We start from the raw sequence: 56811 nt of genomic DNA on the forward strand, positions 1-56811 counted from the left end.
AAGGCACTTCCAAATCAAATCTGTTCAAAGCAAAAAAAATCCTGCAGGAGAAAATTCTGATGGCCGCCGGTAAAGGTACCGGCAGCTTTACCACCGTTAATATGGTTGTGAATAAAAATGAAGGAAGAATTTGAAAATAGTATCCGTAAAAAGCTGAACGAAGCAGATCATCCTTTTGACCCACAGGCCTGGGAAAAAATGGAAGCGCTGCTGGATGCAGAAAAAGACCGCAAACCAGTATTCATCTGGTGGAGCGCTGCTGCATTGCTGTTACTACTATCAGGTATCTGGTGGCTAAAGCCCTATAACAGCCAGCCCGGTCAAACAAAACTGGTGGCAAAAGATACTTATCTCCCAGAGAATCATCTCCCCGAAAGCCATCTTCCCGGAAAAAAAGAAAAAATAAACAGTACGCCACCCCCAACGGTATCACAACCGGAAAAAATAGCTAAAACAGCGCTGAAAGCGGGTGCTAAATTATTCCGGGATACCGTTATTTCAGCGCAAGGGCAACTGTATCTGCCCGATACAATGCATAATAACTACAACGGCTACACGAAAAAAGAAAATGATAACGTTGAAGAATATACGAAAATAGATTCATCACATAAAAATGAAGATTATAAAACCGTATCAGTAGCCTATAAAGACAGTACTATGGCCCTTGTAAAGCCTAAAACAAAAAAATGGTACGCCGGAATTGTATTAGGTCCCGATCTGACCGTAGCCCCTTCGTTTAAGTATGGTAACATTGGTTTTAATGCAGGCATCGCGCTACATTATTATTTTAACAGGAACTTATTTATAACCACGGGTGTGATATACAGTAAAAAGATATATGGCGCCACCGCCCGCGACTATAGAACAGGTAATTACAATACACCCTATGGCATCCTGGAAAAGGTAAACGCCAACTGTGAAGTATTGGATATCCCTATCAATATGAATTATACTTTCCTGTCCCTGAAAAAGAATAAAATCAGCGCTACGCTGGGATTTTCGAACTATTTCATGTTAAAGGAAAAGTATCAGTACCTGTATGAATACGGTCCGCCTAAGGAAAGAACGATACAAAATGAAAACCGGCATTATCTCTCCATAATTAACGCCGGTATCCTCTATCAGCGCCCGGCTACCCGCGGGTTGCTCCTTGGTGTACAACCTTATGTCAAAATTCCGCTGAGTGGGGTGGGATATGGACAGGTTAAACTGTATTCCGCAGGAATGACCGTTCACCTGACCTTTACCGGCAGAAAGCCCTGACCGCGGTCAAAACAGCTGCTGCAGCCTGAAACAATCGGTATCTTCCTTTGTTATCCTGGTAGATGGCACGCCATTTTCTGCGTGTAATCCGTACCAAAAATTCATTTTTATGGCAAAACAACAAGATCCTAAAAAGAAGAAAAAGGAAGAAGAAGAGTTTCCAGGGTACCCGGAATATCCGGCCAGTGAAGATATTATGAACCGGGAAAACCGGACGAATGAAGTGGACCTGAATATAGACGACCTGACCGGTTCTTTCCGGCATAACAGCGAATTGCCACCAGAAAAAGGGAAAAGTCCCAGCCGCAGCGGAGAACAGGAAGAAACCTGGCGGCAGGACAAAACGGGAGACGACCTCGATGTACCCGGTGCTGAACTGGATGACGAAGAAGAAGCTATTGGAGAGGAAGATGAAGAAAACAACCTGTATAGCCTGGGAGGTGACCGTCATCGTGACCTGGAAGAGGATAACGGCGAGTTCCTGGAAGAAGAGGATGAGGACGATAAATACTAAATCACAATAAAGGGGTTAATAACCGGCATACCGAGTCCATGAATCTTTTTGCCAGATTTCGTTTATTCCAGCGGGTTTCCTGTACGGGTAAGGCATACAGCAGATCTTCGTCAAAAGCGCGGTCCAGTTTGGCGGCTACTTCTTTATCATACACCAATACACCAATCTCACAGTTCAGGTAAAAACTACGGGTATCAAAATTAACAGAGCTCACCCAGGCCAGGTTATCATCGATGACCATGGTTTTGGCGTGAATGAATCCCCGTGTGTAAAAAAAGACCTTCACACCCGCCGCCAGCAAAGGTTTCATATATGACAACGCTGCATGCTGCACAATAAAGGAATCACCTTTCAACGGCAGCATCAATTGTACGTCTTTTCCTGCCAGCGCCGCCATCTGCAGAGCGGTGGCCAGTTCTTCCGTGGGAACAAAATAAGGGTTGGTGATCCTTATCCGCCTTTTAGCTATGTTAATAGCCATCAGGATACAACCCATTGCCATTGGCCATTCGGAATCCGGACCGCTGGCCACAATGTCTGTAAAGCTGGTGCCGGAAAGCGGCGCAGAACGGCCAAAGAAAGGACTTTCAAACGGAAAGACTTCCTTGCTGCAGTAACGGTAACTCATCAGAAACTGTAGCTGTAGCAGGTTTACAGCATCGCCTTCAATTTTAAGGTGTGTATCGCGCCAGAAAAGATCATGTTTACCATTGTTGATGTAACGGTCATCCAGGTTGATACCTCCCACAAATCCCACCGTGCCATCTATCACAATGATTTTCCGGTGATTACGATAGTTGGCATTCATATACAAACCCATTAGCACCGGAGAGAAGGGATACACGCTGGCGCCGTTCTCTTTCAGTATTTTAGGAATATGTTTGATCTTGTCGCTGCCCATGTCGTCATACAGAAAACGCACCTGTACGCCCTGGTTTAGTTTTTCCACGAGTATCTGCGTTACCTCGTTGCCCACATCATCGGCCGTTATCATGTAATACTCTATATGGATATGATGTTTCGCGGCCCGCAAGGCGGCCATTACTTCCGGGAATTTTTCTTCTCCGTTGATCAGCAGTTTTACCCGGTTGTTTTTGGTGAGAATAGACTGCCGGGTATTCAGCAGCATAGCGGATAACTCCTGTTTATTGCCTACCAGGTGCCGCAATTCCAGCTGCATATGTTCTATTTCTGCCCTTTGGGATTGCCAGTATTTGGCAAACAACACTTCATCCCTGCTGCCTTTCAGGGTAAATCGCCGTCTCTTGCGAAGATCCCTGCCCAGGTAGTAGTATACCACCAGGCCTACTATCGGAATAAATATCAGCAACAGTATATAGGCCACCGCTTTGATGGGATTCCTGTTTTCCAGTAAGATGGTGAATACCACGCCGGCAAATGTCAATAGCAGCAACGTAGTGCTGGTTATTTTAACATAAGGATGCCAGTCGGAGCCGGTCAGATAATTGATAAGCGAATGCACGCTGTTGATACGGTTTAATAGGTTCGATAAGTAATAAACGCCGTGACTGCAAAAAAGGTTAAACAGCCGTGTTTGTACTATGAAGATACAAAACCGCCATCTATATTATTTTATCCGATTGTTACCGTATCCTGCCTTGTTTGGCAGAAGACTATGATTTACGCAAGTGGTTGCATAATTTAACGGACATATCCACGTCATATATGAAAATGATACTGATCAAAGGGCTGGCCGCCGGGCTATTATTATGCACCGGAAGCGTATACGCCCAAACGTTAGACCGATGGCAGATAGCCCCTGACGGCAGCATTGTCTGGAACGTTGCCGGTCATCTGCCACATACAGACCATATTGAAATGGCAGGCAAGAAAGTCGCGCTATGGCTGCAATACGGCGTAGACAGCAGCGGCGCCAGTACGGTCACCCGTACCATCGTTTTTCCTACCTACCGACTAATGCCCAACAAAACAGAAACGGCCCTGATGTACACCATTCAGGACAATATGCTGCCCCGTTTTTTCATCAACAACAAACTGTGGAAAGCGGATATCTATAATGGCGGTCCTACGAAGCCCTTGCCGGAAAAAGTACGCAGTATCCGGCATATGGGAGTAACCAGTATTCACAGTACATTGGGTAATGACCAACAAATAATACTGAAAAGAGCATTTTTTCCGTCAGATAACCTGCCGATGGCGCTGGAGCAGTTTGTATTCATCAATCAGGGTCAGCAGCCGGCGACCATCGAGATGGAATCCATGCAGCTGGAGCGCTCCCCGGCAGAGAGCCGCAGTGCCAACGGACCGCTTTATTTTTCCGCCAGGTCTATTGATGCCGGCAGGAGAGAAGTGGCCCCGGGGGATTCCGTTCGTTTTGTAATGGCTTATAGCGTGCGTCGTGGTACCGAGCAGCAGCCGGCAGTAAATGTTTCGAGGGAGCTGGCCGGCCGTCAGGCCCGCGTAGCGGGTATTTTGTCGCTGTTACGGCTGGAAACACCGGACACCTTGCTGAACACCGCTTTTGCCTTTGCAAAGATCAGGGCTACCGAGAGCATCTATCTCACTAAAGGCGGATACCTGCATGGTCCCGGCGGACTGCGTTATTATGCCGCTATTTGGGCCAATGACCAGGCAGAATATGTAAACCCCTTCTTTGCCTTTTTGGGCGACAGCATCGCGCTTAATTCCGCTATGAATGCCTATCGCTGGTTTGCTACCTATATGAACCCGGATTATAAGCCTATTCCCAGTTCTATCGTAGCCGAAGGAGATGGTATCTGGCATGGCGCCAAAGACCGGGGGGATATGGCGATGATCGCCTACGGCGCCAGCCGTTATGCACTGGCTGCCGGTAGCGCGGATTCCGCGCGGGTACTGTGGCCCCTGATAGAATGGAGCCTCGAATACCTGCGCCGCCAGGTAAATGAAAACGGGGTGGTCAACTCCAACAGCGATGAGCTGGAAGGCCGTTTCCCGGCGGGGAAAGCGAATCTTAATACCAGTGCATTGTACTACGATGCTTTGCGTTCGGCAGTGCTGCTGGCCAAACAGCTTCAGGTACCCGCCCGTGATTACGCGCAGCGGGCAGATGTGCTGAAGAAAAATATCAACCAGTTCTTTGGGGCTACTGTCGAGGGCTTCGATACCTATCGCTATTATGAAGAAAATAAAGTGTTGCGTGCCTGGATCGCTACGCCGCTTACAACAGGGCTCTTTGACCGCAAAGAAGGTACTATTGCTGCCTTATTTTCACCAAAACTATGGACGGAAGATGGACTGGCATCACAGTCGGGTGATCGTACCTTCTGGGACCGGTCTACTTTATATGCGTTACGGGGCGTATTTGCCGCCGGCGAAACAGCCAAGGCGATGGATAAACTGGAATACTATTCCCGTCGGCGTTTACTCGGGGAACATGTGCCTTACCCGGTAGAGGCTTATCCGGAAGGTAATCAGCGGCACTTGTCTGCTGAAAGCGGCCTTTATTGCCGCATTTTCACGGAAGGAATGTTTGGTATGCGGCCAACCGGTTTTAACAGTTTCGATTGTACACCCCGGCTGCCCGAAGGATGGGACCATATGGCACTACGGAATATCCATGCTTTCGGGAAAATATTCGATCTGGAAGTGAAAAGAAAAGATAAGGGGCGGTTAATCGTAAGTGCTAACGGAAAAGCATATACGATAAAAGAAGGGGAGACATTACCAGTTATATTAAAATAAAAAAAGCGGCCGGAAAATCTCCGGCCGCTTTTTTTATTATTCCGCTATCACTTCCAGTACGTTGCTGGTGAGTGGTTTTACTTTTCCGGGCGTAAGACTGATACCTACATTCATGAGGAAATCGCCGCTGTATACCTGGTTACTGAAAGCCGATTTTGTTCCGGGGAACAGGTTTACTTCACTCACCCGGTAATTCTTTTTCGGGTCGAGCCCTTGCAGTTTTACCAGCGGGAACACATCTACCCGGCGGGTATTCATGAGATAATGAAATACCACTGCTTTCTGTTTATCGGCGCTGGTATATTGAAATACGGCACGAGGGTTCCCGTATGGTGAAATGATACGATAAAGATCGCCGTACCACACAATATCACGTAAACGGTTATACGTAGTAACAGCATCATGACTGAATTGCAGTTCCTGGGGGGTAAAGTCATCTACTTTGATATCATAGCCCAGTTTTCCCATCATAGCCACATCGGTACGGAATTTCAGTGATTGTTTACCCATATTGGTAATATGGGCGGCCATGGTATTGGCCGGGAAGAAATGCGAGTACCCATATTGGATAAAGATTCTGTCCAGTGCATCGGTATTGTCGCTGGGCCAGAATTCTGTAAAGTATTTCATGGCACCGTAGTCTGTACGGCCGCCGCCGCCGGAACACAGCATAATAGGCAGGTGAGGATATTTGGCGCGCACTCTTTCCAGTACTTTATAAAGACTACGGGTATAATCGATGAAAAGATGCGATTGTTTTTGTTTCAGGTAGGGTGACCAGGTGTTGCTTAACATCCGGTTACAATCCCATTTAATATAGGCGATGCCTGGGTTTTCAGTCATCGTCTTATCTACAATATTAAAAACAAAATCCTGTACAGCAGGATTAATGAGGTCCAGCACCAGTTGGTTGCGGTAATAGTGTTCTGCACGATTGGGTAAGCGCAGTATCCAGTCGGGATGTTTGGAATAAAGTTCACTTTTGGGATTCACCATTTCCGGTTCCAGCCAGATACCGAATTTAACCCCTTGTTTCTCCGCTTCTTTTACGAGGTAACCTAGTCCGTGCGGGAGTTTTTCCTTGTTGGTCTCCCAATCGCCCAAACCGGCATTATCTCCGTTACGGGGGAATTTGTTGGCAAACCAGCCATCATCGAGGAGGAACAGATCTACACCGAGTTTGGCCGCGCCACCGAACAGGTTGGTGAGTTTGTTTTCATCGAAATTCATACCGGTAGCTTCCCAGTTGTTGAGTAAGGTAAGGCGGGGAGTATGTCCGTCAAGTATACCGTAGTTAAGCGCCCACTGCTGGAAGTTGCGGCTGGTTTGGCCTTTGCCGTGATCAGACCATGTGAAGATGAACGCCGGCGTGGTAAACACTTCGTTGGGTTGCAACGTATATTCGCTGGCGTAAGGATTGATACCGGCGCTTACATGCAGGGCATTTTTTTCATCTACCTCGAAACCAAAGCGGAAATTGCCGGTCCAGGCGAGGGTTCCGGCCAGTACTTCGCCATTGTTTTCGTCGGCCGCTTCATTGAGCGACAGCAGGAACATAGGGGATTGGTACATATTGGCACGGACGCCCAGTTTACTATCCAGTATTTTATTGCCTTTCGTCAGCTTTTCTTCCACCATGGTTGCTTCCTTGGCCCAGTCGCCGTGGAATTGGGTCAACCAGTATTTGGCGGCGTTGAAATGCAGCATGGAAGAAGCATATGCCGTTAGCTGTACCGGTTGTTTTTCGTTGTGTTTAATTTCCGACCACGCTTTGATAATATCCTGATCGTAGTAGGTTTCAAAATGCAGGATAACGGTTACCGGGTATACGGGGTCCTGGAGTGTAATATCAGTAGCGGAATTGATATCCATTTTCCGGGTCCGGGCTGATACATACTTTAGTTCCAGGGATGGGTTTCCATCGTTATGTACTATCCTGATGGCCGGGTCCAGCAAGCTTTCCAGGCCGGCGGTAACGTAGGCTTCCTGTGCGCCTTTTGCGGCGCTGTCTGCCCCGGATGGCGTGATGGTCCGACCGAAATATTGCTGTACCAGTCTGCCCTGTGTATTAACGCTGTATATCAGACTGATATTCCGGGTAGACAGGCGTATCTGCTGGCGTTGGGCCCATGCGCACTGGGAGAGCAGCAGCAGGCCAATGCAGAGTAATCTTTTCATGTGTTGTTGTTTAACGCGGAAGAATAAGCGTACAAAATACAAATATTGATAAAAGATGCTGATGATAATTTACCCGGAACCGGTTGTTTTGTGCAATAGTGAACAATCCTGTACGGATGTGAACATTAAAACGAATAAACGTTATTGGTTTTCAGTGTATTATGAGGTGGCATTTTTTTAGTGGTCCCGGAGGGACCACCATTTCCAAAACAGTATGATGATAAAGAACTATTTGCTGGTAGCCTGGCGGAACCTGGACAAACATCGTTTTTTTTCAACGGTGAATATCACCGGACTGTCCATCGGACTAGCTTTTGTGTTGTTGATTGGGGCCTATGCCTGGGGTGAATGGCAGGTGAATGCGCTTTTCAAAGACAATGACCGGATCATGCTGTTGAGGAGCAAGTGGTCTAATCCGGAAATGGGTTTTGAAGGCACCACGATAGGACCGCTGGCAAAGGCATTACAGGATAATTATCCTTCGCTGGTCAGCAGTATTTACCGCCACGATGCCATTACTTCCATTGTCAGCATAGGAGATAAACATTTCAGGGAACAGCTGCAACCGGGAGATTCCACATTTTTACAGGTGTTCAGTTTTCCGCTGCTGTATGGAGATGCCCGTACGGCGCTTCAACAGCCCAATGCCGTGGTGCTCACGGCCAACAAAGCCCGTCAGTTTTTCGGGAAAACGGATGTAGTGGGCAATACATTAAGTATTCAGTCCTTTGATGGAAAAAAGCAGGATTTTGAAATAACAGCGGTGATGCAGGACCCGCCATTTAACACGGTTTCAGGGTATACCAGGACCTCAAAAAATGAGATATTCCTGGCGCCCGGCAGCATTGCCTTTTTTGGCCGGCAAAGTCTTTTAGACAGCTGGCAATCTGTTTATACCGTGGGGTATGTAGTCGTGAAGCCGGGTGTTACTACAGCACAGCTGCAACAGGCCGCGGCTACTTTGTTAAAGACCCATACGCCGGCATCTGTTTATCAGCATCTCACCGTAGCGCCGATACCATTAGATCAATATTATCTGCAGATGAACAACGGTATTGCCCGTAAAATGATGCTGGTACTGCTATTGGTAGCAGGATTTATACTAATGATGGCAGTTATCAATTTTGTCAATATCTCTATGGGCAATTCATTGACCAGGATAAAAGAGATCGGTGTCAGAAAAGTCATGGGAGGCCGGAAACACCAATTGGTGTTGCAGTTTATAACCGAATCTGTATTGGTAGCAGCTTTTTCATTTATGGTAGCGCTGTTGTTCTTTGTGGTGTTGAGACCATTGTTTGGTCAGGTGTTGGAGAAAGATATTCCAGGATTAAACAGTTTTCCGGTTTGGTTTGCCTGTCTTCCGGTACCGGTGATTTTGTTTACAGGTCTGGTGGCGGGTATTTACCCGGCATTTGTACTATCTGCGCAACCTTCTGTGACCGCGTTAAAAGGTAAACTGCAACAGGTGAAAGAGAAGGTCATGCTTAGAAGAGGTTTGATCGTTGTGCAGTTTGTAACGGCGATTATTGTATTCACAGGTGCGGTGGTCATCAACCAGCAATTATCTTATTTTTTTAACAAGAACCTGGGATACGACAAGGATCATGTGATGAGTGTGCCGGTTCCGCGTGACTGGACGGCAACTGGTGTCAGACACCTGGAGTCCGTACGAAATGAATTTGCCGGTATGGGAGAAGTAACGGCCGTGAGTTATTCGTATGAAATTCCAAATGGGAACAATAGCGGTTCCAATATGATGTACCGGCCGCCGATGGATTCTTCCCAGGCCATTACAGCGGTGAACCTTGTTACCGATGAACAGTTCGCAGCAGCCTATGGTATTAAGATGGAAGCTGGCTCATTTTTCTACAAGAATAGCAGCAGTAATGAAGATTCTTCCCGTATTGTGCTGAATGCCTCGGCAGCGAAGGCGCTCGGGTGGAAGAGTGCGCAGGAAGCGATGGGACAGCCGGTGAAGTTGTATAATTATCCCAAAGTATTGTATGTAGCCGGTGTTACCCGGGATTTTCATTTCAGCAGTCTGCATACCCCTATTGCACCGATGTATATAACACATGCGCATGTGGTGCCTTTGTTCCGTTATCTCTCCTTCCGCCTGAAACCGGGGAATCCCAGCGCAGCTATTGCAGCCATACAAAAGAAATGGCAGGCATTGTTTCCGGATGCTCCCTTTGAATACCGCTTTATGGACGATACTATTGCGGCCTTGTATGCACAGGAACAACAGATGAAAAAGGCCGCGCACTGGGCTACAATTGTGTCTTTGCTGATAGTGTTGCTGGGGGTATTGGGTATTATTACCCTGAGTATGGCGAGAAGGAACAAGGAAATGGGTATCCGTAAAATATTAGGTGCTTCTCCCTGGCAAATTACCTGTTTGTTTGCGCAGGAATTTTCCGGTGTAATATTGATTGCCAACCTGGTCGCCTGGCCGGTTGCCTGGCTGATATTGCAGCATTGGCTGTCGGGCTATGCCTACAGGATAAATATGGGGCTGGAACCTTTTATAGTAGTAGCGCTGTCATTGCTGCTGCTGGTGTGCATCATTGTGCTGGGGATGACCCGTAAGCTGGCTGTCACCGCCCCGGTAAAAAGTTTGAGAACAGAATAATCCGTAGCTTCCGGTATCGCTTTAAAAGATACCTTATGACACCGCAGATTATCATTGTACTGGTGCTGACAGTAATTATCAACCTGGTAGTTACTTTATCTCTGGCGGTTAGAACCGTGGGGGTAACAACGGGTAGAATTGCCATTACTTTTTCCCTTTTTAACATACTGGTGTTGGTGTCCCGTACAGCCAATACTTTCCAGGCACCATTGCTCGCCAAGACCGTGGAGACGGAGTTGCGCCAGGGTGTAACAGGAAATGAATTTTTGTTCCGGCTGATTATTCTGTCCTGTACCATCGGGTCGGTGATAGGAGCGGTGTTAATTCCCTCTTTTCAGCGAATGTTGTCAAAAGCGGTGGAGCACTTCAGCGTACACCGGTCTGTTCCCCGTTTGTTTTATATGGGGCTTTCCGGTTCGGGTATGCAGTTTATCAAGGAGAACCTGAAGATGCCCAGCCGTAACAGTATTCTGGGGCTACATCCTGCAAAGGGATTTCCCCGGAAGATATTTGTGTACAACCTGGTGGCGACGGCTATTATGACCGTTAGTGTACTGTGTTGTGTTTATGCTGCTTATCTGAATCCGGATTATCGTACTACCGCCAGTAATTTATCTGGTGTCATCAATGGTGTGGCCACTTTGTTGATGGTGCTTTTTATAGATCCGCATTCTTCCATGCTGACCGATGACGTGGTATTGGGCAAAGTGAGTGCCAGTTATTTCAGGCAGTATATCACGTACATGGTGATAGCGCGGGTGGCAGGCACTTTGCTGGGGCAGGTATTACTGCTGCCAGGTGCTGCCGTAATATCCAGGCTGGCAGAACACGTGTAAAAAAAATTCTGTCCACGTTAAGAAGTAATTAACATTTCAAAGAAAAAAAATGTCTTTTTTTGAGACATGTTTTTTAACCCTGATCCATTATTTGTTATTGTTGGGTATCCTAACTCCGGCAAACGAAAGATGTTGCACGAGATTTTTGCCCGTAAGAATTTTTCTCCGCTGAAAGACCCGTTTACACCGGTGGTATTTCCCGGAAAGAAGTTTGTGGTGATTAACAAAACGAATCGCCGGTGCGCACCGGCGGCGTTATGTACGCACATCAGCCAGGTGATGCGTCGTCATTTATGTTCTTCCGCTGCTTTTATGCTGACGTTAAGCCTTATCCTGGACGGAGGCCCTCGGGATGCAACCAGTGTGATACAGTACCTGGAGTCAACCGGTTTCCGCGTGCATTACCTGGTATTGGCCAGCAGCTGGGCGGATAAACAAATCATCCGGGAGGAGGACCTGGAACAGTTACGGGCAATGATCCGGCGTGGGCATGTACATTATTTCGACCTGCTGGTAACACGGTCACCTTTGCGTTTTCAACAACGTACGGAGGCAGTGGTGGCATTGATCAGGGCAGTGCTGGCCGGGAGCCATCGGTAAGTATTTTACCGGTAAGCTGCTGTTGTTGCATGAATGCGATCCGGAAAGGTGAATGTTCCAGAGCAATGAGATCTTCGGTACTGCCGAGTACCTGGTCTATCAGCCCGAAAGCCTGTGCTTCCACGGCGTTCATAAAATGGTCGTTGTCAAAAGCGGCTTCAATTTCTTCTGTACGCCTGCCGGCATGTTGTGCAATCAGGTAAAATATCTGGCTTTGGAGGCGTTCCTGTTCGCGGTAGGCGATGCGTACATCTTCCGTGTAGCCTTTGGCGCCGCCGCCGGTAGGGTGCATATGCACCGTGGCATGGGGGAGTGCATATCGTTGGCCTTTGGCGCCGGCAGTAAGGATAACGGTGGCCATGCTGCCGGTGAAACCAACAGACATCGTAGAGACGGGCGACTTCAGCATTTTCATGGTATCGTAGATAGCGAGACCGGCATATACTACACCGCCGGGGCTGTTGATATACATATTGATAGGCTGATGGCCCATACTGTCCAGGTACAGCAGTTGAGCCACGATGAGGTTGGCCACCTGGTCGTCGATAGCAGTACCGAGGAAGATGATGCGCTCCTTCAGGAGCAGGCTGTAAATGTCAAAGGCATTGCGCCCATCGCCGTCGATGACGGTAGGAATCATAAAAGCCATATGTGAAAAGATTATTGGAAGATGGACGTAATTTGTTGATGGTATGTTTCGTCTGTCATCAGCTGTTGATACAGGTTGTCGAGTTGTTGCCTGCGGTGGCGGCGGCCCAGCCAGCGAATGAGCTGTATTATTTTCTGCTGATAACTGATTTGTTCAGCTAAAACGGGCGAGGTAAGCGCCCTGGCTTCAAATACCCGTTGACCGGCAGTGTCCAGCTGTTGTTCCAGGTATTGTTCTATGTCCCTGATGTCAGATAGCTGCTTCCTCATGTGATGTTTGTTTTACCTGTTCCCGGATTTTTTCGAGGCACTTGTATTTTTGTACCGTAGCCACATGTTGTGTTTTGTATTGCAGGTGTCGGGCTATCTCGGTCATGGATCGTTTTTCGTAATAAAACGCCTGTAATAGTTGCAGACATTTTTTGCCGGCGTTTCTGAGCCAGCTGATGACAGGCTGTGTTACCGGTGGCGGATCATAGAAATCGGCAGGAATGCTATAGTCATCTTCCTGCGAATGAATGGCTACATATTGCCGGTCATCTTTCAGCCTGCGGAGGCATAATATCCGGGCAATACCAAGGATATATGCCTGATCAGAACCGATGGCGACCGTGTTTTGTTGTTTTTTCTCCAGGTAGATGATCACCGCATCATGAAAAACATCTTTCGCCGTATCCAGGTCGCCTCCCATACGGTGCACCATCCTCGCCACTTTAGGCAGGGTATCCCGGTATACGGCCTCGAAAATGGGATCGTTATGCATGGTCATACTGTTTTCGTTTATAGAGTAGTGTCGAAAACCAGGAAAATATCACCCGGGAAATTAACAAAAAGCAGCAATGATTTGGCGAAGAACCTGTAAGTTGCACTAAGTTGTTGTTAACGAATGAACCATATATGAAGTACCTGTTTATATTGATATGTAGCCTGACTGTACAATTTGCCCTGGGCCAGGCCGGCAGGAGTAGTAGCACAGCACCACAACGGAAACTGCGCCAGGCAGTACCTGACAGCCATGCCACGTCAGTGGCAGTAGAGCCTGGCACTGACGATCAGTGGGTAGGTACGTGGAAACAGGCATACAAACCGTGGCCTCATATTCCGGCGGTAAACATGCAGCTGCAGATCGGCAGGCCCCGGCAGCACATGTTGTATCCCGCGCTATTGTCGCTGGATTATGGTGAATATCACGGCTCCTGGTATCTGTTGCTGGTACGTAAAAATGACCGGCAGCTGGGCATCGGAAGAGGTAAATATCCTATTCAGGAAACGCCGTTTAAACTGGGTATCTGGCTGATGTACCTTAATGGCACGTTCAACTATTCGCGTAAAGGCAACGAAGCGCCCACTATGGAAATACAACGTATGTGGATAAAGGACTTAGGTATTTTTATGAAAGGCCTCTATGATGATGACGAGATTTTCGTCAGCACGAAAGTGACGCTGCGCGACATGCTGTATAGTAATCCCATTCAACTGAAAAGAACCAGCAGTCAGCCATGGACCGGCGTGGAAGCCCAGCGGATCATCTCCCCCGAAAGAGATTCCATTTACCTCGGATTATACGATCGTATAGACGTTAGCGATAGTACCGCACAACTCACTATTGTAGATGAAGATCAGCTGGATAAAGACACTGTGACACTGGTACATAACGGCAGAACGTTGTTACATTCCCGGGAAATCAACGAAAAGACTTACTCGCAGCAGATCCGGCTGGATACCGGTATGAACCTGCTGGCGCTTTTTGCAGACAATTATGGCCGCCTGCCGCCTAATACCGGCGATATGCGTATCGCCATAGACGGTAAAAAGTACAGTTTCGATTTTAGCGACCGTTCCAATGCCTATGCTACCTTCCTGGTGGCGCAGTTGTACCGGAGGCCAATGCCCGAAAAGGAGGCGAAAGGGCCTATACCCGGCGCGGCAGTACCGCGGGCAGACACCGCCGCACTTACCCGTACCGTCATTAGCCGGAAGGATGACTGGGTGACCACCATCAAAGTAAAACAGAAAGAAATTACCCTGGAGTTATGGGATGCCCAAACAGAAGACGGGGATAGTATTTCACTCCGTCTGAATGAAAAATGGATTGTGACGGGGTTCCCTGTTAAAAAACAAATTCAGGAGCTGAAAATAACGCTGCAACCGGGTGAAAACAGGCTGCAGTTTATGGCGGATAACTTGGGCCGGATTCCGCCGAATACGGCCGCATTGCGCCTCTTATTCGACAAAATAAGCCGGCGGGTGGATATCAGCACAGACATGAAACGGAACAATATGATCCGGATCATCTATGAGGAATAGCGCTATTACCAGCCTTTTTTGTTGGAACCGGTTTCAATACAATGGATGGTGTTTCGGGTAAAGGGTTCATTAAACTTTTCAAGGTATACTTCATACCCGATAAAGCCGATGCTGTCTGCTTCCAGGTCCATAGTGGCGAGCGCCGGATTGCTGTCGATGCCGTTGTAATAGGCTTCTCCCATTCCTACAATGAAACAGCGGCAATAGAGAAAATCGTCGTCTGCGCCATCGGTGTACCGTTGAAGCTCTTGTCTGTCAAGATGATACAATTTTTCTTCCATGGTAAGCAGGAAAGAGGTCAGCGCCGGTTTGTCCAGTGTTTGTAATACCTGGCGAAGGTTTTCGCCGATGATGTCGGTCAGTTCGTAACTAAGGGATTCAAGAAGGTAGGGATCGTTGGTCCTTAAAGCCAGCCGGCGGGCTGCATTGAGTTCGGGGTGGGCGGTCCAGGCAGCTTCTATGATCTGCCAGAAATGGATGTCATTCATAATTAATGAGATAAACGGTGAAAAAGAAATTTTCTCGCTGATAAATCAAAGGTAGGGGCGGGCTACGCACCGGATATGCGTAATCATGCGTGCAGAATGGCTACTGTGGCTGGTTTGCAGTGTCTGTAAATTTAACCCGCAGGAGTTGTAAATTACAATACCTATCCACCATGAAATCTTATTTTGCATGACAGCACGTTTCTATCAAAACGTATATATATTCCTGTTAGTAACAGGCATCATACTGCTGGTGTTTGCCTTTCTTATCTATCGCCGCACGTTTATACCGATACTCATTCCCATTGGTATTATCGTGGTGACGGGGTTGATTGCTTTTGTACTGATGCGCAATCACTATAACCGGGTGTATGGTATCAGGGGATTCTTTTATGCCTTGTCGAACAGTCTGCTGGCCTATGGAGGAATAGCGTGTTTCCTGTTTTTACTGATCAACTATTACGGCGCCAGCATGGTAGACGAGGGGAGGGTGATACCGGTAAAACGGAAACACCTGTTTGTAGATAGTACCGGTCGCATTACGTCCATGGAGAAACCATCGGTGATCATCCATTACCAGGGTGTGGATAAACAGCTACTGTTCGATTTTTCCCGTTATCCGCAGGTAATACAGGCCGAGTATGTGGTGATTGATTTTAGCAGGGGCTATTTCGGATATGATATTCTGCATTCGTATGATGTGGTGGAGCGGTTACCGGAGCCCGCTGAATAACTTCCGGGCATAAAAACGAACTTATTTTTTTGCCTCTACTACCGCCAGATTGTTGACGAGCCGCCATTCGTTATCTGTATCCAGCACGAGCGAATTGTAGGAAACTATACTTATCAGGGGTAAAAAAGAGGTCATCAGTCCGATGCCCTGACACCACCTGATTTATCTTTCGTTATCTTATCCCAGGCTTCCCTGGTAAGCGTTATCAATTGGTCGCTTATGCAGTCCCATATGGAATAATAGTTTTTAGAAATAACAATGTGTTGTTTCCAACGTGCAAACTTTTCGTACAACATCAATGTGCAAATATCAGTAGGGGTAATAAAATCGCCTGTTTCAGCGAGATGGGTATGCATTGTAACTTTCCCGTCCTCATTTGAATAACTAATAGGGATGATGTTTTTATGCAGGGTTTTCTTTTCTGTTACATTTCCCTGTTCATCGAAGCTGATGAGGTAATCATTACCAATGATGACCATACCATTTACCTTCGGGCCGGTTAGTACATATGCTTTTTTTTCATCGTTGCTAATGAGCGGTATTATGTTCAGATTAGTATTGTTATATGTTTTAAAAATAGTGTCTGACATTATCATTGCCAATGCTTTTTTACGGATGGTCAGCAGCTCTTGTTCATAGGCCGTTAGTGGCCGGTCAAAGAAGTCTTTTTTGGCGGATCTGGTATCATAGGTGCTGTCAAACGTAATAGTGGCGATGACGATGGGGGTATCGCCTTTACTGTAAAAGATACAGGTAGCGCTGCTGTCGCTGGAATAGGAGAGGTAACCACCGCCCTTACCTGGGGCGATATATGTATCCCTGAAAATATCTGTTCCATACCAGGAGGCCATCTCCGAACGATATAGTCTTCGTCCCTCTGCTTCGATAGTGGCTGTTTTACTGCGGATGTCCTGAGAGAAGGCTGTGTAAACCACTGCCAGGAATGGCAGCAGCAATAAGAATCTTTTCATGTATAGGTTAGATGAAATCTCATCCAATATAACGCTTTTCGTCTGTTATCTTTCCGGATTCGGGATACTTTCCTTTTTGTACCGAGTAAAATAATAGAGATTACTACGACAGTTCCGGACATAAAAAAAGGTCATCAATCTGATGACCTTTTTCTGTGGTGTGGGGCGGGATCGAACCGCCGACACAAGGATTTTCAGTCCTTTGCTCTACCGACTGAGCTACCGCACCATGTCTTTTTTTGTGTGTCCCTCTCGTGAAGGGATTGCAAAAGTAAGACAAAAATTATAATTGCAAAATTTTTCTTCAGAAATTTATAAAAAAACTTTTTCCTGCACGATACCACTCCACAGTTGAGCGCGCCAAAACAGCGACTGGCTGGCGTATTCAGCGGCTTCTTCCCATTTCTGCGCATCGTTGCCACAGAGTTCCTGTACCATTTGCATGGCTAGTTGACTGTGATGATCACCATCTACTTCGATATGTCTTTCCAGGTAATAGATGAAAGTATCCAGCTTTCCCGGGAACTTACGGTCCAGGTCTTTTACCAGGGCGTGGAACATATCGGGGATCAGGTCTTCGCGGCCAAAAGTGAAAACGGCGGCCAGGATGTGCGGCTTACCGGTAGCGATCACATCAAAGGTAAAGCCGAGAAAGCCCTTTACAGCCTCAGGAAGCTCCGAATCGGATAAAATGGTACGTATAGGCGTGCCGGCAGTTGCGGCGGCAATAAGCGCTTTTATTTTGCCTGTATTGGCGCCTGCCTGTTCCATAGCCCTTTCATACAGCTCAAAATGGCTGCAACGATGGCCGTTCATGTCTACATCACTTTCCTCGCCGGTAACGATTTCGTTGATCAGGTAGCGGGTAGCGGCATTCCCGGTAGGTACCCAGGGTACCTGTACACAGGTAAGCTGCTGCTGCAAACCTTTCAGCAACGACATAAAATCCCACACGGCATACACATGGTATTCCATGAAAAGACGGATATCGTCAAGGGTTTCGAGGGAAGCGTATAAAGAATGGGAAACAACTTTTTCCCTGTTAATGGCAATGGTTTCCTGTATGGTCCCGATATTCATACTACATGACTATTTATTCACTTGACTTTGTTGTGTATTAGTTGCCGTATTCTACGAGGAACTTAATACGTACCAGCTTGAGTTGTTCCAGGGTGTAATCGTTTTCGATCAGCTCTTCCCGGGCCAGCGCCAGGCTGGAGGTTTCGCAACCTTTGAAATATTCCATGATTTCATCCTGTGCATAATCGTCCAGTTCTTCATCCAGGCAATAATCCAGGTTGAGTTTGGTACCGCTGGCTACAATGGTTTCCATTTCATCCAGCAGCTGGGAGATAGTAAGCTCCTTGCTTTTGGCGATGGTTTCCAGCGGGATTTTTTTATCGATATTCTGGATGATGAACACCTTCATACCGCTTTTGTTGACAACGCTCTTCATCACAAAGTCGTCTGGCTTGGTGATGTTGTTCTCTTCCACGAATTTGGCGATCACGTCAACGAACTGTTTGCCGTAGCGGACAGCCTTGCCTTTGCTGACACCCTGTATTTTTTCCAGTTCCTGTACGGTAGTGGGGTATTGGGTGGCCATATCTTCCAGGGATGTTTCCAGGAAAATAACAAAAGGAGGCAGTTTCTTTTCCTTCGCTACTTTTTTACGCAGTTCTTTCAGCATTTCAAAAAGCACCGGATCGGCAGAGGCGATAGCTTCGGCATTGGCTTCTTCTTCCTCTTCCAGGCCGTCTTCATCAAACTGGTGGTTAAGCGCCACCATAATAGAGTAGGGCTTTTTGAGGAATTTTTTGCCTTTATCGGTCACTTTCAGCAGACCGTATTCTTCGATGTCTTTTTCAATCAGGCCTTCCAGCATCATCTGGCGGATGAGGGAGTTCCAGAAATGGGCATCGAATTCTTTGCCTTCGCCGAAGATGTCCAGCTGATCATGACGATAAGTGGAAATCTGCGGACTGGTTTTACCGGTGATCACATTTACTACGTATTCGCTGCCGAAACGTTCTTCCAGCGCTTTGATCGCCTTCAGTACAATAACCACCCGGTTTTTAACCTCTATTTTTTCTTTCGGATTACGGCAGTTGTCGCACTGACCGCAATTTTCCGTTTCATATTTTTCCCCGAAGTAGTGCAGGATAACTTTACGGCGGCATACAGCGCTTTCGGCGTAGGCTACGGTTTCATTGATCAGCTGGGCGCCCATTTCCCTTTCACTGAGCGGTTTATCGCGCATCAGGTGCTCCAGCTTCTGCACATCTTTATGGGAATAGTAGCATACGCAGTTGCCTTCCAGACCGTCGCGGCCTGCGCGACCGGTTTCCTGGTAATAGTTTTCCAGGCTCTTGGGGATATTGTAGTGGATCACAAACCGTACGTCCGGCTTATCGATACCCATTCCGAAGGCTATGGTGGCCACGATCACTTCCACATCTTCATGCAGGAACATATCCTGGCGTTGTGCGCGGGTAGTGGGATCCAGACCGGCATGGTAAGCTACTGCCTTGATATTGTTGGCTGTCAGCATATCTGCCAGCTCCTCGGTGGTTTTCCGGTTAAGCGTGTAGATGATACCACTTTTCCCTTTATGCTGATGGATATATTTGACGATATCCTTGATCGTCTGGTCTTTCTTGCGTTTGGGCCTGATCTCGTAGTACAGGTTGGAACGGTTGAAAGAAGAGATATAGATATTGGGATTTTTTAACACCAGGTTTTTAACGATATCGCTTTGCACTTTGGGCGTAGCGGTGGCCGTCAGCGCGATGATCGGCAACTTATCACTGATCTGGTCAATCATCTCTTTCAACCGGCGGTACTCCGGACGGAAGTCGTGCCCCCATTCAGAAATACAGTGTGCTTCATCTACCGCGATAAAAGATATTTCCAGTTCCCGGAAAAAGTCCAGGTTTTCCTGTTTGGTCAGTGTTTCCGGCGCTACATACAGCAACTTGGTTTTGCCTGTTTGCAGGTCGGTGCGTACTTTTTTGATCTGCGCCTTGGAAAGGGTGGAGTTCAGAAAATGCGCCACGTTGTCTTTACTACTATAACCCCGTACCAGGTCCACCTGGTTTTTCATCAGTGCTATCAGGGGAGATACGATCAGCGCGCAACCCGGACTCATCAGTGCGGGTAATTGATAGCACAGGGATTTGCCTCCGCCGGTTGGCATGATAACGAAGGTATCTTTTCCCGATAGGATGCTATTTATAATGATTTCCTGATTTCCTTTAAAGGAATCGAACCCGAAATGTTCGCGTAATGCATCCATCAAACTTACCTTTACAACAGCCATTGCATTCAAAATTTAAAAAGAATGGTAAACTCAAACTCTAAAGAATCCACAAATGATGAAATAGTTCTATATGTTTTTTAGGGGACACGAAGTTACTTAAAAAAGCGCGTAGTGTCAATATAAATTCCATGATCGCGCTGGTGCTGACTAAAAAATGATAAATTTGTAATTCGTCATGAAAAGGATTGGAACCATTAACATCGGAACAGTAGCCAGGCGCACAATTGCCCTGGAGGCAACAGCTATTAATGATTTGCAGCAGTTTATAGATGCAGATTTTGAGAAAGTGGTAGAACTGGTAGCCCAATGCAAGGGCCGGCTGGTAGTGACAGGCATCGGTAAAAGCGCCATTATTGCGCAGAAAATTGTGGCCACCTTAAATTCCACCGGCACTCCGGCGTTGTTTATGCACGCAGCAGATGCCATTCATGGGGACCTGGGTATGATTACCCAGGAAGATATCGTGATGTGTATCTCCAAAAGCGGTACATCCGCAGAAATCAAGGTACTGGTACCCCTGGTGAAGAATTTTGGCAACACTTTAGTCGCCATGGTGGGGAATTCCAGCTCATTCCTGGCACAGGAGGCCGACTATGTACTCAATACCACGGTAAGCCAGGAAGCCTGCCCTAATAACCTGGCGCCCACTACCAGCACTACTGCGCAACTGGCAATGGGGGATGCCCTGGCGGTATGCCTTATTGAATGGCACGGATTTACGGCAGCTGATTTCGCCAAGTTCCATCCCGGTGGCGCATTGGGCAAAAAGCTATACCTGAAGGTGGCAGACCTCAGCAAATTACATCAGGCCCCTAGTGTATTGTTAACCAGCACATTAAGGGAAGTGATCGTGGAAATATCTTCCAAAATGCTGGGCGTAACCGCTGTTGTGGACGAAAACGGAATCCTGCAGGGAATCATCACTGATGGAGACCTGCGCCGCATGCTGGAAAAGAATGTAGCGACGACCGGTGTAACCGCTAAAGACATTATGTCGGTACATCCGAAAACAATCCAGCAAAATGAACTGGCTATCAATGCGTTGGAAATGATGCGCCAGAACGATATCACGCAGTTATTGGCCATGGATGAAAACCGGTACTGCGGGGTAATTCACTTACATGATTTAATCAGAGAAGGAATTATATAATGACACAACTGAACAGCCATTTTTACGTGGCCATCATGGCCGGTGGTATTGGCAGCCGTTTTTGGCCACATAGCCGCACAGACAATCCCAAACAGTTCCTGGACATCCTGAACACAGGAAAAACATTGCTCCAGTGGACCTATGAGCGGTTTGCCAGTTTTATCCCCAAGGAAAATATTTTTGTGGTGACCCACCAGCAATACGCCGGAAAAGTAGCGGAACAACTGCCGGAGGTGGCAGCAGCCAACATCGTCAGCGAACCTTCCCGGAAAAATACGGCGCCTTGTGTAGCTTATATCTCCCATAAAATCCATAAACAGGACCCGCTGGCCAATATTATCTGTGCACCGGCAGATCACCTGATTATAGACGGTACCGCATTTACCTCGGCCTGCCTCAATGCACTCCTGTTTGTGCAGAAACACAGCGCCCTGGTAACACTGGGTATCAAACCTACCCGCCCCGATACCGGATACGGCTATATCCAGTATGAACCGCAACAGGTGGCGGATAATGTGTATAAAGTCAAAACATTCACGGAAAAGCCTAACCTGGAACTGGCTAAAACCTTCCTGCAAAGCGGCGACTTCCTTTGGAACGCCGGCATCTTTGTGTGGAACGTAAAAACCATCCTCGCCGCTTTCCGGGAATACCTTCCGGAAATAGACGAGCTGTTTGAACAAAGCACTGCAGCCCTCAACACTCCGGACGAAAAAGAGGCGATTGAAAAAGTATACCCGCAATGCACCAATATCTCCATCGACTACGGTATCATGGAGAAAGCAGACAACGTTTACATCATCCCTTCCAACTTCGGCTGGAGCGATCTGGGCACCTGGGCCTCCGCTTACGAAAACCTGGAAAAAGACTACCTCGGCAACGCGGTACAAGGTAAAAATGTAGTAGTCATCGACGCTACCAAATGTATGGTGAAAGTACCCAACGATAAGCTGGTACTCCTACAGGGCCTCGATGAATTTATCGTGATCGATACCCAGGATGTACTCCTGATCTGCCGGAAAGACAATGAACAGCAGATCAAGGAATACGTGGCGGAAATCAAACGCAATAAAGGCGAAAAATACTTGTAGTTAATTACGGGTTACGCATTACAAATACAGGGGTAAACTCCGTAATTTGTAACGCGTAATCCGTAATTTTTTATGTCCAAACTACCTCACACAGGAACCACCATTTTTTCCGTTATGTCGGCCCTGGCAGCGGAACATAAAGCCATTAACCTCTCACAGGGCTTTCCCGACTACGATTGCAGCGATGAGCTAAAGGAGATGGTCAATCACGCTATGCAGCAAGGGCATAACCAATATGCACCCATGCCCGGCCTGATGCAGCTTCGTACGGCTATTGCGGCCAAAATCAGGGGACTTTACCAGCAAACCATCAACCCGGATACGGATATCACCATCACACCCGGAGGCACTTACGCCATCTACACGGCTATCGCTACGTTTATTCATCCGGGTGATGAAGTGATTATTTTTGAACCGGCATACGACAGTTACATCCCCAATGTGCTGGTCAACGGAGGCGTGCCGGTACTGATACCGCTTTCTTTTCCGGAATACCGTATCGACTGGCAGGAGGTGCGCCGTAAAATAACGCCCCGTACCCGTATGATCATGATCAACACGCCACATAACCCTACCGGTAGTATACTCCGTGAGGAAGATATGACCGAACTCGAAAAGTTGGTAGCGGAACATAATCTGCTGGTATTATCGGACGAAGTATACGAACACCTGGTGTTTGACGGCGCACGGCACCTGAGCGTATTGCGTTATCCGGAGATCTATAAAAACAGCTTTGTCGTTTTTTCTTTTGGAAAGGTTTTCCATAATACCGGCTGGAAGATGGGCTATTGTGTGGCGCCGGAGCATCTGACCAAAGAATACCGGAAAGTACACCAGTATCTCTGTTTTTCCGTGAATACACCGATGCAGTACGGACTGGCAGAATTCCTGGAAACACCCGCCCATTATCTGGAACTCCCGGCATTTTACCAGCAGAAAAGGGATTATTTCCTGGAGCTGATGAACGGATCGCGGTTTACACCGCTGGCCAGCCAGGGCAGCTATTTTCAGCTAATGCGATATGATCAGATTTCAACTGAAGGAGATAAAGAATTTGCCATCCGGCTGACGAAAGAATTCGGGGTAGCAGCGATTCCTGTTTCTGCCTTCTATCATGATGGCAAAGATGACAGGGTTATACGTTTCTGTTTTGCAAAAAAGGAAACGACCCTCGAACAGGCGGCAACCCGGTTGAAGAAAATTTAGCCATTTAATTATGTAGAAATTTAGTTACTGGGTTAAGGAATATGCATTCCTTGCGAAACCGTTAAATAGCTAAATATCAAAATAGTCTAAATAACAAAATATAATGGGGCTTTCGATAACGACCAGACAGGTACCCCTATAAAAACCAGCCTGGCATTGTTATCTAGGCCCCATTAATATCACAAGCAAACATACGTCTCCCCTGTGAAAGGAGACTTTATCAAACGGCCATGGCCGGTACCGTTTCTTTGTTGTTTTGCAGGATCAGCGTATGTTCCATGAAGCTGACCACGCCTGTTTCCACATCGTACATAGCTCCTACAATACCTACCTCGCCTTTCAGGATCATATCGCGGAGGATATGGCTTTGTTCCATGATGGCCTGTACTGAACGTTCGATGTGAATGTTGGTCACCGCGTGTACAAACTCCGGATTTTTGGAAGTCCTGTTTTCAGTAATGGTTTTTTCTGCAAATACAGCCGGTGTGATTTTATTCAGCAAACCGGTAAGGTTGCCCATTTCCACGGCATCGCAGGCGCCGCAGATAGCGCCGCATTTGGTGTGGCCCAATACCACAATAAATTTAGAGCCGGCAGCTTTACAGGCATATTCCAGGCTTCCGAGTACGTTGTCGGATATCACAGCGCCTGCCAGACGGATACTGAACACATCGCCGAGTCCCTGATCGAAGATCAGTTCAGCGGAAGTGCGGGAGTCCATACAGCTCACGATGGCGGCCATAGGCCATTGACCATCGCGGGTGTCGTTGACCATCTGCAGCAGGTTACGGTTAATACGGAGATTATCCACAAAACGGAGGTTGCCGGATTTTAATAATTCCAGCGCTTGTCCTGGTGTAATTTCGCTCTGTGATACTTTATTGAGTGTTTTCATGATTATTCGTTTTGTTGGGTGAATGAAGGAGGAAGAGAGCATGGTTTCCGGTTTCTCTTGCCTCTTATTTACGCTATAAGCCGTTTTAGTTCAACTGTAATTCCTTGAGTAATTCCTTATGATTGCCGGCTGCGATCGTGTGCACGTGACCGTTAGTTTTCCGGGCGTGCTCTTCTACCAGGCTCCCGGGGGTGTTCGGAATTTTGTATACGTCCTTGAACCCTATCAGGATGACCGTTATATTTTTCTGTGGCGCCTTGATGTCTTTGAATTCCCGGATGGTTTGCAGTACATCGAAGTCGATATAGGCTGTTTTCTGTGCATCTATCACAACGGTGGTATCTGCAGGCAAATGATCCAGGGTGAGCAGGATGCTGGCTTTGTTCAGGAAAGATACTTCCTGGGCCAGTTCCAGGCGGATGCTGTCACCGGTCTGGTATTTTTCTTTACGGAAATAATAGGAGCTTTTCATATTACCCCGGAGGATAGCCAGTACACTCACGGCCATGCCTATACCGATACCGATCAACAGGTCAGTAAATACGATAGCTACTACAGTGGCTACGAAAGGCACCCACTGGTATTTGCCATTTTTGAACATCTCTTTAAACACCTGCAGTTTACACAGTTTGTAACCGGTTACCAGCAGTACTGCGGCCAGTGTCGCCAGCGGAATCATGTTGAGCACCATAGGAATGAGTGCCGCACAGATCAGCAGCAGCGCGCCGTGTATCATGGTCGACATTTTAGTACGGCCTCCGGCATTGATATTGGCGCTGGAACGTACGATCACGGAAGTAATGGGTAAACCGCCAATCATACCACTCACGATGTTACCGATACCCTGGGCCTTCAGTTCCCGGTTAGGGGAGGTGTGGCGTTTCAGTGGATCGAGCTTATCGGTGGCTTCCACATTGAGCAGTGTTTCCACAGAGGCGATGACAGCGATCGTGAGACCGGTAATCCACACTTCTTTATTGGTGATAGCGCTAAAACGCGGGAAAGTAAACTGTCCGAGGAAATCGGAGAACGACTCCGGTACCGGCAAACTAACCAGATGATTAGCACCCAGGGCCAGCACTTCGCTGCCAGCAAAGGCACGGTTCAGCAGAATACCGGCGATTACGGCAACGAGTGGTGCTGGTACCAGGTTTACTTTGGGGATCTTGCTCCAATACAGAATGATAAGAATGGATATGAGGGTGATAATAGTCGCTCCGATACTGATGTGATTCAACATCGACAACAGTGCGCTGAAAGTATTTTCCCCGTCGGGCTGGAAGAAGGCAATGCTGCCTTCACTGTCGGCATCGTAACCGAAAGCGTGGGGAAGCTGCTTCAGGATAATAATGATACCAATAGCGGCCAGCATACCGGTGATCACATTAGACGGGAAATAATTGGCCACAGTACCCGCTTTAATGAGTCCCAGTATGAGTTGGAGACCGCCGCCGATCACTACCGCCAGCAGGAATATATCGAATGCACCCAGTTTGGTGATGGCGGTGAGTACAATGGCAGTAAGGCCTGCCGCCGGACCGCTGACACTTAGCTGGGAACCGCTGAAAAATCCAATGACCAGTCCGCCTATAATACCGGCAATCATACCGGAGAAGAGCGGAGCGCCGGAGGCCAGGGCAATACCCAGACACAACGGCACGGCAATGAGGAAAACCACGAGACCCGCAGAAAAGTCCCCCTTTATATTGGAGAATAACGAAGTTTGCTTGTTCATAAAAAATGCTTTTTCCGTTGAAGGATCGCAATCCCGGATAGCAGCCATGGCTCCCATCGCGGAAATATTACAGATAACGCATCCATCGGGGTACAAGTAGTGGTATCACGCTAACGGATACACGATGTCCCTGGAATGCCTGAGATAATAACTGAGAATAAAAAAATAGAAAATACGGGCTGACTGTTGGAACAGCAGCTGAATAGGATTATGCCACAAAGAGGTTGGGAGGGGGAGCGTGGATTTCCTGGGCAGGATTGCTGGGGATATCCTCCATTAAAAGAGGGTGCAAAACGCCAATGAGTAATATCGGATTAAACTGCAGCGCGTCATATTGTTTAAAGAACTTTAATTCCTTCGCAATTTTGACGTGGTCACCACCTGCATCAACAGGGTGTTCTTCTACAATCTGATTATTAAACAGCAGCTTTCCTACCTCCTTGATGGGAAGTAACTGGGAGATCATAAGCCCCAAAAGAAATATGCCGATAATTTTCTTCATGTGTATTAACTGCTGATACAAAAGTAAATGAGCAAAAGCATATATGCTAAGTTACGATAATTAAAAAAATGTTAAAGCAATTAAGGATGACTGGCGATAGACAATTATAGCTATTAAGTTATCTTGATCCATTTATCCTGTTTTATTTCCGTTCATCACAAAGTTTTATTTTTCCGGTTTTGCTGTTTTTTCGGAAGATGACCGACAGGTAAGGATTACAAAGGATTTTTAGTAATGTTCAAAACAAGTTATTTTGCTTTCTATGGTATTGTGTATTGCATAGTAGTAAATAATTCCTATTTTTGTATCGTAAAGTTGAAGGAAGGTGTACAAGCCTTTAGCTTACGAATCAAAAACCACCATTTACGTCATACATTAAAGCTCACTTGCCATGAATATTGATAACACACAGTCACAGATGCGGAAGGGGGTGCTTGAGTTTTGCATCCTGTCCGTGATCAAGCAAGGAGAAGCTTACCCATCAGACATCATAGAAAAGATGAAAGAGGCAAAGCTGGACATCCTGGAGGGTACCTTATATCCCTTACTGACACGGCTAAAAAATGCGGAGTTGCTCACCTACCGCTGGGTAGAAAGCAGTTCCGGTCCCCCGCGAAAATATTTTTCCATGACCGACAAAGGGGAAACCTTTTACCGCGAACTGGAAAGTACCTGGAATGAACTGGCCAACGCGGTCCATCAGTTAACACAAAACAGCACACCGCTGTAGCCCATATATACCTAAACCTAAAATCTAAAAGAACCAACAAAATGAAAAAGATTATCAACATAAACCTGGCTAGTCGGCTGATTCCCATTGAGGATAGCGCCTACGAGCTGCTGCGTCAGTACCTGGACAGTCTGAAGACCTACTTCTCCAAAGAAGATGGGGGCGATGAAATTGTGGCCGACATCGAAAGCCGCATTGCTGAGCTGTTCCAGGATAAACTTAAAAAAGGCGCACACTGCATCACCGATGAAGACGTCGCCGCGGTAAAAGTTTCTATGGGCACACCGGAGCAGTTTGACGACGCCCCGGCCAGCAGCGGTACTCAATCACAGGCCGGTAACGAAGGGGATTATTATATGCCCCGTCCGCGTAAACGCCTGTACCGCGACCCGGATAATAAAGTGCTGAGCGGTGTATGTAGCGGTTTGGGCGCCTACTTCAACGTAGACCCGGTGATTTTCCGTATCATTTTCGCGCTCCTGGCCATCGGCGGCTTTGGTACCGGTGTACTGGTATATTTCATCCTGTGGGTAGCTACTCCTTCCGCTGATACTGCAGCAGAAAAGCTGGAAATGCGGGGAGAGAAAGTGGACCTGAATAATATCAAGGCCACTATCCAGGAAGAACTGAACCACATGAAAGGCCAGATGAAAAACATGGGAAAAGATTTCCAAAATTTTTCGCAGGGCCGCGGAAAGCAGGTGGGTAACGACCTGGAACGCTTTTTCGTAAACCTCGCACAAGGGTTGGGAAAAGTATTGGTTTTTGCAACCAAAGGATTCGTTTACTTCCTGGCAGTAGTCATACTGATCTGCCTGATCGTCACCGGTATAGCGATCGCGATTTCTTCTGCGGCCCTGTTCCCCCTGAAAGGACTGTTGCTGAGCAGCCATTCTGCACAGAGCTACTTCTTCTGGCCAGCTATCGTGCTGCTGTTGGGTATACCTGTAGTCGCACTGCTGATGTTCATCGTCCGTAAGCTGACAGGGGTAAAACCTGGTCAGGGTAGCCGTTACGCTGGTTACTCGCTGATGTTCCTCTGGCTGCTGGGCCTGGTGTTCGCCGGAATCGTAGGATCTTCCCTGGCTAAAGATTTCAGAAGACGCAGTAACCTGCCGGTAGAAGCAGTGGCCCTAAAACAGCCCTCCCACAATAAACTGGTGCTCCGCATGTCTCCGGGTATCTTCAACGGTGATGATTTCAGCTGGTTCGATGATAACCTCATCGTAGCTGATGATACCACCATGATCAACCTGGTGAAGCTGAGAGTGGAAAAAAGCCCAACCGATAGCTTCAGCGTGGACCTGTACCGCTTTTCACAAGGCCGTACCCTGCAACAGGCTAACCAATTGGCCGGCGATATCCACTTCAGCGTTAAACAGGAAGATTCTGTACTCTATATCCCGCAAGGGTTCTCACTGTCGCCCCGCTCCACTTACCGTGGCCAGCGCCTCACGATGGTGATAAAAGTACCGGTAGGCAAAAACCTGGAGATCGAGGATGATATTTATCGCCATTTTTCGTTCGACAAATACGGCCGTAATTATGATAACGACGACTGGTACATTGGCGTCGGTTCAGATGACTGGGACAACCGGGACAGAAATCGCACCCATACCCGTCTGAAAATGACACCCGATGGTGTGTCTGAGGAAACACCTGCTACTAAGGAAAACGTTTCTTCCGACAAAGCAGCCAAAGACTCTGTAGAGAAAGTATATAAGTATAAAGGTAACGACACTACTAACAAGTAGTTACATATTTTCCGCCATTCTAATGGAAGCGGGGCAGGCCTTTCTGGTCTGCCCCGCTTCTTTTTTCCCGATTTGATCATTACCCCGGGAGATTAATGTTTAACTTTGTGTATTCGGCACCTAACATTAAAAAAGAGGATAAGATAAGGAATGCAGGCACCAATAAACATCGCGCTGGTAGGAAATCCTAATAGTGGAAAAAGCTCCCTTTTTAACGCACTCACCGGGTTAAATCAAAAAGTCGGCAACTTTCCCGGCGTAACGGTAGATAAGAAAACCGGAACCGCCAACATCGTCCCGGGAATTACGGCCAATATTATAGACCTTCCGGGGACTTACAGCCTGTACCCTAAAAGTGCGGATGAATACGTGACCTATGATGTACTGATCAATCCGGGCAGCGACGATGCGCCAGACCTGGTGGTCATAGTAGCCGATGCTTCCAACCTCAAACGTAACCTCCTCTTTTGTTCCCAGATCATCGATCTTAAAATTCCGGTCATCATCGCCCTTACCATGATGGACATCGCCCGTAAAAAAGGCGTGGAAATAGACCTCGACGGACTGGAAAGAGAGCTCGGGGTGCCGGTAGTGGCTATTAATCCCCGCAAAAACAAAGGGGTCACCGAACTTAAAAAAATCATCGAACTGGCCGCCCGTGGCAACTACAGCGCTCCGGCCCGCGATTTTATCGCCAACGCTGCCCTGGCCAAACCGGTAATCGACGATGTGAAAAAAGTGGTGCCCGCCGCCAGCGATTATGGTGCGCTGCATATAGCCGTTAACGTGGAAGAACTGAGCTTTCTGAATAGCACGCAGAAACAAACCATCCGGCAGTCCCTGCAGGATCATCAGTTCAACAAAACCAAATTACAGGCAGAAGAGATCATGCAGCGGTATAACCGCATCAAACACATCATGAAAGGTTCCGTTGTGGAAACCGACCCATTGCAAAAACAGCTGCGGTCCGAAAAAATCGACGACCTGTTGCTGCATCGCTTCTGGGGGTATGTGATCCTGCTGGTGGTGATGTTCCTCCTGTTCCAGAGTATTTTCTGGCTGGCTTCCTTCCCGATGGACGCCATAGAAGCCGGTTTCGGTAAACTCAGCGGCTGGCTTACCCAGGTGCTGCCCAACAATAAAATCACCGATGTATTTGTAAACGGTCTGCTGGCCGGCGTGAGCGGATTTGCCGTATTTGTGCCGCAGATCATGATCCTGTTCGGTCTGATCACCATCCTGGAAGATACCGGTTATATGGCCCGTATCAGCTTCCTGACGGACCGCCTCATGCGGCAGGTAGGGCTTAACGGTAAATCCGTGATGCCGCTGATCAGCGGCGTAGCCTGCGCGGTACCTGCCATCATGGCCACCCGGACTATCGAAAACAAAAAAGAACGATTGATTACCATCCTGGTGACGCCCCTCATGAGCTGCTCGGCGCGCCTCCCTATCTATACCATGATGATTGCCCTGGTGATACCCGACAAACGGATATTTGGCATCCTCGGCCTGCAAGGCCTGGTAATGATGGGACTTTACCTGCTCGGCTTCTTTATGGCGATTTTTATTGCCGCCATCATGAAGCTGTTTGTACGCATCCGGGAAAAGAGCTACTTCATTATGGAGCTGCCGGTATACCGCGCTCCCCGCTGGAAAAACGTGGGCACTACCATGGTGGAAAAAGCGAAGATCTTTATCACGGATGCCGGTAAAGTGATTGTGGTGATTTCCGTGATCCTCTGGTTTATGGCCTCCTACGGGCCTTCCGGCAGGATGCAGCCACTGCATGAGAAATATGAAAAAATGATCGCGGCAGTGCCGGAAGGTTCTCCTGAAGCGGAAGAACTGGACCGCGAATTCCGCTCTGAAAAACTGTCGCATTCCTATGCCGGTATTCTCGGACATGCTATAGAACCTGCTATCCGCCCGTTGGGCTTCGACTGGAAAATCGGTATCGCGCTGATTACTTCCTTTGCCGCCCGTGAAGTATTTGTGGGCACAATGGCTACCCTTTACAGCGTAGGGGAAAACCCGGCAGATAACAACGCCACCCTCCGCGAAAAACTGACTTCCGCCAAATGGCCCGACGGCCGGCCGGTGTACACGCTGGCGGCAGGCCTGTCGCTCATGCTGTTTTATGCATTTGCCATGCAGTGTATGAGTACCATGGCCATCGTAAAAAGGGAGACAAAATCATGGAAAATACCATTTATACAGCTGGTTTACATGACTTCACTGGCCTATATCTGCAGTCTGATCATCTTTAATATCTTCAAATAATATCTTGTACATTGCAGTAGTGCTCACGAAATTGCATTACTATGAAATTGTTTTGTTACAGCTTATGTCTGCTTTTTGCCGGGCCGTTATTGGCACAGTCTCCTGTCGATTCATCTCAGTTGATGAAAGACGTGCGTACCCTCTCCGCCGATAAGTTTGAAGGCCGTAAAACCGGTACCCGTGGCAGCCGCCTTGCGCAGTTTTATATCATCGACCGTTTTAAACAAATCGGTATTACGCCCTACCACAACACCTATGAATATGCGTTTTATTTCCAGCAGGGAGATAAAAAAATTATGGGTACTAACCTGTACGGCTATATTCCCGGAAAAAATAAAGAGGTGATAGTGATCTCCGCTCACTACGACCATCTCGGTATTGGCAAGCCTAACGCTGAAAAAGACAGTATTTACAACGGTGCAGACGATAACGCCTCTGGCGTAGGTACCCTGTTGGCGCTGGCGGCCTATTTTAAAAAGAATCCTCCCCAATACACGCTGGTGTTTGTTGCCTTCGATGGAGAAGAAGAAGGCCTGCAGGGCGCCAAAGCATTTATTCAGCAACCACCGGTGCCGTTGAATACGATCCGGCTCAATATCAACATGGATATGGTGGCGCACAACGATAAAAACGAATTATACGTAGCTGGCACCGCTCCTTACCCGCAGCTGAAAAAGTATATTGATGCCGTGGCTGCCCAAAGCAGTATCAAACTGCTGGCAGGACATGATGTGTCCGGCAGTGGCAGCGACAACTGGACCAACCAGAGCGACCAGGGGCCGTTTCACGCGCAGAAAATCCCTTTCCTGTACTTTGGGGTGGAAGATCATCCGGATTATCACCAGCTGACCGATGAATATGATCATATCAACCACCGGTTTTATTACCAGGCTGTAAAAAACATCCTGGAGGTGACTAAACAGATCGATAAAGATATTTAGGGATTTACGGATTTCTTGATTTACGGATTTTGCGAATGATAAAAGCGAAGATCGCAGCAATTAACTTTTGCTTTGGTCTTCGCTTTTATCATTCGCAAAATCCGTAAATCCCTAAATCAAGAAATCCGTAAATCCCTAAATCAACGCCTGGTTTGTATCATGCCCTGGAAGCGGTTGTTGGGGTGTGGTATTGCGAGTCTGTTGGTATTGTTAAGCGGGGCAGCCATGCGGCCCATCTGGGAAGCAGGAATCCCCATATCAGTAAGGGCGGTGCGCAACAGGGGATCATTTAAGTTACCCCAGTTGGTGGTATAATCGTCCTTTGTATCGATTGTTGGAGGGATGCCATTGAAGTAACTGCCTTCGCCGGCGCTGTTGAATATCTGGAAACAAACAGCGTACATATCGTATTGGGCAAAGGTGATATTGATAAAGCCTACCGGTTTCCCGTAGGTGGTCCGGCCAATCAGATGCGGCTGCATAGACGGTTTCAGCACATTGTACAGCAGTTCACTGGCCGACACCGTGTTGCCGGTCACCAGGAAACTCAGGTTGGTCAATGCCAGCGCGCCATCCTTTTTAAAGTTCGTGGTTTTATAGGTGGTAGCTTCCTGCCGGAAAATATCCGTCCAGAAATACCCGGGATTGTAAGGTACCGCCTTCATACCCCGGAAGAGGGGGCTGTAGTTGTTGGTATTCACGTTGTTATTGAACGACTGTGTATACATCGTTGAATTATTCAGACTGGCAGGCGCCAGTTTATTAGCGAGATATTCCGCCGTTTCAAGGAGCCCGCCGCCATTGTAGCGGAGGTCTATGATGAGGCGGGTAACTCCGGCCTGTTCGTAGGTAGTGAACAGGGAGTCGAAGGTTGGTTTTACATCTGCCAGGGCAACGAAGTTGTTGAAAACAAAGTATCCTACTTTGGTACCGTTAAAATTGAAGGTATTGGCGTATAAAACAGGATTCAGTTTATAATTGGCCGGTGAGAGGCTGATGGTCTGGGTGCTATTGTCCGGCTTCCGGAATATCCAGGTAGCGCCGGAGCTGCCAAAGGCGGCATTCAGCATGTTGTCGGTAGCCCTTCCTACCAGGAACCGGGTAACGCCGTTGACGCTGGTGAGCTGCCATCCGCGTTTGATACCGGCTTTGTCTGCCGGGGAGCCGGGATAAACATATATCACATACAGCGTTGTATCGGTCTGATAGCCTACTTCGAAGCCCATGTCGCCCAGCATACCGCCTTGCAGGGCGCGCGAGGTAGTGCCGTTATCCAGGAAACTGTACCTGTCCAGGTTATCGCCGTTGGTATTGTTTTTTTTGATGTGGATCAGCGCATTAAACATACTGTCCACCGTGGGGTAGTTATCCGGTTTAAAGGTGGCTGCGTCCGGGATCACGTCTGTCCACAGGTAGATGTCTTTAAAAACGGAATAGATGCTGTCATTGATAGGCGGGGCTTGCGGGCCGGCAGCCTGGTCCTTTTTTTTACAAGCGGATATCAGGACAGTCAATAAAAGGCCGGTGATCAGCCAGTAGCGTCGATTTGGTTGCATAGCAGCAAGTTTAGGATAACCTGAATGATTAAACGAATAACAGCAAGCTGCTATTGTGGGCCAAAGTTACCAAAGAGATCATAACCCAGCTCTTCCGGCATTACCCCTTTGTTTTTAAGACCCAGGTTGATTTTATCCCGCCAGCGGATTTGCGCAGCCATATTGGTACCATGATGGGTATCGCGGTCGAATGCGTACTGCATGCGGTTCATTTCCTGGAAAGACTGGAGATATTGATATTGTATAACACTGTCATAATCGTCCCGGTTCAATGCAGTTTGCCGGAGTTTTTGTTTGAAGCGTTCCACTACCAGCCGGGTAATATCGAAATGCAGCTGTTCATGCATGAGGGCGTAGTTATCGCGGGCATCGTCCCTTACCCAGGAAGCGCTTTTAATGAAGAATACTTCCATGGTGAGCCTGATTTTCAGGGTATCGTGTGTAACCAGGCTGGCTCCTTCGTAGGAGAAACTGGTATAGGACACAGCAGCGCTGGGTCCGGCAGGGGATGGTTTACCCTGGAAATCGTTCCAGCATAATTTGCGGGTGGAAGAGTAGAAGATGGTATCGGAGTGAGGATTCTCAGGACCCTGCCGGTCTTCAAGCACCAGTTGAATAGTGGTGATTTTCGCCGGAGGAGTGGCCAGGGTGTGCGTTTTCATCTGCCCGAAGGGCAAAAAAAACATATAAAGTATATGTAATAAGGATGGCATACCAGAGAACAACGGGATTAAAATTAGGAAAATGCCCCGCTGCCTGTTCGGGGAGCTTAAAATTTGTGGATTCTATAACATTTGAAAGGGTGTTTTAACAATCATTTTCTGCCGGAAACGGGCTTTTTTCCGTAATTTACTTCCAACCAAAACAATCGCACTATGTACGGCGGCGGATATATTTTCGACGAACCAAACGGAAAACAGCTGCGGGAAGAACAACTGCACGATGATCCTGAAAAACTGGCTGCTTTTGAAGACAGAATTGCCAGAGGGGAAAAAATTGAGCCGGGCGACTGGATGCCGGCGGAATATCGCAGACAACTCATCCGTTTGATAGAACAACATGCGCATTCAGAGATTATTGGCGCATTACCGGAAGGAACGTGGATAACCCGTGCTCCCGGTTTCAAACGTAAGCTGGCCCTGATTGCCAAGGTGCAGGATGAAATTGGCCATGGACAACTGTTGTACAATGCGGCAGAAACACTCGGAAAATCGAGGGAAGCCATGATCAACGACCTGCTCAGCGGCAAATCCAAATATTCCAACGTATTTAATTATCCTGCCAAAACATGGGCGGATGTGACGGTCATCGGTTTCCTGATTGATGCGGCAGCGATTGTTAACCAGGTTGCCAATGCAAAAGGTTCGTATGGGCCTTATTGCCGGGCATTGGAGCGCATCTGTTATGAAGAGAGCTTCCACCTGAAACAGGGGCACGATGCTTTTATTGAACTGGCTACCGGTACGCCGGAGCAGAAAGCCATGTTGCAGGATGCGCTGAATCGCTGGTGGCAACCTATCATGCATTTCTTCGGCCCGCCGGATAAAACCTCCCAGCACAGCGAAAAACTGATGCAATGGAAAGTGAAAATGGCGAGCAATGATGAGATGCGTAACCAGTTCCTGGACAGCTATGTGCCTAAAATATGGGAATTGGGGCTTACGCTGCCAGACCCGTTGCTGCGCAAAAATACAGCTACCGGGCGCTGGGAATATTCCGATCCGGACTGGAACGAGTTTTTCCGGGTGATCAACGGCGGTGGTCCCTGTAATGCAGAGCGGCTGCAGGTGCGGAAATGGGCGGAAGAGGAAGGTCGCTGGGTACGCAAGGCATTAATGAATCCGGCGGAGCGGCGCTCCTTGCCGGTGGCTTAAAATCGTATATACCTGCACGTTATCGCCTGCGATCATGTCGACAGGCAGATTTTCGATTAAAAAAACCAATCAGTAAATTCATGTCTAACGAGTCTTTAGATCCGCGTGTCAACAGGTTGAAACTGGGAGATCCCAGCGCGGTGATCAAAGTGGAAGAAGGGGAGAACTGGAATGTGTATGAGGTGTTTCACCAGGAGAAAAGAGGCGCCCATCATGAGCATGTGGGTTGTGTACATGCACCGGACCCGCAGCTGGCGCTGGTATTTGCCAAAGAACAATTTGCCCGCCGCAAAAAATGCGTGAACCTGTGGGTGGTTAGAAGTGCCGATATTCTGGCCTTTGATGTGGAAGATGAAGATATGTTCGCCAACAACCTGGAAAAAAATTACCGCGATGCCAGTGGTTTCAAGGTAATGGAGAAGATCAACAAATTCAAACAATCCAAATGAGCAGCAACGCAGCATTAACAGACCTTATCATAAAAATGGCCGACGATGAACTGGTTCAGGGCCACCGCAATTCCGAATGGACAGGCCTGGGGCCGGTGATGGAGGAAGATATCGCATTTTCTTCCATGGCACAGGATAAGATTGGCCATGCCTGGGCATTGTACCGTATCCTGCACGAAAACCTGGGCGGCGAAGATCCTGACCGCTTCGCGTTTATGCGGCCGGAGAAAGCGTTTAAATGTTCACACCTGGTGGAGATGCCCAACAGCGGCTATGATTTCAGCCTGATGCGGCACTTCCTGTTTGACCACGCCGAAACGGTACGGTATGAAAGTATGCGTGAGAGCAGCTTTGAACCGTTTCAGCAACTCAGTAAAAAATTCAGGGGCGAATTAAAATATCATACACTGCATGCCGACGCTTTTTTGATACAGTTGTGTAATGCCGGTGAGGAAGGATATGCCCGGATGCAGACGGCGCTGTATGAAACCATCGCACTGGCAGCCGGCATTTTTGAACCCTCTGCTGCCTACGAAGAAACATTGATCGCCGATAAGGTATATCCCGGGGAGAAGGAACTGTACAGCCGCTGGCTCGATCAGATCTATCCGGTACTGGTAAAGGCAGCGCTCAATCTTCCTGATATGAACACCATTACGCCGGTATATGGCGGCAGGCAAGGTTTTCATACCAGCTACCTGGTGCCGCTGCTGAAAGAGATGGGAGAAGTATTTAACCTGGACACGGAGGCCAGCTGGTAAATGTTATGATGTCTGCCACTATTTCCAAAGAAGAGGTGTATGAGGCACTGGAACAGGTAATGGACCCGGAAATACCCGTGCTTAGCGTGATAGACCTCGGTATGATCACCGGTGTGGAAATCACGGAAGGACAACCGGTGCTGATCCGTATGATTCCTACGTTTGCGGCCTGCCCGGCGGTAAGTTATATTAAAGACAACATCCGGACAGTGGTGGAAAAAGCGCTTGGGATAGCCGTTACCGTAGAAATAGATAAACAGGTGCATTGGGAAAGCAACCGGATGACGTCTGCCGCTAAAGAAAAATTAAAAAACTTTGGCATCGCGCCACCACCGGTACTGGAAGGAGAGGTGCGCCCGGAAATTATGCTGAACACCCCTTGTCCGCATTGTGGAAGTGAACATACCTATCTCCGCTCGCCGTTTGGTTCCACGCTGTGTCGTGCGATTCATTACTGTAAATCCTGCGGACAGGTATTTGAACAGTTCAAACCGCTGGAATAAGCGTTGTTTCTATGTTTCCTGATGGCTATCGAAGGAAATGCCTATTTTTACACGTATTATTTAGTGGCCATTGGCAAATTATACGATGAAACATGAGAATAGGTTTGTATTTCGGGTCTTTTAATCCTATACACACAGGGCATTTGATCATTGCCAATTATGTAGCATACAATACTGACCTGGACAAAGTATGGTTTGTGGTTTCCCCGCAGAACCCATTGAAGACTTCTTCCACATTGTTGAATGAACATGACCGCTTTCACCTGGTGGAACTGGCCATCAAGGATGAACCACGTTTGCGCGCGAGTAATATTGAGTTTTCCCTGCCACGGCCTTCCTTCACGGTAGATACGCTGGCTTATATGGGAGAGAAGTTTCCGACACAGGAGTTTGCGATCATTATGGGGAGCGACAGCTTTCAGAACCTGCCGCGGTGGAAAAATTATATGCACATTGTACAACATTATCCGATCTATGTATACCGCCGTCCGGGGCATGATATCACCGATACCTATGGTGCAAAGGTAGAAATACTGGATGCGCCCATGCTGGACATTTCCGCTACCAACATCCGGCAATGGATCAGGGAAGGGAAGTCCGTACGGTATATGGTACCGGATAATGTAATCAACTATATACAGGAGAATAACTATTTCCGCTGATCGGTAGCTGGTCCGCCGCCCGCTGCGGTGGTTCCCGGCTGCAGGTGCCGTTTGCGGTCCCTTCTTTTTACCAGGTATTCGTTGGAATAGATTTCCAGCAACAGGATAAACATGGAAATCAGCAGGGGACCGAATATCAGCCCGATAAACCCGAAGAGATTAACGCCGATGATCACACCGAAGATGGTGATCAGGGGATGAACGTCTGCTATCTTCTTCGCCAGCAGCAGCCGCGATATGTTGTCTGAAATACCCACCACCCCAAAACCATATACCAGGATGGCAATGCCCTGCCAGATATTGCCTACGGCCAACAGGTATACGCCCATGGGCACATATACGGCCGCTGCGCCAATTACCGGCAACATGGCCGTGAAGCAGGTAATCACAAACCAGAAAAACGGCTGCGGCACGCCAAAAACCAGGTAGCCTATCAACGATACCACACCCTGGATCACCGCAATCAGGGGAATACCCAGCGCATTGGCAAATACCAGCGTGTTAAACTCCCGTCCTAACCGTTCTACATTCTCATCCCGGAGGGGAATATATTCATACAGGGTTTCTTCCATCTTACGGCCGTTCACCAGCATAAAATACAGGATAAAGTACATGATGGCTATAGCCGTAAGCGTATTGAACGTAGCGCCCAGGAACCCCGGGAGAAAGGCTGTCACACCGTCCTGTATTTTTTGCAGTTGCTGGGTAGAAAGAAGATCAACGCCAATTTCCTGGTGGAGCTTTTCGTTGAAATCCCGGGCCTTGTTGACCAGTTCACCTGAATGGGCCGCCGCATAAGCGATGCGGGAAGACAGCATATTAACCAGTGCACCGATGGGCAGCAGGATGATCAGGAAAGAAGCGGTCATCAGCAGTGCGGCAGCCAGGCTCTTTTTCCATTTGCGGACTTCCACCAGGCGGTACATCCATTTGCGGCAGATCACATATAGAGTGATGGCGCCCAGGAATCCGGGGAAGAATGTGTATAACTCCTTAAACAGCAGGAGTGCCAGGAAAAGGATCAGTAAAAGAAACCCAATTTGTTTAAGACGGTCGTTGTCCAGGTAGCTCATAGTACATAATATCGGATAATTAACCGGTACCGGCAAAAAACGAACCAGCGCATCCGGCCTTGATAGCTAAACAAAAAACCGTAAAGCTTGTTCTTAATGCGGAATTTTAGTGGAAAGTTTTATACATTATTCATTTATGGAATGGTGTTTGTGAACCTTTATGTACCAAAAAAATGAAAACTTTTATTCTCTCACCTTAAAACCTATTTTATGAACAACAGTTCCAAAGCGGTAGTTTCTTTCATCGTTGGTGCGGCCGTAGGCGTAGCAGTAGGGTATTTCCTGAACTCTGACAAAAAAGATGAGCTGGTAGAAAAGCTGAAAGACCAGCGCGACAAACTGAAAGACAAATGGAGAAAGAGGAAAGATCAGTTCCAGGACGAGCTGGAAAATGAGTTGGCATAACCCCTAAGCTGTTTAAAAAGCATTGCATGGAAGAAAATTTCGGCAACTATTTTAATCAAACAGGCAAGGTTGCCAGGGAATACCTGGAAACCAGGCTGGACCTGCTGAAGCTCCAGGCAGCAGGAAAGCTATCGAAAGCATTGGGATTATTTTTCTCCCTGACGATGGCTTTCCTGTTGTTCTTTTTCGTGATTGTATTTCTCGGAATGGTAGTAGGGTTCTGGATTGGCGAGATGACCGGCAGTTTCACGATTGGTTTTTCGTGTGCGGCAGGCCTGTTTGTATTATTATTTGTGGCAATCCTGTTGTTCCGCCGGCAGTTGATTCAGCGACCGCTCACCCGGTTGTTGTTGACAGAGCTGGTAGAAGAGATCACGGAACGTGACGAACAATCCAATCACATTCATAACCAGCCGGGACACAATCCCGATGCGTATGGACATGTGCCCGATGAAGAGGCCACAGAAAACACTTCAAAAGGATAACATGAAAAATGTTTACACATGCGTAAGGTAAAAGTAACCAATCAGGAAACCCTGGACCTGGAAATAGCCCGTTTGAAGATGCGCACACGGCAACTGGAAAATGATCTGGGTAAGCGGGTGGACTTCTTCAGGGATAACTACAAAAAAATGGCCCTCAACGCCGTTATCCCCGGCAGTGCCAGACATAGCGGTGTGTTGAATATAGCCGCCAATGTGGCCAAAATGGCCTGGGGCAGTGGTAAATTCAAGAATTTTGCTACCGGCGCCCTCATGACGGCGCTGGAGTTTATTGGTGTACAGCTGGGCATCAATATTTTCAACAAAGTAGCCAACAACCGCCGTAAGAAGAAAAAAGCGGCGGAAGCCAACCCGGAGGCGGAATAACTAGCCCCACACCTTGGTACCCTCACTGCAATTGGCACAGATGTCGATGTTTTTCCGGGTTTCCAGGATCTGGCTACGGAAACGGATATACTCTTTGTTGTGCCACAATGCCTTGAATGATTCTTTTTTGAGATTACCCAGCCGGTGCTGTGCATCCTTGTCGAAACAACAAGGTACCACCAGGCCGTCCCAGGTTACTACCGGAGAATGCCAGAGGCGCCAGCAATGGTTGCCGAGCTTATTTTTGATGGCATAAGTGCCATCCTCGTTACGATGGTAGCGGGAATATTTATCGATCGTAGGAATGAGGCGGTTGCCTTCTTCATAATCATACACCTGTGCGGTCTTGAAGCGTACCTGGTCTACCCCGATTTCTTTCGCCAGTTGTTTGATGTCTTCTATCTGATGCTCGTTGGGCTTTACCACGAGGAACTGGAAGAATACAAACGGCTTGTTGGATTTCAGCTCCTTTTTCCACTTCACGATATTTTTAGCCCCCTGGATTACCTTGTCCAGCTGACCTCCCACCCGGTACTGCGTATATACGTCCTGGGTAGTGCCGTCAATGGAGATAATAAGCCTGTCAAGCCCACTTTCCACTGTTTTTTTGGCATTGGCCTCTGTCAGGTAGTGCGCATTGGTGGAAGTAGCGGTATAGATGCCTTTATCGGAAGCATATTTCACCATGTCCAGGAAACCCGGGTTGAGGTAAGGTTCTCCCTGAAAATAAAAGATCAGGTATAACAGCTCTTTAGAGATTTCATCGATGGTTTTGCGGAAAAAGTCCTGTTCCAGCATCCCGGTGGGGCGTGTAAATGCCCGCAGGCCGCTCGGACATTCCGGGCAGCGGAGGTTGCAGGAGGTGGTGGGCTCAAAAGACATGGAAATGGGGTATCCCCATTGTACCGGCTTATTGGTCCACTTGCTCATAAAGTAACTCCCCAGCACTTTCCCGGCGTTCCAGGCACGACGGAAAGTGAATTTGGAAGCGAGGTTCAGGGTATCATTCAGGTTAAAATCAGGCATATAAAATTCACTTGACCTATGTAAAAGTAGCGTCTTTAAACAAATTATAGCCTATACTTGCCGTAAAAAAAGGTCTGCCCCATTAAAAAGCAGCCCCATCACCCGAATCCCTGCAACTAATTGAAACAACGTGAAACGTAATTGGTACCGCATTATTTTATTAACTGTATTGATACTTCTGCTGGCACATGTGGCCTGGAGATGGTGGAGTTTCCGGCATGGGCGCATTTCTTTTGTGCGGTATGAAGAGTTTGGGATTGATATGCCGGTGAATTATAAGATCCACGGAATTGATGTATCTAAATTTCAGAAGGATATTAACTGGCATGCCGTTAAACAGATGCAGGTGGATAATATTCGTATATCCTTTGCCTTTATAAAGGCAACAGAAGGGATTACCCGCCAGGATGCCGCTTTCCGGCAGAACTGGGAACGGGCCGGTAAGGCCGGATTGATTCGGGGCGCCTATCATTTCTTTTACAGTACCCGTGATCCGTTGAAACAGGCGATTAATTTCAGGAATGTGGTAGACCTTCAACCGGGCGATCTGCCGCCGGTGCTGGATATAGAAACCAGCAACAGCCAGCCGGCAGCGGTGATCCGCAGTACCGCCAAAATATGGCTGGAAGAGATGGAAAAGGCCTACAAGGTAAAACCGATCATCTACACCAATATTCATTTCTATGAAACGTATCTTGGCAGTGAGTTTGATGATTACCCTTTATGGATAGCGCATTATTACCAGAAAGAACGGCCGGCATCCAAAAGGGCCTGGCTTTTCTGGCAACACAGTGATATTGGCAGGGTAAACGGGATCAGAACTACCGTTGACTTTAACGTATTCAGAGGTGACAGCACCGATCTGGAGCGGTTGCGGATACGGGAGCAAAGAAATTAATTATATGGCAACAGAAAACGAAACCGGCACTCCCCAGGAAGACCCTAACAAATTGGACAAAGACCTTTTCTGGTTTTTGATCAAGATCATGCGTACCATCTTTGTCGGATTTTTCTGGATGTTTATCAACGTATTCCTGGGACTGTACCTGGGATTTGCCGTGCCGGAGGAGTCAACCCCCGGCCGGCTGATTTTCTTTTATACCTGGTTTGTGGTGTCCCTGGCCGCCTACCTTTATATGGTATGGCGTTTCTGGCGCAAGAAGATGGATGCGCCGCGTTAATTCCCCATTCTGCGGCCCAGGTCCATGGTCCAGTAATTACCTGACTTACCGATGCCCATTTCCTTGAAATTGCCGTTCATGATGTTTTTACAGTGCCCCGGGCTGTTGATCCAGCCGGTGATCACGCTTTGCTCGTCCATATACCCTTTGGCAATGTTTTCTCCATAGGTATTCCATTTGTATCCTACCGCGTCGAGACGGGCGCCCGGATCTGTGCCACTGGGGGAGTTGTGATCGAAATAATTGTTTTTGTTCATGTCTGCACTGTGATCGTACGCTGCTTTTTCGAGCAGGTCGTTCCAGGTAACCGGCCCTACCGGCGGCATTTGCTGGCCTCCGCAATTACAACCTTTGGCGCGGACACCATTTACCAGTGTCAGCAGAGCGTTACGGTCAATATTGTTGCCGGCTACTCCTGTTGTTGGCGGGGGCGTAGTGGTGGGCGGCGTGGTGGTGCCCGGATTGGTACCCGTTCCCGGTTTGGAAGTGTCTCCTGCGGGTTTTCCCGGTGTTGTTGTCTTTGTTGTATCAGTTGTAGATCCCGAATTAACAGGGAGCAAGGGCATATCTTTTGAACAACCCGTAAATACTGCTACTGCCACACATACACATAAAATCGCACAAATAAATTTCCCTGTCATAACCAGTTAAAAAGTTAATAAAATGAATAAATGAATAGATACAGGCTCTAAACAGGACAAGGATTAAAACTATAGTGGCTTCAGGGATAGGATTAAAACTACCGATGGTAGTTCAAAGGTTATGGGTTAGGAATATTACAGCAAGCAGTACAAATCGTTTCTTGCGGTCACGAAAATAGGGGATACAACTGAAATAAAAGTTACGTTTTTTGCAAACTGAATGTTAATGATCACAACCTTTTGTTTCCCAGTGTTGTAGGGAAGTTTTCCCACTGCCGGCCGGCGGATGGGGAGTGTTTGCCCCGTCTTCAGTCCGCTATAGTGCCGAAAATGGCTGTTTTTCGTCTGGAATAGTGTTTGCCGCGTTTTGAGTGAAAATCATTTTTCACTTTATCTCTTAAAGCGTGGTTATGAGCAAAAGGCATCTTAATAAGGAAAAGTCGACAGGGTTTTCACAAAACAAAAAGAAGCCGGCGCCGGTGCTGACTACCGACAAAGGGACCGTTACCCGCAACCCGCTTCATGGCGATTTATCAGCATCGCCGGAAAAGGAAAACAAGGCGGTACGGGACAGTGAAAAGAAAAAGAAAAATCAAGATAGACAAACATAATTGCCATATCCAGATGAAAGCCCAAACGTTTTTAATTTGAAGAAGATAACAGCTTACTTTTTTTAGTTTCTTCTTTAATGTTGTGGTGTATAGCGGCCATCCTACTCTTAGGATGGTTTTTTTTGCCCGTCAGCTGCTGTGATCTGCAATGATTTTCCAGGTCCTATCGATGCGGCGGAGGGTGAGACTAAAGTGCCCCTGGAGGTCGCCGATACTGCGCTGCAGGTGCCATTTGCCCACTACAAAATACACATCTTTTGCCAGCAGCTTGAATTCCAGCAGTTTAAAGTCGAGTTTGCCCATCGCAGCCGTATCGGGATAGGACTTCTTATAGCGGTCCAGCGTAGCCTGCCAGCCATAGGTGACTCCATTTTTCCCGATGAACAGCAGGGAATCGGAATGCCAGTAGGTCTGCATAAAAGCATCTACATCTCCCCGGTTCCAGGCACTGGTTTGGGCGGCCATGAGGGCTTCAATCTGCCGCCGGTCGTTCTGTTGGGCATCCGCCTGACGGGTAGGTACCCCGGCTAAACCGGCTATTATGATCAGGAACAGTATAAAACGCATGGTGAATTTTTAGCAAAAGATAAACAGAATTTGCGATGTAACGCAACACTGATTATAGTAACTTTGCAGCACTATTTTGACATCTCTTTCAATTATATTTTAAAAATCAACAGCTTATGCCCGGATATGAACTATTTGGCGCCGAAGAAAGGAAAGAAGTAAATGATGTACTGGAAACAGGGATCATGATGCGTTACGGATTTGACGGTCCGCGTAAAGGCATCTGGAAAGCAAAGGAACTGGAAAAAGCCATTTGCGACAAACTGAACGTACAGTACACACAGCTCGCCTCCAGCGGTACCGCTGCACTGACCACAGCCATGGCGGCCCTGGGACTGGGTGCCGGCGATGAGATCATCATGCCCACCTTTACTTTTGTGGCCAGCTTTGAATCAGTATTCTCTGTAGGCGCCACGCCGGTGCTGGTAGATGTTGATGATACCCTGACCCTGGACCCGAAAGCGGTGGAAGCGGCTATTACCCCCCGTACCAAAGCGGTGATGCCTGTACATATGTGCGGTGCTATGGCCGACCTGGATGCCCTCCAGGCTATCTGTAAAAAACATAATCTGTTGTTACTGGAAGATGCCTGTCAGTCTTTCGGCGCTACCTATAAAGGCAAGGCGCTGGGTGCTATCGGCGATGCCGGCACGTTCTCCTTTGACTTCGTGAAAACCATCACCTGTGCAGAAGGCGGAGCCATCATCACCAATAACAAAGATGTTTATACCAAATGCGACGGTTATACCGACCATGGTCATGACCACCTGGGAGCAGACCGTGGCGCTGACCTGCATCCGTTCATCGGGTACAACTACCGTATCTCCGAACTGCATGCTGCAGTGGGCCTGGCACAGGTCCGCAAGCTGGACACTTTCCTGGCTATCCAGCGTAAAACCAAAAAGATCTTCAAAGACGCCCTGGCCACTATTCCGGGCGTTACTTTCCGCCGCCTGCCTGATGAAGCCGGTGACAGCGCTACTTTCCTGTCTTTCTTCCTGCCGGAAGCAGAGCAGGCAAGGAAAGCAGCTGCCGCCATGAAAGCTGCCGGTTTGGTTGGGTTCTATTATTACGATAACAACTGGCACTATATCCGTCAGTGGGACCACTTCAAAAATGGCGATGTATTAACGCCGTTTGCCCCTGGTCTGAAACAGGCGATGGAAATTTATAAAACCAAGCAGTTCCCTGCATCTGATGCGATTATCAGCAGGAACATTTCTACCCCGATCAACCTGTCCTGGAGCGATGCCGAGATACAGGAGCGGGCAGAAAAGCTGGTGAAAGCCGTAAAAAGCGCATTATAATTTCTGCTCGCAAAGGTTGGTAAGTAAGCAAAGGGCCATAAGATAGCTTTGCTTCCTTATAAAGCTTTGCGTGAAAAAGGAACAAACATGAAAAAAGTAGCTTTGATACCTGCCCGTTATGGTGCTACCCGTTTCCCCGGGAAGATGATGGCCCAGCTGGGTGGCAAATCTGTGATACTGCGTACCTACGAATCTACCGTTAACACCGGCGTATTTGATGAGGTGATGGTAGTAACGGACAGCGATGTGATATACCAGGAGATTGTTAGTAACGGTGGTAAAGCCGTGATGAGCCGGAAAGAGCATGAGTGTGGTACAGATCGTATAGCCGAAGCCGTTGAAGGCATGGATGTGGATATTGTGGTGAATGTGCAGGGAGATGAACCTTTTACCCGGAAAGAGCCGCTGGAGAAATTACTCCGCGTTTTTGAAGGCGAGGAAGGCAGCAGGGTGCAGGTAGCTTCCTTAATGCAGGAACTGCATGATGAAGCCTCCATCGCAGATCCCAACTATGTGAAGGTAGCGGTAGACAAGCAGTTCAACGCCTTGTTCTTTTCCCGTTCGGTGATTCCGTATCCCCGTAATAAGGATATCAAATCCATTTACTACGAACATATCGGTATCTATGCCTTCCGCAAGCAAACTTTGCTGGATTTCACGCAGATGGCGCCCACGCCGCTGGAGCTGGCCGAGAAAATTGAATGCCTGCGTTACCTGGAAAACGGTATTCCCATGAAGATGGTGGTTACCTCCTATATGGGCGTAGAGATTGATACGCCGGAAGACCTGGAAAAGGCAGCAAAATATTTATAACATCTAACTAAAACGGATATATGAAATTCAGGAATTTCAAAATGGTGGACTATGTAGTTTACGGCAGCGGATGTTTTGATCAGCTGGGCGAAATACTGGCCCCCCGTCGCAAAGGCGATGCTCCCATGATTTTCTTCGTGGACGAGTATTTCCAGGACAAACAGGCATTTCTGTCCCGCATACCCCTGCAGGGCAAGGATAAAATAGTGGTGATCGATGTGACATATGAACCCAAAACCGTTACAGTAGATAAAATCCGTGATGAACTCAAAGCCGAATTCGGTGAAGTATCCGGTATCATTGGCATTGGCGGCGGTTCCGTAATGGATATGGCCAAAGCGGTGGCGCTGATGATGACCAACCCCGGTTCATCCGCTGATTACCAGGGCTGGGATCTGGTAAAGAACCCGGCTGTATATAAAGTGGGTATCCCTACCATTTCAGGTACCGGTGCAGAAGTTAGCCGCACCTGCGTGCTGACCGGCCCTACCCGCAAACTGGGTATGAACTCCGACTATACGCCGTTTGACCAGATTGTACTGGACCCGGCGCTGACAAAGACCGTAGAAGTAAATCAACGTTTTTATACCGCGATGGACTGTTTCATTCACTGTGTGGAATCCCTGACCGGTACCTATCTGAATGCTTTCAGCAAATCCTACGGTGAAAAAGCGCAGGAGCTGTGCGAAGAGATTTTCCTGGAAAAAGATGTGTGGGACGATGATTCAGACGAGAAGCTGATGATGGCTTCCTATGCCGGCGGTATGAGCATCGCTTATTCCCAGGTAGGAGTGGCACATGCCGTAAGTTATGGCCTGGCTTATCTGTTGGGTACCAAACACGGTATTGGTAACTGCATCGTGTTTGACAAGCTGGAAGAGTTTTATCCTGATGGCGTGAAGAAGTTCAAGGAAATGGTGAAAAAGCACAACATCGATATTCCGCAGGGTATTACCAAAGGGTTGACTGACGAGCAGTTTGAGACTATGATCAATGTTTCATTGGGTATGGCGCCGTTGTGGGAAAACGCACTGGGTAAAGACTGGAAGGAGATCATGACCCGTGAGCGGCTGCGTAAGCTGTACGAGCGGTTATAATCTTCCGGACAAATGATATAGCATACGAATTGCGGTGTTGCATCCGCAATTCGTATTTTTTTGCGCGCAAATACAATGCGTAGCTATAAACGATATTGCCTTTAATGAACTGATCATGTTGATATTATTGATTGTCACGGGAATTTTGGCCCTGGTGCTGGGGTATTTGTATTTTACTGCAACGGGCCGGCAGCGCACATTACAACAGGAAATGTCGCGGCAGCAGGAGCAGTATACCCAGCAGTATGCGCAACTGGAAGCGAAGCAGGTATATCTGCAGCATATGCTGGATGATAAGCAGCAGTTGGCCCGCGAAAAGCAGGATCAACTGGAGCGGCTCAATGAGGAATTTGCTTCGCTGATGGCGGAGCAGGGCCGGCTGATGGAGCAGAATAAATACCTGCAACAACAGCTGCAGGGTGAAAAGGAACGCCTGCATGAAATGCACCAGGATTTTAAAGTCCAGTTTGAAAATACGGCGCAGCAGCTGTTGCAGCGTATCTCCGGCAATTTTATGCAACAGAACCAGGTGAAAATGGACGACCTGCTGAAACCACTGGCGGAAAAGATCGACAGTTTCCGGAGCAGCGTGCAACAGTCGCTCGTAGCGGAAACCTCGCAACGGACGGAGTTGAAAGCGGAGTTGCAGCGTTTGTTGCAGCTGAACCAAACATTGTCAAAAGAAGCCAATAACCTGACCAAAGCGCTGAAGGCGGATACTAAAAAGCAGGGCAACTGGGGTGAGATGATCCTGGAAAAAGTACTGGAGGCCTCAGGACTGGAAAAAGGGATTCATTACGTTACGCAGGATGCGCAGCGGGACGAAACGGGGCAGCTGCGGTTGCCGGACCTGGTGTTGCAGCTACCGGAGAAACGGCAGCTGGTGATAGATTCCAAGGTATCTCTCAAAGCATACGAACAATACTGTAGCGCTACTGAAGAAGCGGAAAAGCAGCAGGCACTGAAGCTGCATGTGCAGTCCGTGAAGAACCATGTGAGTGAACTGAGCCGGAAAGCATACCATACGCTGTATAACAATACCACTGATTTTGTGATGTTGTTTATCCCGATAGAACCGGCGTATGCGCTGGCGGTGATGCAGCAGGAGGAAGACCTGTACGATTTTGCTTTCCGTAAGAAGGTGATCCTGGTAAGCGTACCGTCGTTGTTGGCAACGCTGCGTATCATTGATGCCATGTGGCGGCTGGAGAATCAGAACAAAAATGCAGAAGAGATTGTGCGGCAGGGCAGCGCCTTGTATGATAAATTTGTTGGTTTTGCGATAGATATGGGAAAGGTGGGCGAGCAGTTGAAACGTAGCCAGGAAGCCTATGATGACGCGATGAATAAACTGTCTGCCGGGCATGGTAACCTGGTAGGAAGGGCAGAGCGGATGCGGAAGCTGGGACTGGAGAATAAAAAGACCCTGCCCTCTCAGCTAACTGCAGATGCGGACCTGGGATCGGAGGTGGGTGAGGGGGACGAGCGCCCTATTACCGGAACGGAACTTATGCCCGTCCCGGAGATCACCGTACAGCGCCCGCTCTCACCTGAGGAACAGGAATCGGATTACTGACACTCTTTAGCGACCAGTGCGGGTTTTTTGTAGAAGAAAGTCAGGTAAAGGGTAGCCATTAAAGTAATGCCGGCAAACAGATAAAACGTTACCGGGAAATTAGTGGATTTGTTATTGTACACGAAGGCAGAGAAATAGGCGCCCAGCCCGATACCCACTTCCATAGCGATATACATGCTGGCCAGTGCACGTCCGCGGTGTTCCGGCTGGCCCAGGTCAATTGTCCAGGCGGTAACGGCCGGAGAGTTAAGACCAACGGAGATACCATATACAACTGCGGAAGCCATTAGCAGGGCGGGGGAGCCGGCCAGGCCCATCATCAGCATGGAGGCAGCCATCAGGATAGCGGAAATTTTCAGCACGGGTACCCGGCCATAACGGTCAGATACTTTACCTGCCAGTAAACGGATACCAATAGAACTGGCGGTAAAATAGGTAAAGAACATGCCCTTGTTGGCGACGCCCAGGAATGCGCCGAAATCCGGGATAATGGTGAGCATGGCGCCATAGCTGAAATAGGTCAGGAAACAAATAATCACCGGTGACCATACCAGCGGCTCAAATATTTCATCTCCTTTTATTTTCAGGAGAGAAAGCCGGAAACGTTGTTTGTTGGCCAGGGTTTCTTTCATACCAATCAGGATCACTACAGACAGCAAGGCAAATACGGCCGACAGCTGAAACATTACATTGATATTCCACCGTAACGCCATATAGCCGCCAATAGCGGGTCCGAGTGCCATACCGATGGTGCTGGCCAAACCAACCATGCCCATGGCCTCACCCCGCCGGTTGAACGGAATAATGTCTGATACATAGGCGGAGGTGCCGGTAGGTTTAAAACCGGTGGAGAAACCATGGAAAAAACGGAGTAGCAGAAACGCCCCAACGGAGCTGACCAATGGGTATAACAGGCTACAAACCACACATACCAGTGAGCCGAAAATCATCACCGGTACCCGCCCGATGGTGTCTGTGAGTTTTCCGGAGAAAGGACGGGATAATCCCGCCATGAGCGTAAACAACCCAATAATATATCCTTTATAATCAGCCCCGCCCATCTTACTCAGATAGGCCGGCAGCTCAGGGATCATCATATTAAAGCTGGCGGAGAACAAGGCATTACTCAGGCATAAGAGAATGAAATGTAAACTGTAGATTTTTCCGGAAGACTGGTCCATGCCGCAAAATTAGTAACTATGGTACAATTTTAGCAAACATATTGGCCTGGCCTCAAAAACCGAACAAAACCGGCTATGGACCTGTTTATTATACCAGTTGTTAATTTATGATAAACATCATGGTTCCCCTTCCGAAGAATTCGTAAATTTATTAAAACCAAAAAATTCAAATGATATGAAAATCGAAATTGGTATTTCTGCAGATCACGCGAAGAAAATTGCATTAGAGTTGAATAAAGTGCTTGCTGATGAATTACTGGTTTACGCGAAAACGCGCAACAGTCATTGGAATATCGAAGGCTCCAACTTCATGGAAATGCATAAGTTCTATGAAGGACAATATGAAGAGCTGGAAGAAATCGGAGATGAAGTAGCAGAATATATCCGTAAAATCGGACACTATGCGCAAGGCCGCTATGCCGATGTGCTCAAACTCACTAATCTGCTGGAATCTGAATATAGCAACGATCAGAAAAAACAATTACAGGAACTGCTGGATGATCATGAAACCATTATCCGCAACCTGCGCAGACTAATCGATGAGTTTGACGAAAAGTACAAGGATAAAGGAGCTGCTGATTTCGCCACCCAGCTGCTGCAAAAACACCTGTCACTGGCCTGGATGATTCGTTCCTACCTCAAATAATAATTATTTAGGAATTTTTTGATTTACGATTTTTTGATTTAAAATGCAGCGAAGATTATCTTATAACATGTTCTCCGCTGCATTTTAAATCAAAAAATCGTAAATCAAAAAATTCCTAAATGTAACGTGTTCCACATGGATAATTCAAATGATCTACGCCTCGCTGTATTGATAGATGCCGACAATATACCCTACCACAACATCAAAGGGATGCTGGAAGAAGTAGCCAAATACGGCAACCCCACTTTCAAAAGAATTTATGGAGACTGGACCAAACCTACCGTGGTAGGGTGGAAAGGTGTTCTGCTCGAAAACGCGATCACACCTATTCAGCAGTACAGCTATACATCCGGAAAAAACGCCACCGACTCTGCCATGATCATCGATGCGATGGATATCCTGTATACCGGCAGGGTAGACGGGTTTTGCCTCGTATCCAGCGACAGCGACTTTACCAGGCTGGCTACCAGACTGCGGGAAGCTGGCATGAGGGTAATTGGTATGGGAGAGAAAAAGACGCCCGCCGCCTTCCGTGCTGCCTGTGACAAATTTATTTACCTGGAAATATTACAGATCCGGGAAAAGAAAACAGAAACCGGCGGCAAACCCAAATCAGCCAAGGAAAAACCCAAAGGTATCAGTAAGGCCGACAAAGAACTGATAGAACTACTGTCTACCAGCATCAATGATATCGCGGATGAAGATGGATGGGCCTACCTGGGCGAGCTGGGCAACCTGTTGCTGAAAAAACAACCGGACTTTGATGCCCGTAACTACGGCTTTAATAAACTGGTACAGCTGATCAAGAGCTTCCCCAATTTCGAAATCGATATCCGGGAAAGCGGTAAGAAAACCGGCAAACTCGTGTATGTAAGAACGGTATAACGGTATGGCATATAGGAAAATAAAGATCATCCAGGGAGATATTACCAAAATGGAGACCGACGCCATCGTAAATGCGGCCAATTCCTCCCTGATGGGTGGCGGCGGCGTAGATGGCGCAATCCATAGAGCCGGCGGGCCAGCCATACTGGAAGACTGCCGGGCCATTGTAGCCCGCCAGGGAGGCTGTAAAACAGGCGAAGCGGTGATCACCACCGGCGGCCGCCTGCCCGCCAAACATGTGATCCACACCGTAGGCCCGGTGTGGAACGGTGGGAACCACCGCGAAACAACCCTGCTGGCCAACTGCTATCTGCACGCTTTGCAGCTGGCATCACGCCACCACCTCGCTTCTATATCCTTCCCCAATATCAGTACCGGGATTTATCACTTTCCCAAAGACCTCGCTGCCAGCATCGCTATGGAGACCATCGTCCAATTCCTTGAACAGGACGACGTGATACAAGAGGTGGTATTGGTTTGTTTTGACGCCGAAAACTACCAGTTGGCGCAACATTATTACCATCAGTACATTCGGCCCGAAGAATAAATTATGATGGTTTGGGGGTTATAGACTAGCCAGTTTGTCTATATTTGAAACCACAACGATGAATAATCGCAAACCAAACCACCATTAGAAAATGAAACCAACCAAAGTAAGCAGACTGCTGCCACTGGTAGCATGCCTGGCATGGACTGCCCGTGCGGCAGCAGGGCCGGCTCCCGTTTCCTCCCTCGCCGTTATCCAGGGACAGGCGCCTGAAAAAGTCAAAAAAATAACCTTGTATGCTGTAGAAGAAGGCCGCAAAGCTGAAATCGCCAATACAACGGTGAATGAACAGCATGCCTTTGCTTTTGCTATTCCAGCGCCTAAAGAAGGGTTTTATTACCTTTCTACCGGAGGTGCTAAAGGAGATGCACGTATTTATATCAAATCGGGCGATCAGCTGAAACTGACGCTGGACAATGGTACTTACACTATACAAGCCGGATCTGCGGAAAATAAGCAGCTGTTACAATGGCAAAACCAGCTGCATACTATTTCACAACACACTTTCCTGGGCGATACCGCTACGTATCTGTCATTCTTTCCCAAGCTGGAAGCGCTGTTGCCTAAAATAGCCGGACTGAAAAAGGCGGTGAACACACCGAATAAAAAATTCAACGACCTGCTGAAATATACCATGGACGTGGATGTGGAATTTGCTGCCATGCGGTTTCTGCTGATACCCCATTCCAAACATCCGGAAAAAAGCCAGTACCCGGCTTACTACGGTCAAATCATACAAGACGAAAAATACTGCGACAATAAGCTGCTGGCCAATGGAGATGCCGGTAACATTGTTCGTTTATACGAGACGTTTACCGTTATCAACGGTGGAAAGAAGCGGCAAGGGCCTCCTTCCCTGAAGGAGAATGCCAGCCTGTTCTGCAATGATACGATCAAGGGTCTACTGATCACCGAAAGCCTGGGCGGTTTCCGGACTTTTGAAAGTCTGACGGAAGCTATTGCACCGGTGAAACAATACCTGTTGACCGCCAACCAGCAGGAACGTTACCTGGCAGCGGAAAAAGCGCTCCGCAAGTTTTCTGCGGGTGAACAGGGCTTCAACTTCGCCGGAGAAGATCTCAGCGGTAAAAAGGTGTCGTTCAACGACTTAAAAGGGAAAGTGGTGGTAGTGGACGTATGGGCTACCTGGTGTGGCCCCTGCAAAGCGGAACTGCCTCATTTGCAGAAGCTGGAAGAAGAAATGCGCGGACAGAACGTGACCTTCCTCGGTTATTCCGTAGATGAAACCAAGGACAAGGAAAAATGGGCTGCCTTTGTAAAAGAGAAAGATATGAAAGGGGTACAGCTCTTCGGCGCTGGCTGGAGCGACGTCACCAAATTTTATGATATCAAGGGTATTCCCCGCTTTATGGTGTTTGACCAGCAGGGCAGAATTGTGAGTATTGATGCGCCGCGTCCTTCTACGCCGGAGTTGAAAGCCATGATAGAAAAGACACTCAGCAAAGGTTGATTCGCAATCATGAAACGACTGAAAAAGAAAAAGGCTTCCCATAAGGAAGCCTTTTTCTTCTATAATGCGATGTGAAAAAACAGGGTAATATTAGAGCTTTGCGTATTTCACCCAGGCGTAAATGAACATCAGTGCGAAAATGATGATGGCACAAGGAGCCAGAAAATGACCAATGCTATCGCCTACTTTGTAAAAGTTGGTGGTCTGTACTACTGTTAAGAAATTCATCAACATTGTATAATGATTTTATTTATTTCCAGGGTGCAAATTAGAACTTTCGCGGCAAATTCCCAATCCCCGTTACCGTTACCAACTGGTTAATTGCCGGATACACTCATCCAGACGGGATTTGGCAAGGAAATTTTTTTCCAGGGGGATGGCAAATGGCACCGGTGTATCGAGGCTGGCGCAGCGGATAACGGGCGCATCCAGCAGGTGAAAGCAGTGTTCCGCTATCCAGGCGGCAATTTCGCCCCCCAGGCCGCCGGTGAGGGTATCTTCATGGAGTATCAGCACTTTGCCGGTAAGGGCTACCGTGTCGCGGATAGCGGCATAGTCCAGCGGCAGCAGGGTGCGCAGGTCCAGGATGGCAACGGATAGTGCCGGATGGGCGGCAGCATATTCCATAGCCCAGTGTACGCCACTGCCATACGTGATAATGCTGACATCTTCGCCGGCCTGCAGGAGTCGGGCTTTCCCGATTTCCACCGTGTAATAGTCATCCGGTACCAGGCCGCTGATACTGCGGTAAAGCGCCTTGTGTTCAAAAAACATCACCGGGTTAGGATCTGCAATAGCTGCGGTGAGCAGACCTTTCGCATCTTCAGGCGTAGCCGGGTATACCACCTTCAGCCCTGGTACGTGAGTAAACCAGGCCTCGTTACTCTGGGAATGAAAGGGACCGGCGCCTACACCGGCGCCGGTGGGCATCCTGACTACCACGTCTGCCGGTTGGCCCCAGCGGTAGTGTATTTTGGCGAGATTATTAACAATCTGGTTAAAACCACAGCTGACAAAATCGGCGAACTGCATTTCTACCATACTTTTAAATCCCGCTATAGACAAGCCCAGCGCTGTACCGATGATCGCACTTTCGCAAAGCGGCGTATTCCGTACCCGCTCTTTTCCAAAACGGGCCAGGAACCCATCCGTGATCTTAAAGGCGCCACCATAGGCTGCAATGTCCTGCCCCATGAGTATCAGCTCGGGGTATTGCTCCATCGACTGCCGCAGTCCATCGGAAATGGCATCGATGAAACGTTTTTCCGAAGCAGTCCCGGAGGGATATACCACGGGTGGCGTGGGGGCGTAGCGGTCGTCCAGTTCGGTCTGTGTATTGACTGCAAAGGGCTGGAGTTCGAGGCCCAGGGCCACTTCTTCGTCTATACGTTGTTTCATTTCCTGCCGGACGGCTTCTATGCCGGCTGTATCGATCAGATGAATTTCCCGGAGGAAAGTTTCATATCGGGCAATCGGATCTTTTTTACCCCATTGTTCAAAAAGTTCAGGGGGAACATACTTTACGCCGCTGGCTTCTTCATGACCTCTCATGCGGAAGGTCATGGCTTCAATCAGCACCGGTTTTTGTTCCTTGATGGCATAGGCCCTGGCTGTGCGGATGGTTTGGTACACCTCCAGGAGGTTGTTACCATCTACCTGTACGCCTTCCATGCCGTAGCCAATGGCTTTATCGACGAGGTCTTTACAGTGGTATTGTTCGTTGACAGGCGTGCTAAGGCCATAACCGTTGTTTTCTACAAGGAAGATGGCAGGGAGGCCCCATACAGCGGCCACATTCAGGGCTTCGTGGAACTCGCCTTCGCTGGTGCCGCCTTCTCCGGTGAAAGCGAGGGACACCTTGTGTTCTTTTTTCAGCTGGTGCGCCAGCGCAATACCATCGGCGATAGACAGCTGTGGGCCCAGGTGGGAAATCATTCCGCAAATATGATAAGCCCGGCTGCCGAAGTGGAAGGAGCGCTCCCGGCCTTTGCTATAGCCTTCATCGCTGCCCTGCCATTGTTGTAGCAGTTTATGCAGGGGCATATTCCGTGTCGTGAATACACCGAGATTACGATGCAGCGGCATGATCCATTCATCTGCTTCCAGCGCCAGCGTGGCGCCTACAGCGATGGCCTCCTGGCCGATGCCTGAAAACCATTTACTGATTTTTCCCTGGCGGAGCAGCAGTAGCATTTTTTCCTCTATCAGCCTGGGATATAACAGGGCTCTATAGAAGGACAGCAGTTCCGTGTCGCTGAGATTAGACCGGTCGAAATACATGTATAGGCTGTTTACGGCGTGAACAGGGAAGGAGGCTAGTCGTTGCTGCCACCGGCAAGATTGATCAGGAGACTGTTAATAATGGTCATCACAATACTGAAAAGCATGGCCCACCAGAAACCGTCCACCTTAAAGCCGGGGACGATCTTTGCCGCCAGCAGTATAATAATGGCATTGATAACAAAAAGGAACAGGCCCAGCGTCAACAACGTTACCGGGAAAGTAAACAGTACCAGCAGTGGTTTTACCAGCGCATTGAGTAAGGCCAGCACCAGTGCAAGGATCAGGGCGGTAACAAAACTGTCGATTTTTACTGCCGGCTTCAGCAGGTAAGTAGTTAACATGGCCG

57 protein-coding genes and 1 tRNA gene (2 of these 58 running past the window's edge) are annotated in these 56811 nt (G+C 48.1%); 35 read left to right on the plus strand and 23 right to left on the minus strand.

Translation table 11 applies throughout. The features are described 5' to 3' along the window. The 3 genes from ICL07_RS14885 to ICL07_RS14895 form a co-directional block, all read left to right on the plus strand. Positions 1 to 134, plus strand: the 3' portion of a protein-coding gene (locus ICL07_RS14885) for a sigma-70 family RNA polymerase sigma factor (protein ID WP_188088680.1). It extends 466 nt beyond the left edge of the window; 134 of the gene's 600 nt are visible here — the last part of the coding sequence; its start codon lies off the left edge, out of view; its stop codon occupies positions 132 to 134. Continuing rightward, a complete protein-coding gene (locus ICL07_RS14890) occupies positions 118 to 1263 on the plus strand; it encodes a porin family protein (protein ID WP_188088681.1) in 1146 nt (381 codons plus the stop codon). Before ICL07_RS14885 ends, ICL07_RS14890 begins: the two co-directional genes overlap by 17 nt. A gap of 109 nt (positions 1264 to 1372) precedes the next feature. Then, a complete protein-coding gene (locus tag ICL07_RS14895; RefSeq protein ID WP_188088682.1) occupies positions 1373 to 1777 on the plus strand; it encodes a hypothetical protein in 405 nt (134 codons plus the stop codon). 1 nt (position 1778) lies between these two features. On the opposite strand, the gene cls is transcribed toward ICL07_RS14895, so the two are convergent. Beyond that, on the minus strand, positions 1779 to 3260 hold the full coding sequence (gene cls, locus ICL07_RS14900; RefSeq protein ID WP_188088683.1) for a cardiolipin synthase: 1482 nt from the start codon (positions 3258 to 3260) through the stop codon (positions 1779 to 1781). 203 nt (positions 3261 to 3463) lie between these two features. On the opposite strand from cls, the gene ICL07_RS14905 reads away from it, so the two are divergent. Next, a complete protein-coding gene (locus tag ICL07_RS14905; RefSeq protein ID WP_188088684.1) occupies positions 3464 to 5482 on the plus strand; it encodes a glucosidase family protein in 2019 nt (672 codons plus the stop codon). A gap of 36 nt (positions 5483 to 5518) precedes the next feature. Here ICL07_RS14905 and ICL07_RS14910 read toward each other — a convergent pair whose 3' ends face one another. After that, positions 5519 to 7660 (minus strand): alpha-galactosidase, encoded by a 2142-nt coding sequence (locus ICL07_RS14910; protein WP_188088685.1) that lies wholly within the window; start codon positions 7658 to 7660, stop codon positions 5519 to 5521. Between the two features lie 214 nt (positions 7661 to 7874). Here ICL07_RS14910 and ICL07_RS14915 point away from each other — a divergent pair, with 214 nt between their 5' ends. The 3 genes from ICL07_RS14915 to ICL07_RS14925 all read left to right on the plus strand — a co-directional run bounded on the left by ICL07_RS14915 (position 7875) and on the right by ICL07_RS14925 (position 11731). Continuing rightward, the gene (locus ICL07_RS14915) at positions 7875 to 10295 is read left to right on the plus strand and encodes an ABC transporter permease (RefSeq protein WP_188088686.1); all 2421 of its coding nucleotides are present in this window, start codon (positions 7875 to 7877) and stop codon (positions 10293 to 10295) included. Positions 10296 to 10330: 35 nt separating this feature from the next. Next, entirely contained in the window at positions 10331 to 11131 is an 801-nt protein-coding gene (locus ICL07_RS14920; protein WP_188088687.1) for a lipid II flippase Amj family protein, read from the plus strand. 129 nt (positions 11132 to 11260) lie between these two features. Beyond that, entirely contained in the window at positions 11261 to 11731 is a 471-nt protein-coding gene (locus ICL07_RS14925) for a hypothetical protein (RefSeq protein ID WP_188088688.1), read from the plus strand. Here the strand turns inward: ICL07_RS14925 and ICL07_RS14930 are convergent. The 3 genes from ICL07_RS14930 to ICL07_RS14940 are packed head-to-tail and all read right to left on the minus strand — an operon-like array spanning position 11700 to position 13148. Continuing rightward, the gene (locus ICL07_RS14930; protein WP_188088689.1) at positions 11700 to 12380 is read right to left on the minus strand and encodes a ClpP family protease; all 681 of its coding nucleotides are present in this window, start codon (positions 12378 to 12380) and stop codon (positions 11700 to 11702) included. The genes ICL07_RS14925 and ICL07_RS14930 overlap by 32 nt on opposite strands. Before the next feature lie 11 nt (positions 12381 to 12391). Beyond that, positions 12392 to 12649 carry a hypothetical protein gene (locus ICL07_RS14935; protein WP_188088690.1) on the minus strand — a complete coding sequence of 86 codons (258 nt, stop codon included), beginning with the start codon at positions 12647 to 12649 and terminating at the stop codon, positions 12392 to 12394. Beyond that, positions 12630 to 13148: an RNA polymerase sigma factor gene (locus ICL07_RS14940; protein WP_188088691.1), complete on the minus strand. Its 519-nt coding sequence runs from the start codon at positions 13146 to 13148 to the stop codon at positions 12630 to 12632. Before ICL07_RS14940 ends, ICL07_RS14935 begins: the two co-directional genes overlap by 20 nt. A 128-nt stretch (positions 13149 to 13276) precedes the next feature. Between ICL07_RS14940 and ICL07_RS14945 the strand changes: the two genes are divergently transcribed. After that, positions 13277 to 14686 carry a hypothetical protein gene (locus ICL07_RS14945; RefSeq protein ID WP_188088692.1) on the plus strand — a complete coding sequence of 470 codons (1410 nt, stop codon included), beginning with the start codon at positions 13277 to 13279 and terminating at the stop codon, positions 14684 to 14686. Positions 14687 to 14691: 5 nt separating this feature from the next. On the opposite strand, the gene ICL07_RS14950 is transcribed toward ICL07_RS14945, so the two are convergent. After that, complete coding sequence (locus tag ICL07_RS14950) at positions 14692 to 15174, minus strand: DUF4240 domain-containing protein (RefSeq protein WP_188088693.1); 483 nt, start codon at positions 15172 to 15174, stop codon at positions 14692 to 14694. Between the two features lie 187 nt (positions 15175 to 15361). Here ICL07_RS14950 and ICL07_RS14955 point away from each other — a divergent pair, with 187 nt between their 5' ends. Then, positions 15362 to 15904 (plus strand): hypothetical protein, encoded by a 543-nt coding sequence (locus ICL07_RS14955; RefSeq protein WP_188088694.1) that lies wholly within the window; start codon positions 15362 to 15364, stop codon positions 15902 to 15904. A 134-nt stretch (positions 15905 to 16038) separates the two neighbouring features. Here the strand turns inward: ICL07_RS14955 and ICL07_RS14960 are convergent, their stop codons facing one another. From ICL07_RS14960 to recQ, 4 genes are all read right to left on the minus strand, one after another. Next, positions 16039 to 16875, minus strand: coding sequence for a hypothetical protein (locus ICL07_RS14960; protein WP_188088695.1), 837 nt, complete (start codon positions 16873 to 16875; stop codon positions 16039 to 16041). A gap of 156 nt (positions 16876 to 17031) precedes the next feature. Continuing rightward, a tRNA-Phe gene (locus ICL07_RS14965) sits at positions 17032 to 17104 on the minus strand. A gap of 83 nt (positions 17105 to 17187) precedes the next feature. Further along, positions 17188 to 17955, minus strand: coding sequence for a DUF3050 domain-containing protein (locus ICL07_RS14970; protein WP_188088696.1), 768 nt, complete (start codon positions 17953 to 17955; stop codon positions 17188 to 17190). A gap of 37 nt (positions 17956 to 17992) precedes the next feature. Continuing rightward, positions 17993 to 20194 carry a DNA helicase RecQ gene (gene recQ / locus ICL07_RS14975; protein WP_188088697.1) on the minus strand — a complete coding sequence of 734 codons (2202 nt, stop codon included), beginning with the start codon at positions 20192 to 20194 and terminating at the stop codon, positions 17993 to 17995. A gap of 175 nt (positions 20195 to 20369) precedes the next feature. Between recQ and ICL07_RS14980 the strand changes: the two genes are divergently transcribed. The 3 genes from ICL07_RS14980 (at position 20370) to ICL07_RS14990 (ending at position 23641) form a co-directional block, all read left to right on the plus strand. Further along, positions 20370 to 21344, plus strand: a complete 975-nt coding sequence (locus ICL07_RS14980) for a KpsF/GutQ family sugar-phosphate isomerase (RefSeq protein WP_188088698.1) — start codon at positions 20370 to 20372, stop codon at positions 21342 to 21344. Then, positions 21344 to 22435, plus strand: coding sequence for a mannose-1-phosphate guanylyltransferase (locus ICL07_RS14985; protein ID WP_188088699.1), 1092 nt, complete (start codon positions 21344 to 21346; stop codon positions 22433 to 22435). Before ICL07_RS14980 ends, ICL07_RS14985 begins: the two co-directional genes overlap by 1 nt. A 72-nt stretch (positions 22436 to 22507) precedes the next feature. Beyond that, positions 22508 to 23641, plus strand: coding sequence for a methionine aminotransferase (locus ICL07_RS14990; protein WP_188088700.1), 1134 nt, complete (start codon positions 22508 to 22510; stop codon positions 23639 to 23641). Between the two features lie 220 nt (positions 23642 to 23861). Here the strand turns inward: ICL07_RS14990 and ICL07_RS14995 are convergent, their stop codons facing one another. The 3 genes from ICL07_RS14995 to ICL07_RS15005 form a co-directional block, all read right to left on the minus strand. After that, positions 23862 to 24536 (minus strand): carbonic anhydrase family protein, encoded by a 675-nt coding sequence (locus ICL07_RS14995; protein ID WP_188088701.1) that lies wholly within the window; start codon positions 24534 to 24536, stop codon positions 23862 to 23864. A gap of 85 nt (positions 24537 to 24621) precedes the next feature. Next, positions 24622 to 26271: a SulP family inorganic anion transporter gene (locus ICL07_RS15000; protein WP_188088702.1), complete on the minus strand. Its 1650-nt coding sequence runs from the start codon at positions 26269 to 26271 to the stop codon at positions 24622 to 24624. A 208-nt stretch (positions 26272 to 26479) separates the two neighbouring features. After that, positions 26480 to 26773, minus strand: coding sequence for a hypothetical protein (locus ICL07_RS15005; protein WP_188088703.1), 294 nt, complete (start codon positions 26771 to 26773; stop codon positions 26480 to 26482). Positions 26774 to 27164: 391 nt separating this feature from the next. On the opposite strand from ICL07_RS15005, the gene ICL07_RS15010 reads away from it, so the two are divergent. From ICL07_RS15010 to ICL07_RS15025, 4 genes are all read left to right on the plus strand, one after another. Next, positions 27165 to 27503 carry a PadR family transcriptional regulator gene (locus ICL07_RS15010; protein WP_188088704.1) on the plus strand — a complete coding sequence of 113 codons (339 nt, stop codon included), beginning with the start codon at positions 27165 to 27167 and terminating at the stop codon, positions 27501 to 27503. Between the two features lie 41 nt (positions 27504 to 27544). After that, a complete protein-coding gene (locus ICL07_RS15015) occupies positions 27545 to 29257 on the plus strand; it encodes a PspC domain-containing protein (protein ID WP_188088705.1) in 1713 nt (570 codons plus the stop codon). A 150-nt stretch (positions 29258 to 29407) separates the two neighbouring features. Further along, complete coding sequence (gene feoB / locus ICL07_RS15020; RefSeq protein ID WP_188088706.1) at positions 29408 to 31540, plus strand: ferrous iron transport protein B; 2133 nt, start codon at positions 29408 to 29410, stop codon at positions 31538 to 31540. Positions 31541 to 31581: 41 nt separating this feature from the next. Then, positions 31582 to 32481, plus strand: a complete 900-nt coding sequence (locus ICL07_RS15025) for a M28 family peptidase (RefSeq protein ID WP_188088707.1) — start codon at positions 31582 to 31584, stop codon at positions 32479 to 32481. A gap of 140 nt (positions 32482 to 32621) precedes the next feature. On the opposite strand, the gene ICL07_RS15030 is transcribed toward ICL07_RS15025, so the two are convergent. After that, positions 32622 to 34037: a S41 family peptidase gene (locus ICL07_RS15030; protein WP_188088708.1), complete on the minus strand. Its 1416-nt coding sequence runs from the start codon at positions 34035 to 34037 to the stop codon at positions 32622 to 32624. A gap of 50 nt (positions 34038 to 34087) precedes the next feature. After that, the gene (locus ICL07_RS15035; RefSeq protein WP_188088709.1) at positions 34088 to 34699 is read right to left on the minus strand and encodes a DUF922 domain-containing protein; all 612 of its coding nucleotides are present in this window, start codon (positions 34697 to 34699) and stop codon (positions 34088 to 34090) included. Between the two features lie 213 nt (positions 34700 to 34912). Here ICL07_RS15035 and paaA point away from each other — a divergent pair, with 213 nt between their 5' ends. The 5 genes from paaA (at position 34913) to nadD (ending at position 38286) form a co-directional block, all read left to right on the plus strand. Continuing rightward, positions 34913 to 35911, plus strand: a complete 999-nt coding sequence (gene paaA / locus ICL07_RS15040; protein WP_188088710.1) for a 1,2-phenylacetyl-CoA epoxidase subunit PaaA — start codon at positions 34913 to 34915, stop codon at positions 35909 to 35911. 80 nt (positions 35912 to 35991) lie between these two features. Then, entirely contained in the window at positions 35992 to 36360 is a 369-nt protein-coding gene (locus ICL07_RS15045) for a 1,2-phenylacetyl-CoA epoxidase subunit B (RefSeq protein WP_188088711.1), read from the plus strand. Further along, positions 36357 to 37121, plus strand: coding sequence for a 1,2-phenylacetyl-CoA epoxidase subunit PaaC (paaC, locus tag ICL07_RS15050; RefSeq protein WP_188088712.1), 765 nt, complete (start codon positions 36357 to 36359; stop codon positions 37119 to 37121). The genes ICL07_RS15045 and paaC overlap by 4 nt, the downstream gene beginning before the upstream one ends. Positions 37122 to 37126: 5 nt before the next feature. Further along, on the plus strand, positions 37127 to 37624 hold the full coding sequence (gene paaD / locus ICL07_RS15055; RefSeq protein ID WP_188088713.1) for a 1,2-phenylacetyl-CoA epoxidase subunit PaaD: 498 nt from the start codon (positions 37127 to 37129) through the stop codon (positions 37622 to 37624). A 92-nt stretch (positions 37625 to 37716) separates the two neighbouring features. Continuing rightward, positions 37717 to 38286 carry a nicotinate (nicotinamide) nucleotide adenylyltransferase gene (gene nadD / locus ICL07_RS15060; protein ID WP_188088714.1) on the plus strand — a complete coding sequence of 190 codons (570 nt, stop codon included), beginning with the start codon at positions 37717 to 37719 and terminating at the stop codon, positions 38284 to 38286. Here the strand turns inward: nadD and ICL07_RS15065 are convergent. Further along, positions 38274 to 39359 (minus strand): AI-2E family transporter, encoded by a 1086-nt coding sequence (locus ICL07_RS15065; RefSeq protein WP_188088715.1) that lies wholly within the window; start codon positions 39357 to 39359, stop codon positions 38274 to 38276. The genes nadD and ICL07_RS15065 overlap by 13 nt on opposite strands. A 210-nt stretch (positions 39360 to 39569) precedes the next feature. On the opposite strand from ICL07_RS15065, the gene ICL07_RS15070 reads away from it, so the two are divergent. The 3 genes from ICL07_RS15070 to ICL07_RS15080 are packed head-to-tail and all read left to right on the plus strand — an operon-like array spanning position 39570 to position 40633. Beyond that, on the plus strand, positions 39570 to 39764 hold the full coding sequence (locus ICL07_RS15070; protein ID WP_188088716.1) for a YtxH domain-containing protein: 195 nt from the start codon (positions 39570 to 39572) through the stop codon (positions 39762 to 39764). 26 nt (positions 39765 to 39790) lie between these two features. Further along, a complete protein-coding gene (locus ICL07_RS15075) occupies positions 39791 to 40249 on the plus strand; it encodes a hypothetical protein (protein WP_188088717.1) in 459 nt (152 codons plus the stop codon). 18 nt (positions 40250 to 40267) lie between these two features. Beyond that, positions 40268 to 40633 (plus strand): hypothetical protein, encoded by a 366-nt coding sequence (locus ICL07_RS15080; protein ID WP_188088718.1) that lies wholly within the window; start codon positions 40268 to 40270, stop codon positions 40631 to 40633. Here ICL07_RS15080 and ICL07_RS15085 read toward each other — a convergent pair whose 3' ends face one another. Then, the gene (locus ICL07_RS15085; protein WP_188088719.1) at positions 40634 to 41659 is read right to left on the minus strand and encodes an SPASM domain-containing protein; all 1026 of its coding nucleotides are present in this window, start codon (positions 41657 to 41659) and stop codon (positions 40634 to 40636) included. 130 nt (positions 41660 to 41789) lie between these two features. Here ICL07_RS15085 and ICL07_RS15090 point away from each other — a divergent pair, with 130 nt between their 5' ends. After that, positions 41790 to 42557: a GH25 family lysozyme gene (locus tag ICL07_RS15090; protein ID WP_188088720.1), complete on the plus strand. Its 768-nt coding sequence runs from the start codon at positions 41790 to 41792 to the stop codon at positions 42555 to 42557. A gap of 4 nt (positions 42558 to 42561) precedes the next feature. Next, positions 42562 to 42840, plus strand: coding sequence for a hypothetical protein (locus ICL07_RS15095; protein ID WP_188088721.1), 279 nt, complete (start codon positions 42562 to 42564; stop codon positions 42838 to 42840). Here the strand turns inward: ICL07_RS15095 and ICL07_RS15100 are convergent. After that, positions 42837 to 43406, minus strand: a complete 570-nt coding sequence (locus tag ICL07_RS15100; RefSeq protein ID WP_223151842.1) for a CAP domain-containing protein — start codon at positions 43404 to 43406, stop codon at positions 42837 to 42839. The genes ICL07_RS15095 and ICL07_RS15100 overlap by 4 nt on opposite strands. Before the next feature lie 485 nt (positions 43407 to 43891). Here ICL07_RS15100 and ICL07_RS15105 point away from each other — a divergent pair, with 485 nt between their 5' ends. Continuing rightward, positions 43892 to 44092, plus strand: a complete 201-nt coding sequence (locus ICL07_RS15105) for a hypothetical protein (protein ID WP_188088723.1) — start codon at positions 43892 to 43894, stop codon at positions 44090 to 44092. Between the two features lie 129 nt (positions 44093 to 44221). Here the strand turns inward: ICL07_RS15105 and ICL07_RS15110 are convergent, their stop codons facing one another. Continuing rightward, on the minus strand, positions 44222 to 44659 hold the full coding sequence (locus ICL07_RS15110; protein ID WP_188088724.1) for a YybH family protein: 438 nt from the start codon (positions 44657 to 44659) through the stop codon (positions 44222 to 44224). Positions 44660 to 44775: 116 nt separating this feature from the next. Between ICL07_RS15110 and ICL07_RS15115 the strand changes: the two genes are divergently transcribed. The 4 genes from ICL07_RS15115 (at position 44776) to ICL07_RS15130 (ending at position 49452) form a co-directional block, all read left to right on the plus strand. Further along, positions 44776 to 45966: a DegT/DnrJ/EryC1/StrS family aminotransferase gene (locus tag ICL07_RS15115; RefSeq protein ID WP_188088725.1), complete on the plus strand. Its 1191-nt coding sequence runs from the start codon at positions 44776 to 44778 to the stop codon at positions 45964 to 45966. Between the two features lie 87 nt (positions 45967 to 46053). Then, positions 46054 to 46779, plus strand: a complete 726-nt coding sequence (gene kdsB, locus ICL07_RS15120) for a 3-deoxy-manno-octulosonate cytidylyltransferase (protein ID WP_188088726.1) — start codon at positions 46054 to 46056, stop codon at positions 46777 to 46779. A gap of 20 nt (positions 46780 to 46799) precedes the next feature. Next, complete coding sequence (locus tag ICL07_RS15125; RefSeq protein ID WP_223151844.1) at positions 46800 to 47876, plus strand: iron-containing alcohol dehydrogenase family protein; 1077 nt, start codon at positions 46800 to 46802, stop codon at positions 47874 to 47876. Positions 47877 to 47991: 115 nt separating this feature from the next. Next, positions 47992 to 49452, plus strand: a complete 1461-nt coding sequence (locus tag ICL07_RS15130; RefSeq protein WP_188088727.1) for a DNA recombination protein RmuC — start codon at positions 47992 to 47994, stop codon at positions 49450 to 49452. On the opposite strand, the gene ICL07_RS15135 is transcribed toward ICL07_RS15130, so the two are convergent. Then, entirely contained in the window at positions 49446 to 50633 is a 1188-nt protein-coding gene (locus tag ICL07_RS15135; protein WP_188088728.1) for an MFS transporter, read from the minus strand. The genes ICL07_RS15130 and ICL07_RS15135 overlap by 7 nt on opposite strands. Positions 50634 to 50808: 175 nt before the next feature. On the opposite strand from ICL07_RS15135, the gene ICL07_RS15140 reads away from it, so the two are divergent. From ICL07_RS15140 to ICL07_RS15155, 4 genes are all read left to right on the plus strand, one after another. Beyond that, positions 50809 to 51279, plus strand: a complete 471-nt coding sequence (locus ICL07_RS15140; protein ID WP_188088729.1) for a Dps family protein — start codon at positions 50809 to 50811, stop codon at positions 51277 to 51279. A 135-nt stretch (positions 51280 to 51414) separates the two neighbouring features. Further along, complete coding sequence (locus tag ICL07_RS15145) at positions 51415 to 52164, plus strand: NYN domain-containing protein (protein ID WP_188088730.1); 750 nt, start codon at positions 51415 to 51417, stop codon at positions 52162 to 52164. A gap of 4 nt (positions 52165 to 52168) precedes the next feature. Further along, positions 52169 to 52711 (plus strand): O-acetyl-ADP-ribose deacetylase, encoded by a 543-nt coding sequence (locus tag ICL07_RS15150; protein ID WP_188088731.1) that lies wholly within the window; start codon positions 52169 to 52171, stop codon positions 52709 to 52711. A gap of 91 nt (positions 52712 to 52802) precedes the next feature. After that, positions 52803 to 54182, plus strand: a complete 1380-nt coding sequence (locus tag ICL07_RS15155; RefSeq protein WP_188088732.1) for a TlpA disulfide reductase family protein — start codon at positions 52803 to 52805, stop codon at positions 54180 to 54182. 90 nt (positions 54183 to 54272) lie between these two features. On the opposite strand, the gene ICL07_RS15160 is transcribed toward ICL07_RS15155, so the two are convergent. The 3 genes from ICL07_RS15160 to ICL07_RS15170 form a co-directional block, all read right to left on the minus strand. Continuing rightward, on the minus strand, positions 54273 to 54416 hold the full coding sequence (locus tag ICL07_RS15160) for a hypothetical protein (RefSeq protein ID WP_188088733.1): 144 nt from the start codon (positions 54414 to 54416) through the stop codon (positions 54273 to 54275). Between the two features lie 72 nt (positions 54417 to 54488). Next, entirely contained in the window at positions 54489 to 56462 is a 1974-nt protein-coding gene (locus tag ICL07_RS15165) for an alpha-ketoacid dehydrogenase subunit alpha/beta (protein ID WP_188088734.1), read from the minus strand. A 35-nt stretch (positions 56463 to 56497) separates the two neighbouring features. Continuing rightward, positions 56498 to 56811 carry the 3' portion of a phage holin family protein gene (locus tag ICL07_RS15170; protein ID WP_188088735.1) on the minus strand. It continues 37 nt past the right edge of the window, so 314 of the gene's 351 nt are visible here — the last part of the coding sequence; the start codon falls outside the window, past its right edge; it ends in the stop codon at positions 56498 to 56500.

This window comes from Chitinophaga qingshengii, assembly GCF_014529935.1.
GTDB lineage: Bacteria > Bacteroidota > Bacteroidia > Chitinophagales > Chitinophagaceae > Chitinophaga > Chitinophaga qingshengii.

Excerpts from the sequence above, each read along its gene's own strand:
- kdsB (WP_188088726.1), top strand. The coding sequence starts at position 46,054 with ATGAAAAAAGTAGCTTTGATACCTGCCCGTTATGGTGCTACCCGTTTC.
- ICL07_RS15035 (WP_188088709.1), bottom strand. The coding sequence starts at position 34,699 with ATGAAAACGCACACCCTGGCCACTCCTCCGGCGAAAATCACCACTATT.
- ICL07_RS14895 (WP_188088682.1), top strand. The coding sequence starts at position 1,373 with ATGGCAAAACAACAAGATCCTAAAAAGAAGAAAAAGGAAGAAGAAGAG.
- ICL07_RS15080 (WP_188088718.1), top strand. The coding sequence starts at position 40,268 with ATGCGTAAGGTAAAAGTAACCAATCAGGAAACCCTGGACCTGGAAATA.
- ICL07_RS15135 (WP_188088728.1), bottom strand. The coding sequence starts at position 50,633 with ATGGACCAGTCTTCCGGAAAAATCTACAGTTTACATTTCATTCTCTTA.
- ICL07_RS15095 (WP_188088721.1), top strand. The coding sequence starts at position 42,562 with ATGGCAACAGAAAACGAAACCGGCACTCCCCAGGAAGACCCTAACAAA.
- ICL07_RS15115 (WP_188088725.1), top strand. The coding sequence starts at position 44,776 with ATGCCCGGATATGAACTATTTGGCGCCGAAGAAAGGAAAGAAGTAAAT.
- paaD (WP_188088713.1), top strand. The coding sequence starts at position 37,127 with ATGATGTCTGCCACTATTTCCAAAGAAGAGGTGTATGAGGCACTGGAA.
- paaA (WP_188088710.1), top strand. The coding sequence starts at position 34,913 with ATGTACGGCGGCGGATATATTTTCGACGAACCAAACGGAAAACAGCTG.
- ICL07_RS14910 (WP_188088685.1), bottom strand. The coding sequence starts at position 7,660 with ATGAAAAGATTACTCTGCATTGGCCTGCTGCTGCTCTCCCAGTGCGCA.
- ICL07_RS15030 (WP_188088708.1), bottom strand. The coding sequence starts at position 34,037 with ATGCAACCAAATCGACGCTACTGGCTGATCACCGGCCTTTTATTGACT.
- ICL07_RS14970 (WP_188088696.1), bottom strand. The coding sequence starts at position 17,955 with ATGAATATCGGGACCATACAGGAAACCATTGCCATTAACAGGGAAAAA.
- ICL07_RS14960 (WP_188088695.1), bottom strand. The coding sequence starts at position 16,875 with ATGAAAAGATTCTTATTGCTGCTGCCATTCCTGGCAGTGGTTTACACA.
- ICL07_RS15160 (WP_188088733.1), bottom strand. The coding sequence starts at position 54,416 with ATGTTGATGAATTTCTTAACAGTAGTACAGACCACCAACTTTTACAAA.
- ICL07_RS15165 (WP_188088734.1), bottom strand. The coding sequence starts at position 56,462 with ATGTATTTCGACCGGTCTAATCTCAGCGACACGGAACTGCTGTCCTTC.
- ICL07_RS15025 (WP_188088707.1), top strand. The coding sequence starts at position 31,582 with ATGAAATTGTTTTGTTACAGCTTATGTCTGCTTTTTGCCGGGCCGTTA.
- ICL07_RS14945 (WP_188088692.1), top strand. The coding sequence starts at position 13,277 with ATGAAGTACCTGTTTATATTGATATGTAGCCTGACTGTACAATTTGCC.
- ICL07_RS15110 (WP_188088724.1), bottom strand. The coding sequence starts at position 44,659 with ATGCGTTTTATACTGTTCCTGATCATAATAGCCGGTTTAGCCGGGGTA.
- ICL07_RS15150 (WP_188088731.1), top strand. The coding sequence starts at position 52,169 with ATGGCATATAGGAAAATAAAGATCATCCAGGGAGATATTACCAAAATG.
- ICL07_RS15000 (WP_188088702.1), bottom strand. The coding sequence starts at position 26,271 with ATGAACAAGCAAACTTCGTTATTCTCCAATATAAAGGGGGACTTTTCT.
- ICL07_RS14925 (WP_188088688.1), top strand. The coding sequence starts at position 11,261 with ATGTTGCACGAGATTTTTGCCCGTAAGAATTTTTCTCCGCTGAAAGAC.
- ICL07_RS15140 (WP_188088729.1), top strand. The coding sequence starts at position 50,809 with ATGAAAATCGAAATTGGTATTTCTGCAGATCACGCGAAGAAAATTGCA.
- ICL07_RS15155 (WP_188088732.1), top strand. The coding sequence starts at position 52,803 with ATGAAACCAACCAAAGTAAGCAGACTGCTGCCACTGGTAGCATGCCTG.
- ICL07_RS14920 (WP_188088687.1), top strand. The coding sequence starts at position 10,331 with ATGACACCGCAGATTATCATTGTACTGGTGCTGACAGTAATTATCAAC.
- ICL07_RS14915 (WP_188088686.1), top strand. The coding sequence starts at position 7,875 with ATGATGATAAAGAACTATTTGCTGGTAGCCTGGCGGAACCTGGACAAA.
- ICL07_RS15005 (WP_188088703.1), bottom strand. The coding sequence starts at position 26,773 with ATGAAGAAAATTATCGGCATATTTCTTTTGGGGCTTATGATCTCCCAG.
- ICL07_RS14995 (WP_188088701.1), bottom strand. The coding sequence starts at position 24,536 with ATGAAAACACTCAATAAAGTATCACAGAGCGAAATTACACCAGGACAA.
- ICL07_RS15085 (WP_188088719.1), bottom strand. The coding sequence starts at position 41,659 with ATGCCTGATTTTAACCTGAATGATACCCTGAACCTCGCTTCCAAATTC.
- ICL07_RS15075 (WP_188088717.1), top strand. The coding sequence starts at position 39,791 with ATGGAAGAAAATTTCGGCAACTATTTTAATCAAACAGGCAAGGTTGCC.
- feoB (WP_188088706.1), top strand. The coding sequence starts at position 29,408 with ATGCAGGCACCAATAAACATCGCGCTGGTAGGAAATCCTAATAGTGGA.
- ICL07_RS15065 (WP_188088715.1), bottom strand. The coding sequence starts at position 39,359 with ATGAGCTACCTGGACAACGACCGTCTTAAACAAATTGGGTTTCTTTTA.
- ICL07_RS14890 (WP_188088681.1), top strand. The coding sequence starts at position 118 with ATGAAGGAAGAATTTGAAAATAGTATCCGTAAAAAGCTGAACGAAGCA.
- ICL07_RS15015 (WP_188088705.1), top strand. The coding sequence starts at position 27,545 with ATGAAAAAGATTATCAACATAAACCTGGCTAGTCGGCTGATTCCCATT.
- ICL07_RS14950 (WP_188088693.1), bottom strand. The coding sequence starts at position 15,174 with ATGAATGACATCCATTTCTGGCAGATCATAGAAGCTGCCTGGACCGCC.
- ICL07_RS14935 (WP_188088690.1), bottom strand. The coding sequence starts at position 12,649 with ATGAGGAAGCAGCTATCTGACATCAGGGACATAGAACAATACCTGGAA.
- ICL07_RS15100 (WP_223151842.1), bottom strand. The coding sequence starts at position 43,406 with ATGCCCTTGCTCCCTGTTAATTCGGGATCTACAACTGATACAACAAAG.
- ICL07_RS15010 (WP_188088704.1), top strand. The coding sequence starts at position 27,165 with ATGAATATTGATAACACACAGTCACAGATGCGGAAGGGGGTGCTTGAG.
- ICL07_RS14955 (WP_188088694.1), top strand. The coding sequence starts at position 15,362 with ATGACAGCACGTTTCTATCAAAACGTATATATATTCCTGTTAGTAACA.
- ICL07_RS15105 (WP_188088723.1), top strand. The coding sequence starts at position 43,892 with ATGAGCAAAAGGCATCTTAATAAGGAAAAGTCGACAGGGTTTTCACAA.
- ICL07_RS14985 (WP_188088699.1), top strand. The coding sequence starts at position 21,344 with ATGACACAACTGAACAGCCATTTTTACGTGGCCATCATGGCCGGTGGT.
- recQ (WP_188088697.1), bottom strand. The coding sequence starts at position 20,194 with ATGGCTGTTGTAAAGGTAAGTTTGATGGATGCATTACGCGAACATTTC.
- ICL07_RS15070 (WP_188088716.1), top strand. The coding sequence starts at position 39,570 with ATGAACAACAGTTCCAAAGCGGTAGTTTCTTTCATCGTTGGTGCGGCC.
- ICL07_RS14940 (WP_188088691.1), bottom strand. The coding sequence starts at position 13,148 with ATGACCATGCATAACGATCCCATTTTCGAGGCCGTATACCGGGATACC.
- ICL07_RS15145 (WP_188088730.1), top strand. The coding sequence starts at position 51,415 with ATGGATAATTCAAATGATCTACGCCTCGCTGTATTGATAGATGCCGAC.
- ICL07_RS15125 (WP_223151844.1), top strand. The coding sequence starts at position 46,800 with ATGAAATTCAGGAATTTCAAAATGGTGGACTATGTAGTTTACGGCAGC.
- ICL07_RS14990 (WP_188088700.1), top strand. The coding sequence starts at position 22,508 with ATGTCCAAACTACCTCACACAGGAACCACCATTTTTTCCGTTATGTCG.
- nadD (WP_188088714.1), top strand. The coding sequence starts at position 37,717 with ATGAGAATAGGTTTGTATTTCGGGTCTTTTAATCCTATACACACAGGG.
- paaC (WP_188088712.1), top strand. The coding sequence starts at position 36,357 with ATGAGCAGCAACGCAGCATTAACAGACCTTATCATAAAAATGGCCGAC.
- ICL07_RS14930 (WP_188088689.1), bottom strand. The coding sequence starts at position 12,380 with ATGGCTTTTATGATTCCTACCGTCATCGACGGCGATGGGCGCAATGCC.
- ICL07_RS15130 (WP_188088727.1), top strand. The coding sequence starts at position 47,992 with ATGTTGATATTATTGATTGTCACGGGAATTTTGGCCCTGGTGCTGGGG.
- ICL07_RS15045 (WP_188088711.1), top strand. The coding sequence starts at position 35,992 with ATGTCTAACGAGTCTTTAGATCCGCGTGTCAACAGGTTGAAACTGGGA.
- ICL07_RS14980 (WP_188088698.1), top strand. The coding sequence starts at position 20,370 with ATGAAAAGGATTGGAACCATTAACATCGGAACAGTAGCCAGGCGCACA.
- ICL07_RS14905 (WP_188088684.1), top strand. The coding sequence starts at position 3,464 with ATGAAAATGATACTGATCAAAGGGCTGGCCGCCGGGCTATTATTATGC.